63 protein-coding genes (1 of these 63 cut by a window edge) are annotated in these 55,558 nt (G+C 60.1%); 51 read left to right on the forward strand and 12 right to left on the reverse strand.

The window, feature by feature from the left end; all coding sequences use genetic code 11:
* From EHF44_RS00950 to EHF44_RS00960, 3 genes are all read left to right on the forward strand, one after another.
* Positions 1-351 carry the 3' end of a DUF7221 family queuine tRNA-ribosyltransferase-like protein gene (locus EHF44_RS00950; protein ID WP_017512764.1) on the forward strand. 621 nt of this gene lie to the left of the window's left edge, so the window shows 351 of its 972 coding nt (coding positions 622-972); its start codon lies off the left edge, out of view; the stop codon is at positions 349-351.
* A gap of 152 nt (positions 352-503) precedes the next feature.
* Complete coding sequence (locus EHF44_RS00955; RefSeq protein WP_017512765.1) at positions 504-785, forward strand: hypothetical protein; 282 nt, start codon at positions 504-506, stop codon at positions 783-785.
* Between the two features lie 378 nt (positions 786-1,163).
* Complete coding sequence (locus tag EHF44_RS00960; protein ID WP_017512766.1) at positions 1,164-1,883, forward strand: phage protein NinX family protein; 720 nt, start codon at positions 1,164-1,166, stop codon at positions 1,881-1,883.
* A 190-nt stretch (positions 1,884-2,073) separates the two neighbouring features.
* Here the strand turns inward: EHF44_RS00960 and EHF44_RS00965 are convergent, their stop codons facing one another.
* Complete coding sequence (locus EHF44_RS00965) at positions 2,074-2,640, reverse strand: hypothetical protein (protein ID WP_017512767.1); 567 nt, start codon at positions 2,638-2,640, stop codon at positions 2,074-2,076.
* Positions 2,641-2,721: 81 nt separating this feature from the next.
* On the opposite strand from EHF44_RS00965, the gene EHF44_RS00970 reads away from it, so the two are divergent.
* The 3 genes from EHF44_RS00970 to EHF44_RS00980 are packed head-to-tail and all read left to right on the forward strand — an operon-like array spanning position 2,722 to position 4,466.
* Entirely contained in the window at positions 2,722-3,261 is a 540-nt protein-coding gene (locus EHF44_RS00970; protein ID WP_038315726.1) for a hypothetical protein, read from the forward strand.
* Complete coding sequence (locus EHF44_RS00975; protein ID WP_111733930.1) at positions 3,230-3,667, forward strand: hypothetical protein; 438 nt, start codon at positions 3,230-3,232, stop codon at positions 3,665-3,667. Before EHF44_RS00970 ends, EHF44_RS00975 begins: the two co-directional genes overlap by 32 nt.
* Before the next feature lie 10 nt (positions 3,668-3,677).
* The gene (locus EHF44_RS00980; protein WP_017512878.1) at positions 3,678-4,466 is read left to right on the forward strand and encodes a hypothetical protein; all 789 of its coding nucleotides are present in this window, start codon (positions 3,678-3,680) and stop codon (positions 4,464-4,466) included.
* A 66-nt stretch (positions 4,467-4,532) separates the two neighbouring features.
* Here EHF44_RS00980 and EHF44_RS28605 read toward each other — a convergent pair whose 3' ends face one another.
* Both EHF44_RS28605 and EHF44_RS00990 read right to left on the reverse strand, forming a co-directional pair.
* Entirely contained in the window at positions 4,533-5,870 is a 1,338-nt protein-coding gene (locus EHF44_RS28605; protein ID WP_017512879.1) for a YfaP family protein, read from the reverse strand.
* A complete protein-coding gene (locus EHF44_RS00990; protein ID WP_124682108.1) occupies positions 5,860-6,414 on the reverse strand; it encodes a hypothetical protein in 555 nt (184 codons plus the stop codon). Before EHF44_RS00990 ends, EHF44_RS28605 begins: the two co-directional genes overlap by 11 nt.
* A 203-nt stretch (positions 6,415-6,617) precedes the next feature.
* On the opposite strand from EHF44_RS00990, the gene EHF44_RS00995 reads away from it, so the two are divergent.
* The 24 genes from EHF44_RS00995 (at position 6,618) to EHF44_RS01115 (ending at position 23,274) form a co-directional block, all read left to right on the forward strand.
* Entirely contained in the window at positions 6,618-7,169 is a 552-nt protein-coding gene (locus tag EHF44_RS00995; protein ID WP_017512881.1) for a hypothetical protein, read from the forward strand.
* Positions 7,170-7,505: 336 nt separating this feature from the next.
* Entirely contained in the window at positions 7,506-7,829 is a 324-nt protein-coding gene (locus EHF44_RS01005) for a hypothetical protein (RefSeq protein WP_017512883.1), read from the forward strand.
* Positions 7,830-7,983: 154 nt separating this feature from the next.
* A complete protein-coding gene (locus tag EHF44_RS01010) occupies positions 7,984-8,205 on the forward strand; it encodes a hypothetical protein (RefSeq protein WP_017512884.1) in 222 nt (73 codons plus the stop codon).
* Between the two features lie 35 nt (positions 8,206-8,240).
* Positions 8,241-8,690, forward strand: coding sequence for a hypothetical protein (locus EHF44_RS01015; RefSeq protein ID WP_017512885.1), 450 nt, complete (start codon positions 8,241-8,243; stop codon positions 8,688-8,690).
* Positions 8,691-8,917: 227 nt separating this feature from the next.
* The gene (locus EHF44_RS01020) at positions 8,918-9,856 is read left to right on the forward strand and encodes a hypothetical protein (RefSeq protein ID WP_017512886.1); all 939 of its coding nucleotides are present in this window, start codon (positions 8,918-8,920) and stop codon (positions 9,854-9,856) included.
* Positions 9,857-10,222: 366 nt separating this feature from the next.
* Positions 10,223-11,509, forward strand: coding sequence for a hypothetical protein (locus EHF44_RS01025; RefSeq protein WP_017512887.1), 1,287 nt, complete (start codon positions 10,223-10,225; stop codon positions 11,507-11,509).
* Between the two features lie 47 nt (positions 11,510-11,556).
* Positions 11,557-11,916: a hypothetical protein gene (locus tag EHF44_RS01030; protein WP_017512888.1), complete on the forward strand. Its 360-nt coding sequence runs from the start codon at positions 11,557-11,559 to the stop codon at positions 11,914-11,916.
* 12 nt (positions 11,917-11,928) lie between these two features.
* The gene (locus EHF44_RS01035; RefSeq protein WP_017512889.1) at positions 11,929-12,450 is read left to right on the forward strand and encodes a hypothetical protein; all 522 of its coding nucleotides are present in this window, start codon (positions 11,929-11,931) and stop codon (positions 12,448-12,450) included.
* A 53-nt stretch (positions 12,451-12,503) separates the two neighbouring features.
* A complete protein-coding gene (locus tag EHF44_RS01040) occupies positions 12,504-13,130 on the forward strand; it encodes a hypothetical protein (protein ID WP_017512890.1) in 627 nt (208 codons plus the stop codon).
* Between the two features lie 105 nt (positions 13,131-13,235).
* Positions 13,236-13,493, forward strand: a complete 258-nt coding sequence (locus EHF44_RS01045) for a hypothetical protein (RefSeq protein WP_223277486.1) — start codon at positions 13,236-13,238, stop codon at positions 13,491-13,493.
* A 140-nt stretch (positions 13,494-13,633) separates the two neighbouring features.
* Entirely contained in the window at positions 13,634-14,440 is an 807-nt protein-coding gene (locus EHF44_RS01050) for a hypothetical protein (protein WP_017510894.1), read from the forward strand.
* Positions 14,441-14,535: 95 nt separating this feature from the next.
* Positions 14,536-15,144, forward strand: coding sequence for a GIN domain-containing protein (locus EHF44_RS28940; protein ID WP_172965989.1), 609 nt, complete (start codon positions 14,536-14,538; stop codon positions 15,142-15,144).
* Positions 15,145-15,199: 55 nt separating this feature from the next.
* Positions 15,200-15,487: an HU family DNA-binding protein gene (locus EHF44_RS01060; protein WP_029309235.1), complete on the forward strand. Its 288-nt coding sequence runs from the start codon at positions 15,200-15,202 to the stop codon at positions 15,485-15,487.
* Positions 15,488-15,531: 44 nt separating this feature from the next.
* The gene (locus EHF44_RS01065) at positions 15,532-16,296 is read left to right on the forward strand and encodes a hypothetical protein (protein WP_017510891.1); all 765 of its coding nucleotides are present in this window, start codon (positions 15,532-15,534) and stop codon (positions 16,294-16,296) included.
* Entirely contained in the window at positions 16,293-16,568 is a 276-nt protein-coding gene (locus tag EHF44_RS01070) for a hypothetical protein (RefSeq protein WP_017510890.1), read from the forward strand. The genes EHF44_RS01065 and EHF44_RS01070 overlap by 4 nt, the downstream gene beginning before the upstream one ends.
* A complete protein-coding gene (gene lepB, locus EHF44_RS01075; protein ID WP_017510889.1) occupies positions 16,565-17,521 on the forward strand; it encodes a signal peptidase I in 957 nt (318 codons plus the stop codon). The genes EHF44_RS01070 and lepB overlap by 4 nt, the downstream gene beginning before the upstream one ends.
* A gap of 88 nt (positions 17,522-17,609) precedes the next feature.
* Positions 17,610-17,846 (forward strand): hypothetical protein, encoded by a 237-nt coding sequence (locus tag EHF44_RS01080; RefSeq protein WP_017510888.1) that lies wholly within the window; start codon positions 17,610-17,612, stop codon positions 17,844-17,846.
* A 133-nt stretch (positions 17,847-17,979) separates the two neighbouring features.
* Positions 17,980-18,330, forward strand: a complete 351-nt coding sequence (locus tag EHF44_RS01085) for a hypothetical protein (protein WP_017510887.1) — start codon at positions 17,980-17,982, stop codon at positions 18,328-18,330.
* Between the two features lie 145 nt (positions 18,331-18,475).
* Positions 18,476-19,360 (forward strand): class I SAM-dependent methyltransferase, encoded by an 885-nt coding sequence (locus EHF44_RS01090; RefSeq protein WP_017510886.1) that lies wholly within the window; start codon positions 18,476-18,478, stop codon positions 19,358-19,360.
* A 320-nt stretch (positions 19,361-19,680) separates the two neighbouring features.
* Complete coding sequence (locus EHF44_RS01095; RefSeq protein WP_017510884.1) at positions 19,681-20,106, forward strand: hypothetical protein; 426 nt, start codon at positions 19,681-19,683, stop codon at positions 20,104-20,106.
* Positions 20,107-20,126: 20 nt separating this feature from the next.
* Positions 20,127-20,516 carry a chemotaxis response regulator CheY gene (gene cheY / locus EHF44_RS01100; protein WP_017510883.1) on the forward strand — a complete coding sequence of 130 codons (390 nt, stop codon included), beginning with the start codon at positions 20,127-20,129 and terminating at the stop codon, positions 20,514-20,516.
* A gap of 113 nt (positions 20,517-20,629) precedes the next feature.
* A complete protein-coding gene (locus EHF44_RS01105; protein ID WP_124682109.1) occupies positions 20,630-21,361 on the forward strand; it encodes a hypothetical protein in 732 nt (243 codons plus the stop codon).
* 23 nt (positions 21,362-21,384) lie between these two features.
* Positions 21,385-22,488 carry a tetratricopeptide repeat protein gene (locus tag EHF44_RS01110; RefSeq protein WP_124682110.1) on the forward strand — a complete coding sequence of 368 codons (1,104 nt, stop codon included), beginning with the start codon at positions 21,385-21,387 and terminating at the stop codon, positions 22,486-22,488.
* Positions 22,489-22,515: 27 nt separating this feature from the next.
* Positions 22,516-23,274, forward strand: coding sequence for a helix-turn-helix domain-containing protein (locus tag EHF44_RS01115; protein ID WP_189443406.1), 759 nt, complete (start codon positions 22,516-22,518; stop codon positions 23,272-23,274).
* Positions 23,275-23,714: 440 nt separating this feature from the next.
* On the opposite strand, the gene EHF44_RS01120 is transcribed toward EHF44_RS01115, so the two are convergent.
* From EHF44_RS01120 to EHF44_RS01130, 3 genes are all read right to left on the reverse strand, one after another.
* Entirely contained in the window at positions 23,715-24,707 is a 993-nt protein-coding gene (locus EHF44_RS01120; RefSeq protein ID WP_017510879.1) for a hypothetical protein, read from the reverse strand.
* A 162-nt stretch (positions 24,708-24,869) separates the two neighbouring features.
* Positions 24,870-25,199: a hypothetical protein gene (locus EHF44_RS01125; RefSeq protein WP_017510878.1), complete on the reverse strand. Its 330-nt coding sequence runs from the start codon at positions 25,197-25,199 to the stop codon at positions 24,870-24,872.
* A gap of 72 nt (positions 25,200-25,271) precedes the next feature.
* A complete protein-coding gene (locus EHF44_RS01130; protein WP_017510877.1) occupies positions 25,272-26,051 on the reverse strand; it encodes a hypothetical protein in 780 nt (259 codons plus the stop codon).
* A gap of 158 nt (positions 26,052-26,209) precedes the next feature.
* On the opposite strand from EHF44_RS01130, the gene EHF44_RS28615 reads away from it, so the two are divergent.
* The gene (locus EHF44_RS28615) at positions 26,210-27,079 is read left to right on the forward strand and encodes a hypothetical protein (RefSeq protein ID WP_017510876.1); all 870 of its coding nucleotides are present in this window, start codon (positions 26,210-26,212) and stop codon (positions 27,077-27,079) included.
* Between the two features lie 44 nt (positions 27,080-27,123).
* Here the strand turns inward: EHF44_RS28615 and EHF44_RS01140 are convergent, their stop codons facing one another.
* Positions 27,124-27,651, reverse strand: coding sequence for a site-2 protease family protein (locus EHF44_RS01140; protein ID WP_017510875.1), 528 nt, complete (start codon positions 27,649-27,651; stop codon positions 27,124-27,126).
* 603 nt (positions 27,652-28,254) lie between these two features.
* On the opposite strand from EHF44_RS01140, the gene EHF44_RS01150 reads away from it, so the two are divergent.
* From EHF44_RS01150 to EHF44_RS01190, 9 genes are all read left to right on the forward strand, one after another.
* Entirely contained in the window at positions 28,255-29,463 is a 1,209-nt protein-coding gene (locus EHF44_RS01150; RefSeq protein ID WP_017510873.1) for a hypothetical protein, read from the forward strand.
* A gap of 777 nt (positions 29,464-30,240) precedes the next feature.
* Positions 30,241-30,828 carry a hypothetical protein gene (locus tag EHF44_RS01155; RefSeq protein WP_017510871.1) on the forward strand — a complete coding sequence of 196 codons (588 nt, stop codon included), beginning with the start codon at positions 30,241-30,243 and terminating at the stop codon, positions 30,826-30,828.
* Between the two features lie 145 nt (positions 30,829-30,973).
* On the forward strand, positions 30,974-31,687 hold the full coding sequence (locus EHF44_RS01160; RefSeq protein ID WP_223277485.1) for an N-6 DNA methylase: 714 nt from the start codon (positions 30,974-30,976) through the stop codon (positions 31,685-31,687).
* 419 nt (positions 31,688-32,106) lie between these two features.
* Positions 32,107-33,192: a hypothetical protein gene (locus tag EHF44_RS01165; protein WP_017510868.1), complete on the forward strand. Its 1,086-nt coding sequence runs from the start codon at positions 32,107-32,109 to the stop codon at positions 33,190-33,192.
* Between the two features lie 149 nt (positions 33,193-33,341).
* Positions 33,342-33,818: a hypothetical protein gene (locus EHF44_RS01170; protein WP_017510867.1), complete on the forward strand. Its 477-nt coding sequence runs from the start codon at positions 33,342-33,344 to the stop codon at positions 33,816-33,818.
* A 156-nt stretch (positions 33,819-33,974) separates the two neighbouring features.
* Positions 33,975-34,340: a hypothetical protein gene (locus EHF44_RS01175; protein WP_017510866.1), complete on the forward strand. Its 366-nt coding sequence runs from the start codon at positions 33,975-33,977 to the stop codon at positions 34,338-34,340.
* A 355-nt stretch (positions 34,341-34,695) separates the two neighbouring features.
* Complete coding sequence (locus tag EHF44_RS01180; protein WP_017510865.1) at positions 34,696-35,349, forward strand: hypothetical protein; 654 nt, start codon at positions 34,696-34,698, stop codon at positions 35,347-35,349.
* A 38-nt stretch (positions 35,350-35,387) separates the two neighbouring features.
* Positions 35,388-36,218 carry a hypothetical protein gene (locus tag EHF44_RS01185; RefSeq protein ID WP_017510864.1) on the forward strand — a complete coding sequence of 277 codons (831 nt, stop codon included), beginning with the start codon at positions 35,388-35,390 and terminating at the stop codon, positions 36,216-36,218.
* Positions 36,219-36,429: 211 nt separating this feature from the next.
* A complete protein-coding gene (locus EHF44_RS01190; RefSeq protein ID WP_017510863.1) occupies positions 36,430-38,223 on the forward strand; it encodes a phosphoadenosine phosphosulfate reductase family protein in 1,794 nt (597 codons plus the stop codon).
* A gap of 227 nt (positions 38,224-38,450) precedes the next feature.
* On the opposite strand, the gene EHF44_RS28255 is transcribed toward EHF44_RS01190, so the two are convergent.
* The gene (locus EHF44_RS28255) at positions 38,451-38,594 is read right to left on the reverse strand and encodes a hypothetical protein (protein ID WP_167585606.1); all 144 of its coding nucleotides are present in this window, start codon (positions 38,592-38,594) and stop codon (positions 38,451-38,453) included.
* Positions 38,595-38,684: 90 nt separating this feature from the next.
* On the opposite strand from EHF44_RS28255, the gene istA reads away from it, so the two are divergent.
* From istA to EHF44_RS01230, 7 genes are all read left to right on the forward strand, one after another.
* Entirely contained in the window at positions 38,685-40,238 is a 1,554-nt protein-coding gene (gene istA, locus EHF44_RS01200; RefSeq protein ID WP_011239930.1) for an IS21-like element ISRme9 family transposase, read from the forward strand.
* 7 nt (positions 40,239-40,245) lie between these two features.
* Positions 40,246-41,001 (forward strand): IS21-like element ISRme9 family helper ATPase IstB, encoded by a 756-nt coding sequence (gene istB, locus EHF44_RS01205; protein WP_011239931.1) that lies wholly within the window; start codon positions 40,246-40,248, stop codon positions 40,999-41,001.
* Positions 41,002-41,142: 141 nt separating this feature from the next.
* Entirely contained in the window at positions 41,143-41,571 is a 429-nt protein-coding gene (locus EHF44_RS01210) for a hypothetical protein (RefSeq protein ID WP_017510862.1), read from the forward strand.
* A gap of 192 nt (positions 41,572-41,763) precedes the next feature.
* Entirely contained in the window at positions 41,764-42,219 is a 456-nt protein-coding gene (locus EHF44_RS01215; RefSeq protein WP_017510861.1) for a hypothetical protein, read from the forward strand.
* Between the two features lie 173 nt (positions 42,220-42,392).
* Positions 42,393-42,872: a hypothetical protein gene (locus EHF44_RS01220; RefSeq protein WP_017510860.1), complete on the forward strand. Its 480-nt coding sequence runs from the start codon at positions 42,393-42,395 to the stop codon at positions 42,870-42,872.
* A 143-nt stretch (positions 42,873-43,015) separates the two neighbouring features.
* Complete coding sequence (locus EHF44_RS01225) at positions 43,016-43,336, forward strand: hypothetical protein (protein ID WP_124682112.1); 321 nt, start codon at positions 43,016-43,018, stop codon at positions 43,334-43,336.
* Positions 43,337-43,598: 262 nt separating this feature from the next.
* A complete protein-coding gene (locus tag EHF44_RS01230; protein ID WP_029309258.1) occupies positions 43,599-44,438 on the forward strand; it encodes a hypothetical protein in 840 nt (279 codons plus the stop codon).
* Positions 44,439-44,680: 242 nt separating this feature from the next.
* Here the strand turns inward: EHF44_RS01230 and EHF44_RS28945 are convergent, their stop codons facing one another.
* From EHF44_RS28945 to EHF44_RS01245, 3 genes are all read right to left on the reverse strand, one after another.
* Entirely contained in the window at positions 44,681-45,100 is a 420-nt protein-coding gene (locus tag EHF44_RS28945; RefSeq protein ID WP_367613694.1) for an HNH endonuclease, read from the reverse strand.
* 138 nt (positions 45,101-45,238) lie between these two features.
* Positions 45,239-46,425 (reverse strand): IS3-like element ISRme13 family transposase gene (locus tag EHF44_RS01240; protein ID WP_085960481.1). Its coding sequence is split into 2 segments (ribosomal slippage): positions 45,239-46,170 and positions 46,170-46,425, totalling 1,188 coding nucleotides; the frame shifts between segments, so codons are not numbered across the junction.
* A complete protein-coding gene (locus EHF44_RS01245) occupies positions 46,425-46,781 on the reverse strand; it encodes a hypothetical protein (RefSeq protein ID WP_124682113.1) in 357 nt (118 codons plus the stop codon). Before EHF44_RS01245 ends, EHF44_RS01240 begins: the two co-directional genes overlap by 1 nt.
* Before the next feature lie 468 nt (positions 46,782-47,249).
* On the opposite strand from EHF44_RS01245, the gene EHF44_RS01250 reads away from it, so the two are divergent.
* Entirely contained in the window at positions 47,250-48,425 is a 1,176-nt protein-coding gene (locus EHF44_RS01250) for a tyrosine-type recombinase/integrase (RefSeq protein WP_017512542.1), read from the forward strand.
* 137 nt (positions 48,426-48,562) lie between these two features.
* Here the strand turns inward: EHF44_RS01250 and EHF44_RS01255 are convergent, their stop codons facing one another.
* Entirely contained in the window at positions 48,563-48,754 is a 192-nt protein-coding gene (locus EHF44_RS01255; protein WP_124682114.1) for a hypothetical protein, read from the reverse strand.
* Between the two features lie 1,274 nt (positions 48,755-50,028).
* Here EHF44_RS01255 and EHF44_RS01265 point away from each other — a divergent pair.
* Genes EHF44_RS01265 through EHF44_RS01275 form a run of 3 tightly spaced genes read left to right on the forward strand, consistent with a single transcriptional unit; the run spans position 50,029 to position 55,480 of the window.
* Entirely contained in the window at positions 50,029-51,114 is a 1,086-nt protein-coding gene (locus EHF44_RS01265) for an efflux RND transporter periplasmic adaptor subunit (RefSeq protein ID WP_059416143.1), read from the forward strand.
* The gene (locus EHF44_RS01270) at positions 51,114-54,227 is read left to right on the forward strand and encodes an efflux RND transporter permease subunit (RefSeq protein ID WP_059416141.1); all 3,114 of its coding nucleotides are present in this window, start codon (positions 51,114-51,116) and stop codon (positions 54,225-54,227) included. Before EHF44_RS01265 ends, EHF44_RS01270 begins: the two co-directional genes overlap by 1 nt.
* Complete coding sequence (locus EHF44_RS01275; protein ID WP_059416139.1) at positions 54,224-55,480, forward strand: TolC family protein; 1,257 nt, start codon at positions 54,224-54,226, stop codon at positions 55,478-55,480. Before EHF44_RS01270 ends, EHF44_RS01275 begins: the two co-directional genes overlap by 4 nt.
* Positions 55,481-55,558 lie beyond the last annotated feature (78 nt).

The following is a 55,558-nucleotide window of genomic DNA, read 5'->3' on the forward strand; positions in this document are numbered from 1 at the left end:
GCCCCACCCGCTCTAATCGGTGTCGGTTCAGTATGCCGGCGTTCGCTGAATCACCCTACTCACGGCCTGTACGCCATTCTCTCGGGATTGGAGGGACGGTTGCCTAAGGGTGTTCGCGCTCACTTGTTCGGTGTCAAGGGGAGCTGTCTCGCGGAGCTCAAGATGATGGATTGGATCGCTTCCGCGGATTCCATGGCGTATGACTTCGGCGCCCGAGTGAAAGCTCGGGAGAGTGGAGTCTCGAACACGGTCAAGCATCGCTCTTCAGAGATGAGTCGATGGATGTCATCGGCCTCGTCTCGCCTCAAGCCTGCACCCGGTGACCAATTCCGATTGAGCCTGGCCCATTGATTACCAACCTACAGCCCGCAGACACGAATTTCGTGCTGCGGGCTTTCATTTATGTGACGGCGGGCAAAGGGCAAAGGTGGCGCTCAGCCCCGCGCGTTTGCATGATTCTGTGCCGCATATCTCCCAAGTCAACACAACTATGGAGTAGCGCGATGAACGAAAACGTATTGGGGAATCCGAAGGGACAGGCTACGCACAGAACTATGGAATCAAGCGAACAGAAGCTTCCGGAGGGTTGGACCGAGGCGAGGCCTGGTGGGTTGGCAACAAATCCTGATCCCCTTACCGGGGGAATCATCGATAGTGCGATAGTAGATGGAACATGGTTTGTAGTGTTCCACCGGGACGATCTGAAGGTCCTGGAGGGCTTGCCCTCTCGTGAGAGCGCCTTTGCTGCCTTCTTCGAAGCGATTCACGGAAACCAAATGGCGTGACGGTATGTAGCCGCGCAGCTATCTCGGCGGATGTGTTCACCCGCCTCGCGCCACAAGCCCGCAGGTTCCGGATGAGCTTGCTTGTGTACGCGGAGAAGAGTCAGTCGGCCGTACCGATCGCTAACCCAATCGCCCGCAGACACGATGTTTCGTGCCGCGGGCTTTGCCTTTTTTGGGGCGCAAAAGGTCGGTGAACGGGCAGCAGCGCATTTGAGCTCCACCTGGCCGGTGAAGTTGTGGTTGGCTGTGCTGCATACCTCCCGAGCAAGAGTAAACCGGCATGTTGACACCCGTTCAACTGAGCGCTTCCGACCTATGCGAGGTTGAGCGTTGCTGGGTTCCCAAATGGACTTAGGAGGATGTGATGGAGCAAGTGAAATGAAAGTACAACAAACCTACCATATCGTATGTGCGATTCGGGGCGAACTCATCGACTACTCGAGCGGCCGATCCGGCCTTTGTGACTTCTATATGGGTACGGTGGATAGCGAAAGCGGGCGTCTCTCGCTCGATCGCACCGACAGGGAAGTATCTCTTTTCGTGAAAGATGGCACGCCGCTCTGTTGCATTCAGGTGGGCGATAGCTGGAAGAACTATCCCGTAACGGAGGAGGGGGTGGCGGTCCTGACGCGCGACGCTCTGAAGGCACTGATCGAAGCGACTTCTCCTAAAGGCCTGGCCGGTGAACCGCGGAAACTCTCCAACGGTATGGTGTTGGTAAAAGTACAGGAGGCGTCTGAAGCTGTCTTGGATTGGGCCGTCGCGATGTGTGAAGGCATGGACCCCTCCGGCGGTGGAATCTACGATCCAGTGAACAACTTCATCGCGTGGCGCTCGATCAGCAGAAGGGCCGATTTCTCACGTAATGCGGCATTGGCTCTGCCCATCATCGAGCGTGAGGATATGTGGGTGGCCAGTGCTCGGTATATGGCACCCTCCGCCGTTCCTCGGCCTGAACGCGCATGGATGGCGAAGTCGTTGAATTCCGCGCCGCACGAACCGTCTTACGGGCCTACGCTCCTCATCGCGGCCATGCGCTGCTACGTAACAAGCAAGCTTGGGGAGCAGATCGAGGTTCCTGCCAAACTGCTGATGTAAGTTGATGGTCCCAGCAGCCGCTGTGGCCGCTCTCGACACGCAGATTGAACTCGCCAAGTAGAGGCGTTCAGAGCTACCCCCCCCACACCCCATCATCCTGCCGAAGGTTGATGGGGTTTCTATTTTTGCCGTGTCTGTATCGGGTGTCGCGCAATGGGAGGGGACAGGGCGATGTGAGGAAGGATCAGGGTTAGCCGAGGCAGATGCTGTCGCGGCGTACAAACACATCTTCATCGGCCGAGTAGACCCACTTCGCGCCTTGGTTGAATCGCTCCACGTCGTCGACTGCCCAGTGATCTTTCGCGGCCGTCTGCATGTCGAAGTCGGACATGGCTGCGGTGATCATTCGGCCGGCTTTCTTCATAATGTTCAGCAATTCATCCGGGAGCCCTGCGACTCGGAGCGAATGGATGATGTTTGTGTTCGAGTCCACCAGAACGTACATCAGAGCATTTGATTCACTCACGATCCAGTTCTCAAGGAACGCTCGCGAAGGAAAGAGCGGGGCGGAAAAGAATCGAATATTGACGCCATCTGCGAGGTCCACGATGCTGGTCAACGAACCGATAGGGTTGGCTTCCGTCTGGCGCAGGCTGTACGCAAGGATAGTCGCCTTTACCGCGGCGACATCTTCCGCCGTGACATCCGGGAATTGCAGGATAAGTGCGATGCCGGCTTCGGAGAACTCAGCGCGGATGCCGGTCGCGCCATTGGCGCTCGGGAAGGGGGATTGCTCCCCGACTGTTAGTTTGATCATTCTGGCGTAGAATCCTCGAACGCAAAGTATGCGTATCTGTTAATGTTACAAAGAATCACATGCACGTTATTGAGGGACGTGATGAAAGTCAACCAAGGATTGATGCGCGGGCGGTTCAGGCGCATGAACCGCCGGCAGAAGAAGAAGGCGGACGCAAAGGCCGTGGAGCAGGAGAGGGCGATCGTCGAGGTTGGCGGCTATGCCCGCTGCGATTTTGTGGCGGAATCGACCTGTGACTGCGATCTCTGCCAGAACGCTTCACCTGGTGCGCGGCTCTATGCAGCCATTTCGAGTGCCAGGGAAGGCGGGGAGGAAACGGACCACTATGCTTGTCCGTCGTGCGCGCTGGCGAAGACAGAGCGGATTCGGGCCGACAACGAGTGGTGGAAAACGGCGGTGGAGTGCCCAGTCTGTTCCAACCTGTCAAAGCACCTTGCCTTTGACCTCATGGCGCCGCAATGCGAGCACTGCGCGCCTTATGGCCTTGTGAGTCCGGCGAAGGCAGCAGCTCTTCGAGGGATGATCGCCGCACAGACCGGTGCGGTAACACCTCACGTGGCACTCAACACGAACCATTCAGGAAGCATCCATGGGAACGAAGCCGGAAGCGAAATCCGCTAAAAAAACTGGCGACCTCGCGACATTTGACGAGTTCCGGGCAGGTGTCAGCTATATCCTTGTCCACGATCACGGCATGCCGGAGATCGTCGCCAGGGACGTCCTCGAGGGGGAAGCGGAGTATCTGGAGCAGGCGTTTCAGGAAGGCGCTGATCGCAAATCGCTGCTGACGGAGGTTGCCGAAGAGTTGGCATTCAAGCCGCGCTCGGGCGGAGGCTGGATTCGAACGGATGAAGACCATCTGCTCCTGGAGGTGAACGAAAGGGTACGGGTGCTACTCGACAGGATTGCGAAGACAGGCCTATACGGCGGGACTCCCGAGGAAGTTGCGCGGGCCTTGCTCTGCCGCGGGATCGAGACGGTTCTGCCAGTTGCACACAGCGTGGACGTGAACGGCCGCTTCGGCTAAGGGGGCACGGATGCCGGAAATCATTCCCCCTCTGGGGATCGCCTTTGACTCAACGCCGATTCCGCTGACTCCCGACTCCAGAGCAGTCGCGACGCGAAAAATCCAGGACATGATGTTTGCCTTGCAGACCCTGGCCCGAGGCGTGGGCGAAGGGAAATCGCCAAGCGTTGGGCTTGCTGAAGCCACCCTGAGGGCCTGCGAGTTCAACCTGGCGGATCTCGCAGGTGTATTGGGCGTAAAGATGGACAGCGCCGCCGACGTGGAGGCACGTCACGCAGCTCTACGCAAGGCAAACGCACGGATACGCGAGGTGGAGGCTCAACTCGGCAATCAGCAGGCGCCCGAGCACACGCAACTCAGCTTGCAGGTTCTGGAGGATCGCTTGTACACCTGGTGGAGCCTTGAGGGGTTTGGGACCGTCTCCGAGGTAGCGTTCCGCAGCAATGGATGCAAGGCGATACTCAGCTGCAACCCCAAGGGACGCTTCGGCTTCGGCCTGCTGGAGTCTGACACCCCTGTCTCCGACAAAGCAGCTGAGGCTGCTTGGCACGAGAGTCTCCAGGAAATGGGGTACGAACTGACGGACGACGGCGGGGACCTAGCGGTACTGGACTGCGACGCGAGTCGGAAGGCCTTGTTTGATCTGATTCGCACCCGACTCCCATCGGCACAGATCATGAAGACGGAGAACCTCAGTCGGCGCGGAAGGACTGAATGCGTCTTGCGCGGTGTTGAGATTTACATCTACAGGCTGCCAGAAATTCTGACGCTACCGCAACCGGTACCGACCGAAGGGTAGGTCATACTCGGGGTCCCATCCCATCCTGTCCGAGGTTGAGGAACGGGACCCCCGACCAAGCGCGGGCTACTGCGCAGTCACATGCAGGCGGCCTGTTCCTTCTTGCTTCACCTGCACGGTCGCAACGGGAATTGGCGAGTTGTCCCCCGAAGTGCCACGAGCCATTCCGACACCCACCGAGCGCGTCAGGAGCACCCCTTCGTCATAGGATGCAATCTGAACCGTCGCGGTTCGTCCGGTCGCGCCGGAGAAATTGTTCAATCCGATGGAATAGGTCCCAAGCGCGAGCTTGGTGGCGTCACACGTAGCGGTGTAGTGCTCCGGCCCGAATCCCACGATATTGTCGACATCGAGCTCGCCGGACAATCCCTTCTTTGCTGCATAGAAAACGTGCCTGCCTGTCGGTTCGATCGAGTGAAGGTCGACGTCTCCAGCCCCATCCCACGTCAAGGTGACAGTGAAGAATCCGTCGGAGCCTGTCGACTGTGGAGCCTGCACGGCCGAGAGCGCATTGCCGAGGTGCTGCTTGACCATGCCCCTAGGATTGAGCGGGCCAATCGGTGGGAGCCCTTCGTTCAGGTAGGTGCGGACGAGCTCGTGGCCGGAAGCATCCTCGCGCCCCGTTGCCGAGATCTTCACGTTGTTGGCAGGCACCGTACCGATCAGGCGTAGACCGTTGATCACGAGATCCAGATCGGCGAGCGTGTACTCGCCGTTCAGTGTCGGCGACGCCGGCGCGATGTGAACGGCTTTCACCGCGGCTGCCCCAGCCTTCGATGTTGCATAGCGGTATGCCGCGTTCATGAACAGATTGCCCTGACTGTGCGCGACCAGGACGACCTTCTTGTGGGCTGCAAGATGCCCGTCCACCCGTGCCTGGTGCTCCAGGTAGTTGGTCATCGTCGGCGGAGTACTTGCCCAGGAAGTGAGCGCAGCGACCGTCTTTGCGCGAATGTCGTCGTAGATGCCACCCAGCACGCCGCCAAAGGCCCCAACGGTCGACAGGACCCGGGTGAATGAGTTCTGCTGGGTATCCGAGGAGATGGCCTCCCAGAACAGTTCGAAACGGTTCTGCAAGACTGCGTCCTGTTCCGCCGCGCGTTGCTTGAAAGTCTCGATCAGATCCTCAGCGCCGGTGGCACCGTGTTCCGAGCCCGTCGTGTTGAAAAAATTGTCGTAACTGATCGGCTCGCCTGTTGGCGCGTATGTGTCGCCATACAGTTGAGCGAGGGCTTCCCGGGCACTCTGGGCCTGGCTGCGGGTGTTCCAAACCCCGTTGAAGAAGCCGACCGTGATGCCGCCGGGTGAGCAAAGGACTGTCTGGGACTGGGCCGTCACCACGCCTGGAGCAGCTGTCACCGCGATGAGGGTGACCAGCAGGAGGTTCCTGAGCTTATTGCGCATCGCAGGTGTCTCCTCGAGGCTGGGATGAAACGGTGCCGTCCAAGGCCTTGCTGTAGGCGAGGTACGCGCGGGCGCGGAATTCCGTGTTGGCCGTCAGCTTCTCGTACATGGTCACGGCGCCGGAAGCCGCTGCGGTAGTCGTGAAGCGACTCCAGATGCAGTGGATTGCGCGATTGGCCTGCTGATCGACTGCACGCAGCGCCTCATTGTTCGACACATCGACGAGCAGGGTCGCTTGCAGACTTTTCGCCAGCTGCTCGACGGCCGCCCGCTGGCCAGCGTCGTAGGGCTGTTTGCTGATGTAGGTCTCGATGTCGTCTCGGATGCCGTTTCCATTGGCATCCGGACCTTTCACGTCTGGAGACCGGTCGAGGATCGGAAGCTGGCCGGTTTGCTCCAGGCGTTGCACCGCCTGCGCCGGCGTTTCAGTCGGGGGCGTTTGCGCCTGGGAGTCTGAACCCCCACCACATGCGGACAAGACGATCGCGCTGGCGATGATCGCGGTATGGCGAGCCAGTACACCTGATTTTCGATTAGTTGTCATTTTCCTTTGATTTTTGAGTCGTTTCCGGGGTGGAACCGTATGGCTAACCCCTGCATCAGCCAGTTCCGCCGGCGGCATCGAAGATACACTACGACGCTATATCGATACATAACACGGAGGTAGTATCAGTGTGTGTCGGATTGATGTACTTCCCCATGTTCTGCATCCCTCGTCATTGATCAACCCGCAAGGAAGGAGAAGGAATGCAGAATCAAGTAATGCAGGTGCGAGCAGGTGTTTCGTCGCGGCAACTGCGCGAGCAGTACCCAACCAAGGGGTCTATGCCGCGCGAAGTGGTAGAGGTGCTGTACGCAACCCGGAAGCAGGAGGTGGAGGCGCTGACCGCGAAGCCCACGGTCGCAGCTGAGGATCTTCTTGATCTGGATCACGGGGCGCGAGCCATGGTTGCGCAGAAGCTCTTCTGGCAGTGTGACGACCAGGCGAGGAGCTTCTTGCTCAGCGACGCGCATCACTGGGTTCGGAGCTCAGCAGTGCTGGCGCAAGCCGAGATGTCTGTCGGCCCCGCGGAAACGCGGGCCGTCCGTGACTACCGAATGGTTGACGGCCAGTTCATGTGGCGCTGGTTTCCGATGGTTCCGGGTTTCCCCGGGCAATTCGTGCGGCCGGAGGCTTGGATTCAGTCTCATTGCCCCGATGGCTATGCCCAGCCCGAACAGGCTCATGCCTCCGCGCATGAGTGCCTGACGGGGTGCAAGGACCAGGTGGCCACAAGTTTGGCGGCAAAGGCGGACTGAACGATGGCTAAGTCTCTAACGCGCAGCTGCGACACGGTGTATCGCGGATCGGATGTTGAGCGGAACCGGCGTTTCGGGGAGGTGACCTCGAATGGGGTCGTCTTTGACTACACCCTCGCAGGATCGAGCGGTGCCACGTTCACGCTGGTTCGGGAAGCGGGCCAGTCGGATGAGGACCTTGAGATTGCAGCGAAGGAGCTCTGCAGGGATCGAGACGTCATCGGCAAGATCCGGATCGCGCGGCGGGCTGACTAGCAGGAGGGGATGTTCGCCTTATACGTCCTTGGTCGGCATCTCCGATCGCAAGTCAACGCCACTCATCCTGGAGATATCACCATGAGCAACGCACAGAAGCACCCCGTCAAAGTCCTGGTAGCGTGCCTCGACAGCGCCTGGAATCCGTCGATTCACTCCTGTACGGTGGAAGTGACGCATGCAGAAGAACTGCTGGGCCAGCACCTCGAACTGGCCAAGGCGGATGCCGTCGCCAGCGGGTTTGAAGGTACGATGATAGCCCTCGACTCCGAAGCGATGCCGTCGACCAAGCTGCGAGAGATCGCGGATTGGATGGACGGTAGTCGTTGGCATCCCAATACGGTGATCGCTAGCCTGATCGGCCAGGGAGCAGCTGCGCCCGCATTGCTGGCGATGGAACGCTGAAGCGACTACCTCGCCGTCACTCGATAACTCACACCACAGGCCGTCCGATGCTCTTCTTGGCTTGGACGGCCTTTCTTCTTTTGCCTCAGACGAATAGGGACCAGTGTTCTTCATAACAGGGGGCAAGCCCAACCCACCCGTTCAGGAGAATCCCATGGAAACCATTCCTGTGCAGCACCTACCCAACGCTTTTCGATGCGCGCTGGAGATGTTCGCGGCGTCTGGCGATCGAACCAAAGCGAGATTGATGGCCCTGATTGATCACTATCTGAAGGCATGCGGCCTTGCGGAAGATCCGCATCGCTCAGTGTATGAAGAGTGCGCAGTCGCCCACGCCAAGAGGATGTATAGCCTTGGTGCAGCTCAAGGTTTCTAGTCGCTGGCAACTCTAACTCTGACGAAGGATCTCAAATGAGCTCACAAATTGTGAATAGCGCGAGGGCAGTAATCGGTGCCAGTGGCACTATCGACGGTTCCGAAGCTCCGACTTTCGCTGTGTTTGACATTGATCGCGCGTTCATAGCAACGGTCAGTCGTCTCATCAATCTATGCAACGAGCACAAGCTCACTGAAGCTCGTACGGTCCACTACCCAGCTTGGGGACCCGGCTGGATCGAGGAAGAGCTGAAGCTCCAGAACGGCGAACTGGTGGTGCAACCCAACGGAATCTTCCGGTTCACGGACTATCCCAAGTATGGGGGCTACCTTATCCAGACGGCAGATGTCGACTTCAATCAATTGCGAAGCAAGTTCGGTTCCGCAGTTGATGGCGAAGTTCTTTTCCTCGCCAAGGAACCCTATGTTCGCCAGTACTACGAACAGGAATACGAACAATCTGCGCGCGAGCTCGTTCCTTCTTGAGCAAGGCGTGATTTAGCCCATGGCCCGCTTCTCCCCTCGGAGGTTGCGGGCCTTTTGTTTTGCAGCTCTCGCTTAGTGCCACGCCTGCCTACAACAAACGGTGTCATCCCCGGCGCCTGGTGATTTATCTCCCCCTGTTTTCCATAACAAGCCCGTAAGGCTCCAAACCGCCAATCCGGCGGGACACCTTTGTTATGCCCAACTCAACCGTTCAAGGAGATGTACTCATGATGAAATCGACTCGTTCCTTTGCAATTCTGGCAGGCTTGGCAGCATCGTTGGCGCTCGCTGCTTGCGGCGGTGGTGGTGAGGATGCGGTAAAGCCGGATTCGGCGCCGATTATCTCGACTCCGCAGCCTGGTAACCCGTCGAACCCGACTCCGGCAGAGCCGGCGCAGCCGGCTGGTCCTACGACGCCGTCCAATCCGTCGGGTCCCACGACGCCTGGTCTGACGGTTACCGGCAGTGCATCGCTGGTTGGCTCGCAGAATGTTACCGTGCTGTTTGCCGGCACTGCACTGAAGCCGACGGGCTTAGCTGGGAACTTCCTTTCGGCTCTGACTGTCCCTGCGACCGCGCAGGCAGTTACCGCAGAAGGGGCGTACACCACGCTGGGAGCCAGCAATGGGGCAATGTCGGTGAAGCTGTCCGACGTCGCTGAAATCGATGATGTGGCCGGCAACGGTCAGTATGCGATCGGCCGCTGGAAGGTTGGCTCGTTCGACGTCACGACACCGACGGTCAACAACACCCAGACGCTCCGGGCCAACCAGGCTGCGCCGTATGCAGTGGGCATCCCCCTGGATCTGTATTCGGGCCCGAGCACCGGCACGCTGGCATGCACCTACGAGGCATCGACGAAACCGACGAGCTTGGATGGTTCGATCGCCGCTGGCACCTTCAATGGTGCGGGCAGCTCGGCGATCATCAACCTGGCAACGAAGGTGATCACGCTGAATCTGTCGCTCGATATCGGCGCAGACCATGGTGTGACTGTGTCGAAAGCCAACATCTTGGTGGACATGCCGACCACGGGCGGTGGTTCGTCCGTGATTGCAGAGACGGTTGGCTCGGACCTGAGCAAACCCTATCTTGTGATTGCGTACGGTACCGTTACCCCGACCAGCGGAGACGTGGGAGGCCTTGCGGTCTTCCGTTGCCAGTAACTGTTGTTCAGCACGCCGCGGAGCTTCTCCGCGGCGTTTTTTCCTTTGCTGCCCGGGGCGTGGCGTTACCCCGGGGTAATGTTCCTTGCAAAGGGTGCCATCCTCATGTCTAATAGTCCCATACCGACACACATCGGTCTCAGATTCTCCTCTGAGGTTGGGAAGCGATCGAAAGGTCGCACTTGCAGTCGAAGGCCCGCACGATTGAAAGATCGTGCGGGCCTTTGGCTTTCTAGGCTCCGGCGATTGTCTGCGACAGTCCCGGCCTCCGCCGCACGCCGGGAGCTCTTCTTGGCAAATCTAAAGATGTCACGTATGATCCATAACGCGTAGCGATACGTGGTACGTAAATATACTGGACCTGTCATGCAGCAGCCGTTCATCAAATCTCTGTTGTCTTCCCTGGGCTTTAGGAGGGCAGTCGGCGATCAAAATCCTGAACCACTAGCCACGGATGTTGACCTGAGCGATCTGACAAAGGTTGTTTCTACCCTGATGTCTGATCTGGATTTGCGAGAGGCTGACGCTTCCAAGGATCTGCCCACTAGGCTCAAGGCTGGCCTGAGGGACTGCCGGAAGGCAGTCGCCTCTCTGCTTTCGGAGCTCAAGACGGCCAAGCGAGACCTATCGGAGAGCCGGGGAGAGATCAGGCGATTGCAAGCCGAGGCGAGAATGCGTCAGGACCGGCAGGATTGGTGCTCGCCCGCGCTAGTGGAATTTCCGCCTGAGACGCCAAAAGGAATCTACGAAACTACGCTGAAGGTTCTACGCGGACTTATTGGCGGTAGCGCATCGTTATCGGATGCAAGCAACGCGGACAGGTTTCCCGTGGCAGAGATCTGGACGCTGTACTGGTGCTTGGTCCATGCCTCTCATGCCGCGGTGAAGGCCGCGACGGTCGCGAAAGACGAGAACGGAATCTCTAGGGATTTCTTGGCAAAGTTGGCATCTGAAACGAGAACGTCGCCAATCTTTACGGGAGACGGTGGGAAGCTCCAGGTCGCTTACAACGCCATCTTCGAGCAAAGCGAACCCGGAATGAAAGAGGCCGCTGTCGGCGCCGATATTCTGCTGATTGTTGCTGGACAAGGACTGGTGCCAAATGGGTTTGCTCGCCTTTTCTGGATACAGGCAAAGAAGGCAAGATCGGGCCAAAGCCCGTTCACCCTTAACTATGCTCAGGAAAATGGCGATGGGTTGCAGGTTGAAGCGCTTTCCAAGGTGCACGAGCCTAGTAAAGGAGCATTCGGGTTGTACATGCAGTACTCGAAGGACCTACCGTATGTTCCTTCGGTGCTGGTAGGCCGGTTGCCTCGCGGGAAGCAACAGCCCCTCACAGCAAAACTGTCCGATCTCGGCATCCGTCTACCAGAACTGCTGGTGGGCCACGCCATCGTTGCCTCCGAGAAATTTGGGGCATTCGCGGATACAAGCGAGATCCTGGCCTACCTTGATGGCGTTGCGGAAAAGAAGCCACTCTTCATTGTCTCGGTCACAGCGGAAAGAGCGATGGAGTTGAGTCAGGAGCTAGCCGGCAATCAGTTGCTCTCGACGGTCACGGACCACTACCTCCAACGGTTCGGGCTTTCGCCGGAACCTGAGAATGACCGCGAAACTCCCTCGCAAGACCGTGGCATGGACTTCGACAGGTGAGTGCAGCCTTGCTGACTACGCTACCAGAGCAAACAGACTGAGTTGAAATGAAGATATCCAGCGAGATCAAAGACCAGGCGAAGTACCTCGAGTCCTATGTGGTCCTGGACACCGTAACCGCGGCGGGTAAGTTCGCGGTAGGCCTCGGCATTGGCAATGTCGCACGCGAAGGGCTGTATCTGACGCCCGTTGGGCAGGCGGCTTACGAGCGATTGAAGGAGCTCGGGAAGAACTCACCTCAGTTGGTCGATGTGGCATCCAAGTTCAAGGCAAAGGAGCTCGTTCGCCAGGCTTTCCTCAAGGCCGACGCCGGCGGCTCGATCTTCTTCGTTTGCAGGGAAGGCATCTACGACACGGTCTACGACCTTCTGAACGTCATAGGCTCCAGCGCTGCAGCAGCGGCGTAACGGACAATCGGAATGGCTACACAGTGTCTTGATGACGTCGCCGCCGCCGGAGAGCCGACCGGGCGGTCTGAGCAGTACCTGGTCGGATGGCGCTTTGGCGACTGGTTTTTGCAGCAGGGCGGTGACCCTGATGGCCGACCGAGCGAGCTTTGGTCTGCCGAAAAGGCCAGTGGCTTCCTTGACCGGTTGGCCTTGGAGGCTGAGGTGCCAAAGAGCGGCGCCGCGGCCAGCGCAGCGCCTGCCGAGCGCGGCTGGGAGGATGCCGAAGTGTCCGCCTTCGAGGTCCGGACCTCCGCCCAGGGCGACACCGTTTGGGTCAACTGGGCCGATGGCAATTGTATTGCCCGCTTTAGCAAGCGATTCGGCATCGACGTTCACGCTAGCGGCGAAGCGCAGATGGCCGGCGCTCCCCAGTGTCTCTATTGCACTCACGGCGCTGCCGGGCCGGAGCAGTGGCGCACGTTCCAGCAGAAGGTGCGTGAGCACCATGGCATCGATGTCCCAAATGACGCGATCGCCTTCGCCGGCGAATGAGCTGAGCGCACATCATTCGATTCTCACACCGTCTTCTCGAAGCATCCCCACCAATGCCGTTCCTCGCAGCCACCACGTTCTTGCTGTATGCCCACATGATCGCAACGTTCCGCGCGCTTTCGAACCGCGACGGACCGCAACGCCTAACTGCCGTGCTGCATTGGCTGGCCGCAACCGTTGGCGCCTGCGCGGTGATCTTCGGCTTCGGCCTTGAGGCAGTTTTCACCGGGGCGCAGCGACCAGGCACTAACCTGAGCGTGCCGCTGTTTTTCGCCTTAGGCGTGCTAACCGTCATCGTGTTCGGCAAGAAGCTGCTCGCGGCTAGGCACCAGGCCGCGGAAGGGCCCGCATTTCGGGTCGGCATGATCGTCTGGGCCGTGCTCGCCGGCATCTACCTGACGGGGACGGCGATCGATCACTGGGTCTTCTTCAGCGACCGGGACAAGTCCGGAATTGGAGACGCTCGAGCTCTGGGCGTCGATGATGTTCAATGCGATGGCATCTCTCTCGTGCGAATCGACAGCGAGACGGCGCGGTACCGCTGCCCGACTTCGCTGGTTTGGGGCGGGGTACTGTCGGAGTGGCCGTTCGCGCCGTGGCCCAGCTACCAGGCAGGGGAGAGCGAGAAGCTGAAGCGCGGTATCGAGGCGCTCCACCGTAACGCCGTTCAGGTTCGATAGCCTCTGGTGCTCTGCACATGGTGTGTTGCACGCGCCTAAAATTCGCTGTTGACGTATCGATACGTGTTATGTAGCATAAGAACCGTTGAGTAACCGAAAAGGTTGATGCCCACCATGACTGCCCTTGTTGCTGCCCGTGTTGCCCTCGTGATCTGTGCCTTCATCTTCCTGATCGCTTTTCAGCGCCGGAAGCGCCTTTTCACCGTGAAAACGGGCAACGCCTCCTCCGTGCCCCCGGACTTCGACGCGTTTGTGACGGATCTGCTGGCCGAAAATCGACTGACTCTCGTCCTGAGCGGCTTTTTCGCCACTCTGTGCCTCGTGTACGTCGTCTATACGCTGTTCGTGCCCGGCGCCGCCTGACCCCTTTCTCCTCGTATCACCGCTTGCCCGCGTTATGCGGGCTTTTTTTCGCTCGAACATCGTGAGCCTTCCACTGAGCGTGTATTGCTACGCGATATGAAGCGAGATAGGTGGGAATGTGCTTGCCCAGGAGAGAAAAGTTGAAGTCAGTTCGCAGCCTGATCAAGGCAAAGGATGGGGCGGTGCGCTTTTGCGGCGTGGAGATGCCGCCGGAGACCGTTGATGGCCTGCGTGCAGTGCGCCGAGCCGCGTTTGCCGCGTCACAGTTGACCGAGGAATCCTGTCGATCGTTGCGGATGTTGGGTCTCGTGGAGCCGGCTCCAGGCGCAATTAGCGGCGAGGGTGCCGATGCCATGCGTGATGGCGCCTCGCTGAAGCTCACCGTGTTGGGCGCTCTGCTGTTGCGCGTACTAGAACGGCCAGAGGCCATTCGAGAAAATGCAAACACGACTGTGACTGTGTTTCCAGCAGATCCGGCCGTCTACGCGCTGGAGGCGAGCGCGGCGATCGCGCTCAGCAGGCTGTTTGCCGACAGGCGCGAAGAAACTCTGGCCATCGAGCTCGCGTTCCAGGCTGGCTATGCCAGCTACCCAAACCCTGAACCATCTCCGTTCGTCGCCGGCGATATCGCACTGGCAAAGAACTGGAAGGCCGGCTGGGGCCAACGCGAGTATGAGTTGCGACCGCTCACGCGAGAGGACCTTCAAGCCACGATCCGCGAGATGTCGGCGCAGGCCAACCAGGGATGTGGCCAGTTCTACGAGCTCTACGAGCAGCGATTCACCGGCATGGTGGATGGATGGCTCCCAGATCTGCGAGACGGCGAAAGGGCGGTTGCTCTTGAACTGTTGAAAGGAGAGGCGTATTCACCTGATGCCGATGGACACTGGGCCTATGACGCCGAGGAAAACGACATTCACTTCCTGCCCAAGGACGGGGCTCGATGATGGGCGGCTTCCAGCCTTTGAGAGTTCTCTGGTGCTGCATCCGCAGGTTGACTGGCCGGCCATCGAACGAGTCGTCTGGTGATGTCCACCTTGAGATGCTCGCCGAGCAGCGGCAGATCCTGGTTCCGTCCCGCTTACGCGTTGTCGGGCCATTCGATCTGCAGTTCCACCAACTGCCCTACCATCAGCTCAGGCTTTCCGCCAGCTCGCAGGCGCAGCTGCAGGCAGTCAGCACAGTTGTCAGCCAGGGCACCTTGGTGATCGAGGTCGATCCCGGTGCCCACCACGCGTTCGAACATCAGGGACGCGTAGTCGTCGGTATTGCCGCGCCCCAGATCGCCGGCGTTGCCGCGGGCGGCGACGCGATCGTCAGCATCGCCGATATCGACGTAGATGCGCTCGAGATCCAAGGGGCCGACTCCAGTGAAGTATCGGCAGGCGGACGCTGCCGGCACCTCACAGTCTCCGCCGGCGGGATGAGCTCGATTGACTGCGAGGCACTGGTCACTTCTCAGGCCGATTGTCACATCACAAAGAACGCTTCCTGCAGAACCTTCGCTCTCGATTCCATTTGCGCGCAGGTATCAGGCCGTGCGTCCTTGGCAATTGGTGGGCGTCCATGGAGGGAAGAAATCGCGATCGCGGACGACGGCTACGTCAGCCGGTTGTGGGGTGCCGCCGCCGAGGGACTTGACTCGCGCTAAAGAGTATGAATGGGGCGAAGCCAAGTCGCCTCTGTTGCAAACAGGAGAAGGTGTCATGAACAAAGCAGAGTTGGTGGCGAAAGTCGCCCAAGGTTGCGGTCTCACGAAGGTCGCCGCAGAGCGTGCACTTCAGACGGTCTTGTCGGCGATTGAGAACGAGGTCGCCGCGGGTGGCGAGGTGACCATTGTTGGATTTGGCGCATTCCGTGGGGTCACCCGCGCCGCCCGCGCCGCGCGAAACCCTCGCACTGGGGCCTTCGTCGAGATCCCCTCCAGGACGGTCCCGACCTTCGCGCCCGGCAAGGGCTTCAAGGACAAGGTTGTTGGCTGGAAGCGCAACTAGGCCGCGGCATTGAACCGCAGTTGTGGCCCATCAACGGAGACATCGTGACTGCTAAAAAATCCACCACCGCCTTGGAACTGGGTTGGCCGCGGCGCCGGCAAGAGAGCGGCTACTTCAGCGAAGTCGAGGCGTTGACTGACGGAATCCGCCTTGACGCCGAGTTTGCCGAGGAGCCGTGGCTTGTCCTCTGCCAGGTGTCCGACAGCTTTCTCTCGGAAGACTCCGGCGTGGATGCCAGGGGCGTGCATGCGCAGGCGTTCAGGCAAGGCGAGTCTTTTCCACGTGCGTATGCTGAGTTCGACTTGTTGTCGCCATGCGCCGGCCAGGCGCTGGAGGAGTGGCAGTTTCTAGACGCTTGCGATAGCGCTAGCAGTGCGCTGAGCTCAATGGCGATCGCACTGTCGCAATCGGCCGTGCAGGACGTCGGCGGTTTGCTCGGGTCGGCTCCGATCCTGCACCTCTCCCGCATTGAGGTGAGGGCTGACCAGCAAGGTCAAGGGTTGGGCGAGTGGCTGGGCCAGTTCATGCTGAGGTGGCTGTGCTCCTCGTTTGCCCCCGGGCTACTGATCGTGCAGCCGTTCCCTCTCCAGTTCGAAAGCTGTTCGCCCTGTGAAGGTACGCCTTCACATGCGGCGTTCCGAGACGAGTTCGAAGCCGCCGCCGCCACGCTCGCCGGCTACTACTCCCGAACGCTGAACGTCAACGCAGTGCGAGAAGGCGACTCCCATCTAATTGGCGCACTTGCCGGTTGGCGGCTGCTCGTCGACGAGTTCGGGTGGTCGCTGGCACCCCAGAAGGAATCAGAATGAACGTACGGACCATCATCGTGAACTGGTGGCAGAGCTTTCGCCCATATCTGCTGCTCACAATCGCTTTCAACGTCCTTGTGATTGCATTCCTGCTCGCGTCGGTCGCGATCGCTGCCAGGGACCTACTCCACAGCAGCACCTGGTACGTGCGTTTGTGGGCCGCCGCAGAGACCGTCGGCTGGGTGTCCGGTGGGCTGGCTGTGCTGTCTGCAGCATGGCTGATTTGCAAACTCGTGCGTCACAAACGACCAAGCAATGGAGGTGTCGCATGAGCCTCTTCCTGTCGGGTCTGGCGCTGACCGCCGCTGGGCCGGCCATGGTGGCTTACGGCCGCCGGCGGGGGGAGACAGACGAGGTCAACAGCAGGCTTCTGTCCCTTGGCTACTCATGTGCGATCTTCGGCCCGTTTTTGTTATTGGTCTACGTGGCCACTTTGCCCTCAGCACTGCTGGTAGCAGCAGCGGTGAGTGGCCTTCTATGGGGGGCGGACTGGTTGGCCAAGCGCACGCGTGGGCGCCGCTGGACGTCCGGGGCGGCGCGTTACGGGAGCGACGCGTTCCTCATGGTGCTGGGCGTATGCGTAGTGAGGTTCTTCGTTGTGGAGCCGTTCGTCGTCCCGTCGTCATCCATGCGGCCGACGCTATCAGTTGGCGACGTGATCATCGTGGACAAGTTCTCCTATGGCATCCGCCTGCCAGTGCTCAACCTCCCGCTGATCCCAACCGGCCAGCCCGCTAGAGGACAGATGATCGTTTTCGAGTACCCGCCCGATCGGAGCCGTGCGTTCGTGAAACGAGTCATCGGAATCCCGGGGGATACCGTCCGCGTCGATGATTCAGGTATCGAGATCAACGGTGAAAGGCTTCCTCAGGCCCCCGCCGGCAGCTACACCTACACGAGCGATGCTGGCCATCCCGTGGCGGCCGACCAGTTCGTCGAGCGGCTCGGATCGACGAGCTACCAGTCACTCCACCGGCCCGGAACCCCTTGGGCGGATCTGGCCGCCGTCGAGGCGTTGCACCCCAAGAATGGTTGCGCCTTCGGCAGAGCGGGAATGCAGTGCATCGTGCCCGCAGGGCACTATTTCGTGATCGGGGACAACCGAAGCGATAGCCTGGACGGCCGATACTGGGGCTTCGTGCCGGACAGCCATCTCCTAGGGAGGGTCGATGCCGTTCTCGGGAACACCAGTGGGCCCCGTTACACAGGGGCTTGGTTGCGCTGAAAGAACATGTTCGCGGCAAAACGATACCTAACAGGTACAAACACGACTAGAATAGCGATCTGATACAACGGCCACACAGGAATTCCCCATGGAACACGTTCGCGCAAACTGGCGCTCCTACTTGCTTGCCCTGATCCTGATCGCGGCGCTGACGATCCTGTTCTGCGTTGTCCTGGGCCCGATGCTGGGCATTGCGCTGAGCGTGATCTCGCCTCTCAAGGTCGTTGTGGTGCTGCTTGTCACCGGGGCGCTTCTGCGATATCTCCTGCACTCCGTGGACAAGGTTGATCGGACGCACGTCGAGACGTCCGCGCACGGTCGATAACTACCTGGAAGCCCGATCGTTGCCCATAAGGCCTGCCGAACCGGCAGGCCTTTTTCATATAGTCGTGTGGAGGACATATCAGTCCACAAGGCCCATGGATCGGGTTTGATCACCCATGCTCAAGGAGATACTCATGAATGAAGCAATCACCACGCAAGTAATGGTCTTCACGAACGGTCGGATCGCCATTCAACTCTGGGCTGATGAGGGTCCATACGCCAGGCTGAACGTGAACCTGCCCGATGAAGCCTTCGCAGACGATGAGATCGCCATCAACTGGGATCTCGACGACAGCGTCCTGAAGTCGATTCTTGACCTCAACAAGTTCCAGGAAACCGATCGCGTCGTTCGCTCCGGACACGCCGTTTGTGCGGTCTGGAAAGTGGTCTGCCCGGAGATGCTTCAGGAGGCCGCGCAACTGCGCAAGCAGATCAGGCGCCATACGAGCCGCCGGACGTCGATGAGTAAGGCTGCCATGCACTGACAGCTCACTGCACTTAACCCTGCACCACCCCCGCTACGCGTTATCGCGAGCGGGGGTTTTTTCTTTTGGTCTTTCCATTTTTCGGCTTGACCAAAATAACAGTAACACGTAACAATACGGCAACTGAAGCCGTCAACTAAACAAGATGAACGACCAGGACAAGATTCGCCAATTGGGGCAGTACCCGACGCCCGCGTTGAACGACCAGGACAAGATTCGCCAATTGGGGCAGTACCCGACGCCCGCGTGGGCGGCGGAGCAGCTTGTCGAGCGGTACTTCGGCGACCTCGGGCGAGACGACCTTGTTATCGAGCCGGCCTGCGGCCCTGGCGCTTTCCTTGGGGCAATTCCGACTGATGTGCCGGCGATCGGCGTTGAGATTGATCCACTGGCGGCCGAGTGCGCGCGAGTCGCGACCGGACGCGAGGTAATCACTGGTGACTTCTGCACGGTTGACTTGGAGGCGAGGCCCACGGCAATCATCGGCAACCCTCCGTTCAAGCTGGCGCTGGTGGACAAGTTCCTTGCTCGCGCACATGCATTGCTGCCGGAAGGGGGGAGGGTTGGATTCCTTCTGCCGGCCTACGCGTTCCAGACCGCGAGCCGCGTAGTGGACTACAACCAGCGTTGGACCATCGCGCAGGAGCTCGTGCCGCGGAATGTGTTCGATGGCTTGCGGCTCCCCTTGGTGTTCGCGCTCTTTCACAAAGAGCGCCATCGCAGGCTTCTGGGATTTGCCTTGTTTCACGAGACCGTTGCTGTGCACCGCATGCAGGACGACTACCAGTTCGTTCTGAAGCAGGGGAGCGGCCCCATTTGGCGCAAGGTTATCGAGCTTGCGCTACGCCGCCTGGGAGGTGAGGCTAGCTTGGCTGATATTTATGAAGAGCTGCAGCGCAACCGTCCAACTGACACCCGTTGGTGGAGAGAGAAGATCCGTCAAACCTTACGGCGTTATGCCGAGGTATTTGTTGTAAAGGGGGAGGGAAGATATGCGCTGTCCGCCTCGCCCAACTGTACAGGCGCGTAGGCGGTTCCGCAATCAGCCGGTTGCGGCGACCGTCGTGGTCGTCTCGGTAATCAAGGAGTGGGTGATGTCGAAGTCGTTGTTGGTGCGGATTGCATTCTGTGCGTCCATCTTTGTGCTGCTCGTGGGAATCGTCGGCCTAGCGCTTTGGCTCGGCGCTGCCTTGCCGATGAACGGGTTATCAGGTGGGTCAAGGCTTACCAATGGGCTAATGTGGTTGGCTAGCTTCCTCGCTCTATGCCTGCTTGTCGCCCAGATTCCTTCGTGGTTCCGGGGAAAGCGTCGGAGCGAGCCGCTCGAAGGTCGTCAATGTGGAGAATAGTATGGGTACTTACCTGAGGCTGATCTTGAAGAATGCTCTCAAATGCGCGTTGGCCGCAACGCTCCTCGGCCTGACGCAGGCCGCCAACGCGATTGAAATGAATCTGGCGTCAACAGACGCGGTCGTGGACAAGGCCAAGTTCACGGAGGTAGTGACCCAGTTCCTTCCCGCCAAGGTCCAGGCCCTTGATTCGAACTACAGGCTGATTGGAGTCATGGAGACCGCATCCTATCGGGACGGAGAGCGGTTCTTCTACTACAGCCTGATGCTCCACAAGAAGGTGATCGACCGCGACAGTGGCAAGACGTACTGGGCCGTTACCGGCGGCATCCGTGCGCATGGCATCACCGCCGGCGGCGAAGAGTTGATCAAGCATGTACGTGAAGACCTGGTGCTGGGCGCCAACTCATTCCCCATGGATCAATAAGACGCCGCTGGATTGCTCGGATGAACATGAATCGAAAGTTCCTTGTGGTTGACGACTTCGCCACGATGCGTCGCATCGTTCGAAACTTGCTCAAGGACATTGGCCACGCGAATGTGGAGGAGGCGGAGGACGGCGTCGATGCATTGGAGAAGCTGGAGGCTGGATCGTTTGACGTTGTCCTGACGGATTGGAACATGCCTCGCATGGACGGGTTGACCTTGCTCCAAACGCTTCGCCAATCTGAGAAGTACTCCGGCGTGCGCGTGTTGATGGTCACCGCTGAGGGCAAGAAGGACAACATCATCGCAGCGGCTCACGCCGGCGCCGACGGCTACATCGTTAAGCCCTTCACCGCGGCGACGTTGGGTGAGAAGCTCGACCGGATCTTCAGTCGGCTCGGCGAGGCATAAGAAGCGGGCGGGGCTACTCGTTTGTCTTGGAATCCAATACTGGGACGTGTTGTGTAGCGAAACGTCCGTCGAATGAATCCAGAATGGTCGACGGCATCGCATTACAGGAGTGAATGATGAACTATCACCGCTGGATCTGCTCGCTATTGCTGGCTCTTGCCGTATTCGGAGTCGCTGGATGCACCCAAAGTGCACCGGTGGAGCAAGTGTCTGTCATCGATCGGGCAAAGGCCGAATCTGATGGAAACAAGGCCCTTGAAATTCTGGAGGCCGAGTTGGGCAGGACTGATCCTGACACCACGAGCATTTGCGGCTTCCCGAGGATTTGCGGGGAGGCCTTTCGTGCATACCGACGGGATCTGTATGTAGCACTGGATGCGCGGGCTGCAGAGCTGGCGCCTGTGTTGGCGACGGATCAACTCCTGAGGTACGTACGGACCTATGAGATGAAAGCCAGCCGCGAAGCCGTTGCTGAGCAGATTGTCGAGCGGGCCAAGACGGCAGAAGGGAAACCTGGTGACGTTCCGCTGTTGGATGATGCTGCATCGCTTATGGCTGAAGGAAGGTCCGTGCTGCGGAATCGCGATGTCGCCGTGGCATTCTTCGAACGGTCCTGGTTGGCTGGATCGACGTACGCGGCCAAAGGACTTGCCGATCTCTACCTAAAATCGGGGGACTTAGACAACGCTTATCTCTGGTCGGTCAGGAACAAGACGCCTGGCGTGGTCTGGACTAGCCGCATTGAGGGTTTGTCGCCGGAAGCGATCCATAACGCCGAGGCCGTAGCGTCGAACAAGTCGATCTTGTCTATGCGTGCCGACAAGGCAGGAGGGCCACGTACGTGAGGGCGAATGCGAAGAACCTCTGCGTGGTCGTTGCTCTTCTGGTGATGTCCGCGGTGGCACTTGCGATGCCGTCGCCAGCCGATGTGGCCAGCGCAGTGAGATCAGAGGACTGGTCCAAAGCTGAGTCGCTTCTCGGGGAGGTTCTGCGGGAGCGCGAATCTCCGAAAGCGCACTACCAACTCGGCCAGGTCTATGCACACCAGTTCCGGCACGCTGAGGCGCTAGCAGAGTATCGCAGGGCGAAGGAGCTTGATCCGTCGCTCAAGTTTGCATCATCGCCGAAGCTGTTCGAGGCCATGGTCACCCGAGAGGAAGCGCTTGTCGAAGGCAACCTCGACGCCGGCACATCGCGATCCCAAAGCGCGGACGTCGCCCAAGAGACTCCGGCCATAGAGGGCGCGTCGAGTGCTGCCCAGCTACAGGCTACCGACACGCTTTCCAGCCAGCAGCAAGTGGTGACCGTGCTTGAGGACTGGGCGGGCCGGATGCTGTGGCTCATCGTTCCAGCGGCATTTTTGATGGGGGTCGCCGTGCTAATGGGGATCTTCCGAGTCCAGACGAGCGATCGGCCACGAAGCATCGCCCGGCTGCCAGACGAACTGGAGGCCTTGTTGAAGCGTCTGGACTCTGCGGAGGGTGTGTGCAAGGCGGCTTCGTACCCAACCGGAAAGAAGGATCTGATCCTGGAGTCCATCTGGAAGCTGCGCGAAGACGTGGAGCGAACAGTGTCGCAATGGCGGCACGGCACATCGATTGAGGGAGTGATGCCGGCGCTCGTGGCCAGGGCCTCACGCTTAGAGACGGCCGCGGAAACCGGGGTCGTGACTACTCCCCCTGTGGCGGACCCTGGTGATCATCGCCGAGTCGGGCCGGCAGTGGTGACAAGTCGACCTATTGCGCAGGCGATCGCTCCTCGAGCGGCAGTGCACAACACCGAAACGCATCGCGAATCGTCGGGCGGCGGCTTCCTTACCGGTGTGGTGGTCGGCGCAATGTTGAGCGGCTCCTCCCCCGCCAGAAGCGCGGAAAGCCGCGATGAATCCAGCGGATGGTATGGCGGGAGCGGAAATGGCGGCGGCGGAAATGGAGGGCCGACTTTCGATGGCGGAACCGGAGGAGATTGGTAACCCGGATCAGCTCTGCCAGGTGTCCAAATGCTTGAAGAACGAGTGAAGATGCAATCGCGAACGATCGATCCAGGCAGCGTGTCGCTGCAACCGCCCACAACTACGCACCGAGCAGCAACGGGAGCCCGTAGGCTGGCCGAACCAGCTATGCAAGGAATTTCCCGAGATGAACGTCCGGCCAACCCAGCAGATGCCGGCTGGCGTGTGCGGCTGTTCAAAAGCGGGAAGTATGTCGCCAATCGCCACTTCAGAGACGCCGCCTATCATGGCAAGGACGGATCGCTGTACGCCGCACAACGGTTCCGGGACGACATGGCCGCAGAGTTCGGCGTCCGTCGTCGCGATCGCGAGGTTACTGCTTTGGCGGGCTTCCGTGTTTCCGCAGGCATATCGCAATCGACGCTCGCAAGTTGGCTGCATGTCTCGACGCCGCTGGTGACCCGCTGGGAACATGAGGGCGCACCGGAGCCTGTTCTGATACTGGCAACCGCGTTGTTCGGAGGTATCTTGAAGCCGCAGAAAACGCTGCCATCGCCCGACCTGGTTGCCTTGCGGCTGAAGCTCGGGCTGCGGCAAGAGGATATGGCGAAGAAGTTCGGGCGGCGCCTGGCGGCATATGGCGAGTGGGAGAGGGGAAAGCGGCAGATGCCCGGATGGGTCGCGGTCTACGTGGAAGCTATGCTATGTGGCTGGGATGAAAAGGGTGGTGCTATGCTTGCGAGCGCAGACCAGCCAACGCAAATTGCTTCCCCGACCAGTGAATCCACAAGCAGTCAACTCAACTAGCGAGTGGGAAGAGACGCCTGCATTGTCCGCGTCTCTGCCGATCCAATTTTCAGACGGCGCCGTACTTCCCGAGATCCGTATCTCGTGCGAGGGGTGCGGCAAGCCGCTGGCCACCCGGCTGCAGAGAGGCCGTGTGGTCAACCTTCTTCCGGACGTCTATCGCCTGACGGGGCTTGCGGCGTGCTTTCACTGCGAAGGCCTGACGCGATTCGACTATCGAGTCCGCAGCGAGGGTGCCCGTATGTCAATGGAACATCGCAAAGATGGGGCATGGCGGTCAATTTGCATTTCCAGGCCCCGCGTCTGGGGACGTGTCTTTGGCTTGCTGCGGCGGTAGCCAGGGCTACATGCCAGCCCCATGCCCCGCGCACAGCGCGGGTTTCTTTTTTCTGCGCCACAAAAGAAAGAGGCCCACAGAAAGATCTGCGGGCCGTGGTTGATTAAGCTGCAACGGATTCCTGCTTCCCAGCAGTTTCCGTAGCGGGCGTCTCGCCGTTGTCGCTCGGGGCGCCGGCGGCAGTGCTGAGGAGGGATTCCTCGTCCTCTGCCTTTTTCAGGGCCTCGAAGATGGTGTCGATTCTTGCCTTGGTGTCAGGCGCGAGCATGGTGAAAGCGGGGTCAGCCTTGATGTCGTGGATGGCCACGCGCATGTCGGGTGCCGCTTTCGTCACTGCCTTCCTGAGCAGGGCGCCAGGTGTGTGCCTCGCAGATACCTTTGTGCTTCCGGTTACCTTTGCTCGGTCGATCGTCCGCTGAATAACATCTGCGGCTTGGTCGGCATGCTTCTTCAGCATGTCGATGGCGAAACTCGCCGTGATGACTTCGTCACGCACCCAGCTCGTAATGGCAAACGGCCCTTCAATTAGCAAAAGGAGATCTTCGACATACCCCGGTTCGAGTTCCATGCCTTTCGCGATCGTCTTGACATCAGGAGCATAGATCGACGCCGTCTTGCAGAGTTTGGCGAGCTCGAAAGTCGATAGTTTGTCACTATTGTTTCCGAGGTGCATATCGCAGGTACGCTCGAACTCAGTCAAATTCTGCTGTGTAGCGACTGCATATACTTGCTTGAAGTTGGCACCGTCCCGGATGGCACGCTTTGCTGCCTCAAGTCGACGATGGCCACGCTTGAGGATGACAACGTCCTTGCCGTTCCGCTTGGCTCCGATCACGGACAGAGGGCTGTCGCGCATGAAGCCAATCTCGGGGTTCATCATCGATTGATAGAGGCTTTCGACTTTGTCGTAGTAGGCCTTGTTCTTCTCCCGGACGTTGTACTCCTCGTCGACGATGATCTCAAAAGGGTCGAGTGTCCACAGATCTCCGGAGCTGGCTCCGATGATTTTCATGCCTGTCTTAATGTTTCCCTTTACGATCGGTGGAATCAAGGGAAGCTGGAGGTTCATTCCCACGGTCTTCTTGGTCTTGCTCATGATGTTCATCTCCATAGAGGTTGGTCTTGCAACCTCGTGATGCTGGACAGCGACGAGTAAGTTCGTGTGCGAGGCCTTTGTCGCTGTCAGCGGCAGCAGGCTGGAGAAGGCGCGGGCACCAAATGAAACGCCGCCCCACGAAAGTAGGGCGGCGTGTGTCGGTTAAGGCAATGTCTCTCCGGCGATGCGAGCACGCTGCACACCGGCATGGGAGACGACGTCCATCAGCCACTTGGGTTCATGGAAGCACTCCGCAAGCTCGCCCTGGTTCAACCGCATGACAGTGCCGACATCGGTGACAGCGACCGCAAAAGTCTTCTCGCCGCGCGTCTCGAACCCGGCAACCACTGCGTTCCCCATCCTGCGGCCGTCGCGCGTGCAAAGTTGGGCTCCGCGTTGCATGTAGCCTTCAGCCAATCCGATTGCCCAATGCGGGCGTAGGGCCAATTCGGTGAGCTCCTCGAGGTTATCGAGCGTCGTTTCTTCGTTCATGGATTCATCCTTGTAAGGTTGTCTCGGCACCCTGAAATGAGTTACACGCAACGCGAAGCCTGTTCGATCGATTCAGGGATTGAGCCATGACCAGGACTGCTGCTCTTTGTCCAGTCGAGTTGTGTCCCAGTGCAAATCGCGGCTGGTCGGTCGAACATCGATGGCCGCCGCCAGGGCGACGGTGTCCAAGAGTTCGGCATCGGAAGTCCGAGGGGAACCGGGCGCAGTCGCGATTGAGATCTGTCCGGCGACCCGAATGAACCGTCCGCCTGGCCCGGAGGGCTCTTCGTCTATGGTGAGGTGCGACACCTCGCCATCGAAAATGGCCAGCCCACGCCGCATGGCGTCCTGGGCGAGGGGATTCGTCTGCACAAAGAAGCGACCGAGCAAGTCCGCCGCCCCGACGCATGTACCCACGATAGGTACATATTTGGCAAAGCATGCCTCTCGAACATGCCAGTCGCGAAGAGTTGGTGCCTCTCCGGTCTTCGACGACCAGATGAGATGGCAACTGCGCAGGAGGGTTGGCGGCAGGCCTTGGTCCCGTTCTGGGTAGTGCCAATGTCCGTCTGACGGCGACTTGGCTCGCGGCACCTCCCTGTCCACGCGGAACGCCAAGAGCTCGAGCGAGGAGGTGCTGGAGATGTCGTAGATACGGCAAAGTCGTTGGCCTTCATCGCGAACATCCTCCAGCACAGTCTCATTTGGCCATTGGAACTTCGGACCATCCAGCAGCAGCTTGCCACCGTGCCAGTAGGAGAAGCTGACTTCCAGGTCGTGGAACCAGCCGAGCTCTAGGGCGCGCTCCTGTACCTGGATGATTGACTGGGTCCGCAAAGGAGTGTTCGACATTTCTGATCCTGGACGTTTGCCGATTCTTTACGGCAACTTTGGAAAACATAACAGGTAGGTATAATACACATGCGTCGATCAGGATGCACTTGTCTCGGCGAAACAACAGCGAGCGTGGAGCTCGTGCCGGCCACGAAACCTACGGAAGGAAACGCGAAATGGAGATTGAAAAGGGAACGTTCGAGGACATCGTGAGGAAGATGATGGCGAATCTCGATGGACAGCATCAGCCAGAGCTCGCCGGGACGAGCGGGACCACGCGGCCCGCCTGCGGCCAATTCACCGATTCGATGGCAGCGTCGGCTCTTGCAGCGGCGCTGTCGGAGCATGGTTTTACCATCAACGAGGGCTCACCTGAGGATGGCCAGGTGCTCGGGGATGAGGACTTCAAGGACATCGAAGAAGACCTGCGACGCGAGGAAGCGAGGATCTATCGGATCACGCACACGTATGACATCGGCAACCAGGACGTCTATGTTGAGCACCCGACGGGTGACGTCGACGGTAAGCGGGTGGCGCTGTACTGCTGGTTCAAGGCGTCAGAGTGGTTCGGGAGCGCGGCAATTGTGTCAAACCTTGGCATCGCCGCCGCCATGGTAAGCCTGTACGGCTTCAGACACTGTGCGACCCGTCATTTCTGCACAACGGTCGATCTATACGCAGACGCTGAGGGGTACCCCGACTACCAGTCTCTGATGGCGGACGCGTCTCTGCATCGTGAGGGTTTGCGCCATGCCTTGGCTCCGCATCTTGATGGCGTTCGCCCCGAGTGCACGATTGAGAATGCCGCCGTGCTCGATTCCGCCCAGTATCGGGAGATGCCCGATGAAATGCTGACCGCTCAGGACTTAGTGCAACAAGGAGCGGTTCACGCTGTCAGTTTTCTCCTGCAGCACGGTTGCAACAAAGCGACCGCAAATCAGATGCTGGAGTCACTGCGGGCCAACGCGGGGCACATCCGCGAGGAAGCTGCCCGAAGAGGAAAGGCCCTCTTCAAGCAGGACCAGGTGGCTTCACTGGAGAACTAAGAATCCTTGCCCGCGCGGGAATCTTGGCACGATGACTGGTGCGACTACACCAGCAGGGCTACTAGCGCGATCGCCACAAAGCCGGCGCACAAGAGGTACTGCCGGCTTTTTGGGCTGATTTTGATCCCGCGTCGTACGATGAAATGCTCAATGATGGTCCATCCGTCCAGGGGCGGCAGCGGGATCAGATTTGTCGCCAGGAGAACGAAAGAACCCTTGGCGCAGAGCCCCACCAGCCATAGCGGGTATATGGCGTCGACAAGATAGAACGCTATGCCGGTTACCAGGGACATCGCCGGGCCAGCCGCAGCGACGATCGCGCGCTTGTCGGAGGGCGACTGCTCATAGTGTTTGCTCGCCACAAAGGCCCACAGGGGCACAAGGCCGAACTCGATCGGAACTTTCTTGATGGTGATTGTGAACAGCTTCACGCCACCAATTACAACCTTGTCGGGGCGAATGCCGACCCTCTTCATGGCCAGGAGATGGCCGTACTCGTGGATACCCAGCAGCACGACCAGCAAGTGCCACATGATGTACGCGGCGAGGAAGAGTAGGAACGCGGTCTGCATGAGTCAATAGGTAGTTGGTGGCCCGGTGGGTCCTAGCGTTGGACCCGATTATATCCGACTGATACGCGGTTCGTATCTATACGTGTTAATCGTTGGATGTGCGACATAACGGTAGGGCCAAGCCAACGCATCGTGCGAAGGCGTGCTTTTTCTCAAAGGCGCCACTGCCGGTGCCGAGCCCCTTGGAGATGACCCCATGATCCTATCTGCATACACCGTCGATACCACCCCCGTCGGCTTCACGCCATGCTGGTGGCCGGCCACTTCTTTGGGAGCAGCAACGACTGTGGCGAAATCGCTCTCTGAACGGTTGGGTGAGGATGAAAGGTACCCGAATCCCTTCTGGGTCATCGACGCTGACAACGCCCCCGTGTGCAAGTTCTACCGTGGTAAGAAGTACGCACCGAGCGAATCTGTTTAACCTCATCGTCCGTCGGCATCTCTGATGCCGACGGTTTTTGCTTTCTTGGGCTTGGGCGTTGCCTGGCGCCAACGCTCAATGGGTTCCGGGCGTGTGCCTTCTGGCTGAAGAACTCATGGCGGTTGAATGTCAGGCCGCATACAATTAGTATCTGATCATCACATAACGCGTATGCATACCCTATGACGTACAGAACAAACGCTACCCGGATGCTGGCCGGCGCCGGCGCTGCGATACTCCTGCTTGCTTCAGGTGCGGCGGGCGCGGACCCTCATTCCGATGGATTGGCCTTTGGCAAGGGGCAACTGGGCGGTTTGAACGACAAGGTGAACCCCCAGAATGCACAGGACCTGCCGTTCTACACTAACAATCCTCCGCAGGCAGGTGGGTTTGGGGGGCCATCGCTGTTCAGCCTGGGGGTGGGGCGGATTACAACCTGCAAAACGGCCGAACATGGACCGGATTCGGTCGCCAATCAGGAATGCGACGCGGTGAACTTTCTGGCGAAGAATCCCCAGGACCGGGTCAAGATCCCTGTCAACCCGAACGACCCAATCATCAAGGGCATCGGGGATACGATCAACAACGCCAAGCCCGGCAATGTTACGGACAGTGGTTGCTACCCGAAGACCACCACCACGCCGGCGCAGCATGAGACGGAAGTCTGCAACGAGTACCTCGTAACCGAGGATAAGCAGTGCACGATGGGGCAGGTGGTGGAAGTGGATGCGAAGTCGAACTACCAGTGCAACATCACGAAGAATTCGACATACCTGACCAACTGCGACAAGGTCCTGATCGTCCAATGCGGCGGGGGCTACTGCGACACCGGTGGTATTTTGCCGCTGACGGTTTCGGCGACGACGGGTAGTGCAAACATTCGGTACGAGGCGCCGTACTTGTGGATCACCCATAACTATCAGACGCAGTATTGGGTAGAGTCATCCACGTTCGCCTTCAATATTCGGAATGTTAGCGAGGTTAAAACCTTTCTGTGGGAGTACACCTACGTCGATAATTGGATCTGGATTGCGATCAACGGGCAAAAGGTCGGCGTCCGAGCGAACAACGGAACACCCGCACAAGCTCAGTATGCCGATAAATTTGAACTCGGCTACTATATAAACGACCAAAACAACGCGCAATATCCCGACGGGACTATCGATCTTGGGGCGGGTGGAGTATGGGGCGTTGAGCGACCGAACAACTTTGAGATTGCGGAGAACGTTGATTTGAAGCCATATCTCCGAAACGGCACCAATGTGATTGAGTTCAAGTTGGCCAACGGCGCAGGACCAGGCAACGGGAATATCCGAATTAATGCGCAGCAATATTGCCCATGCACAGAGTATTGGGAAAATCAATGCACTTTGCTTGAGCAAAAATCATAATAAATTTGTGTTTTGTGTCGCGCCATTAAGGTCGGTACGTCGCGCCATTAAGGTCGGTACGCGGGGCTTTCAATCGCCCGCAAAGCCTTGCTGGAGGCGGCCGTACCGACCTTATCCATTTGTTGTTGCCGATTATTTGCCACGGATAACGACAAAAATATCATGAATTCTAATTGTCATTGTTGGTACAGATTGGCGCATTCGAGTGCTGACATCATCAAAACCTGATGTGGGCCGTTTGCCGTTCGCTGACTAGTCCCTGCGCGGTGCTTTTGGCGCTTCCAGACAAATGTGCTGCATAACGTGAGGGCCAAGCTGATTGGACAACCGGCGCTTGGCGATCAAGGCAAATAGAGGAGAGCAAGCTATGATTGGAACACCGGTACTGCAGCGCAAGCCGATCATCATTCAACGATGGGCGGACGAATCCACCGCAAGCAGCATCCCCAGGAAGGACGCGGCATACATCCTTCGCGCGAACCGGAAGCAGCTCGGCAGGGCGCGTGTCGTGCGAACCCGGCTTAACGGGCGAATCGAGATCCGTGGCTATGGGCGCACCATGATTCTGTGTCGGCTCTAGCGCAGGGGGCAGATCTCTCGGTGCAATTGCGATCGAGCGTTTCCCTGAGAACGAGTATCAAGGCCCTCCGAGTACTTCGGATGGCCTTTTTTGTTGTCTGTGGTTGAACCGAGAGGGCTTGCGCTTCCCGTTGGGCGTTGCGCATATCTCCATGTCCGGCCAATCCAATGGCTTTCCTCAGACTGGAGAACCCACTCATGAACAACGCACGAAGCGAACTTGCACAAGCCGTCTCGCTGTACCACCTTGCAGATCGAGCCCTGCACCTGCACTGTCGGTCCTGGCTGGCCTTGTCATCCTCCTTGCTGCCGGCGATCGAGCGGTTCTGGGCCGCGGAGCGCGTAGCTTTGCGTCCGGACTGGATTCCGGTTCAGGTGCGGGAGGAGGGTGAGTCAGCTCTTCGGCTTTGCAATGCTGCACAAGACCGGAAGGAGCGCCTAGCGGCAGTGCGATTGGAGCGCCTCAGGGAGGTGTTCCGCGCCCTAGGGAGCTACTACGGTGCGATGATGGCTCGAGATGCAACAGGCAGCCTTGTCAGCCGATTCCAGCGGCACCTGCGAGATGCATTGCGGGAGCGGCAGGAGAACGCCGATCGCGTGAAGGTCCGCCTTCGCGCAGTGACTGACGTCGAGCCGTTCGAAATGATGATCACTTGGTCCCGCGCGCTTGGCTATCGCTCGCCGCGGGATTTCTTCGTGGATCTTCGGATCGAACTGGACATCCGCAGCGGCATCGAGCCGGTCGCTCTTGAACAGGCAGCTCGCCTCGGGGTAATCGCGGCATAAGCCCATCCCCATTCAACCGTCCGTGCCGCCCCACATCCATATGGGGCGGCATTCTTATTTGCACCGGTTCGTCATCTCCCAGTCATCAATGACAACGGGAGATGATCCTATGGCTGGTGTTGTATCTCGACGAGCGTCCAAATCTGTGAAAGCGATCGCGGACGAGCTCGATGATGGCTATCGCCACCGAATGGCAGAAATGCTGAGGTTCATGCTGAGCGAAATCATGGTTATCTGGGGCTTCCCTGCGTGGGACCCGGTTCCGGAAGTTGTCCGCGGCAAGATCACCAACGCGATATCGGCCTACGATACGGCGGTTGCAGAAGAAGAGCCGTTCCTCGATCTCCTCGGCCCGCTCTACCAGGAGCTCTCGAGCCGTGGTGGCAAGCAGCAGCTCGGGCAGTTCTTCACGCCGTGGAACCTTGCAAAGCTGATGGCTCATTTGACTATTCCACCCGATCCCCAGGAGGACACAAGCGGCAGGCTTATCGCAACCTGTGATCCCACCTGTGGCAGCGGGGTGCTGATGCTCGCGGCAGCGAGTGCTGTCCTCGAGAAGGAAGGCGCCGCGGCTCTCCGGAAGTGGAGTTTCCATGGGTGCGACGTTGATCCGATCTGCGCGCGGATGATGGCCATTCAGTTCCTCGCGAACTGTGCGAGCCATCGCATCGAGGTTGGTGAGGTGGTCGTGTTCCGGGGGGATAGTTTGAACCTCCAAGTGAAAAAGGAGCTGATCACGCACGCGAGTGCCCCGGGTCTGGCCGTCATGCCAGCGAATGCACCAGGGCGACAAAAGCTGCTCGCGGACACCGCCCGCGGCGCCGGCGTGACGCCTGTCACCGCGGATTCCATGGAGTAATGCAATGGAGCTGCATCCAACGGTACGAGACGGCCTGACCAACGCAGCGCAAGGTTGGCGGGAACAAGAGGAGCTGTACAGGCAGAAGAGTGCCAATGAAGGTGGCAATCCCGCGGCACTGGCCATGGCCAAGGTCTGCGCGGACGCTGCCACAAGTCTGGAAATGCAAGCACAGGACGGAGTTCCCAGGTGCGCATGCTGTCTGAAGCCGATATGGACGGATCTCGATCTCCGCCCATACTGGAAACGATAGCTGATCTGCAACCCTCACGACCACCTCTAGAGGTGGTCGTTTCTTTTTGGGGTGTCGCCGTGCTTCCGTGTCTTGCTTCTCGCCTTGAACGGTATCCCCCAAAGCCGCTGTACACCTTCCTGTGCCACATCTCAGGCGTGATAGACAACCTCACAGGAGAGAACTCATGGAAACAGTTTCGGAAGTCAGTGTGTTCGGAGTACTGCTGGCACTGCCGGGCTGGCTGCAGGAACGACTGTCCCAGGTCGAACGGCTGGAGGGCCGTGGCAACGCTTTGAGCTCCTCGGAGCCCAAAGCGGTTTGGCACCAGTTGAGTATGGACGGCGTGGCCCTGCTGGAAGGGGGCGCAGTAATCAGAGCCGTCGTGCTGGGTGCCGATCCCGCCAGTTTTGAGGGTGTGGCCATCGTGTTCATTGAAGGCGGCGCGGTGGATCGGATCGTCGTGCGGGGGAACTCCATCCAGGGCGTGCACTTTGAGGAGGCTGCCTATGTGGCGTTGGCCGAGTACCAAAAGTACTTGCCGAAGGCCCGCGCAGTCCCGATCATCAGCACGCTGTCCCAGCCTCGTGCTTCGACGCCGACGGCCGTCGCTGCATCGCCTGCCTATGTGGCTGAACTGGCGCCCCTGGCGCTGGGTGACTCAGCAGTTGACGCGAGCATCCGTGCGGCCATGTCAGCCGGCGTTGTCCTGAACTCAGTCGATGCTGACGAGATCAGGACGGCAATGGCCAAGTGCGATGATCTGACCAGGCGAGCGACGCGGCTGTTGCGCCTAGCGTCGGACCCGATGAGGAAGGGAAACGCGTTCCCCATGGGGGTCGGGTTCACGAAAATGACGAAGCGGGCATCCCAGCGTATCGACGCCTCTGTCCGACGTGCCGGCGAAGCGAGCGAGTTGCTTCGTCGAGCTGACAGCGCCCGCCGCTACGCGGAAGGCCTGCTGGCCGGGGAGAACACCTTTGCCGCTCGGCAGCGAGCGACCGCGGCGCAGGAAGAACTGCAGCGTCGGGTCGTTGGCGAACTTCTTCGGTGGGCCAAAGGGCGATCCATACTGAAGTTGGGCGTATTGCGCGTGAACCGCGATGGGGCGGGGTATCCCGTATCCTTTACGGTTTCTGGTGGCAATGTCTCGGCCGGCTTTGGCGACAAAGTTGACGTCGTTCGCGCGTTCTTTCGCGGTAACAAAGAGGCGTTTTGCACTCTGGTTGACCAGTTGCGCGGGTCTGAGTTGGCTGGCGTAGGTCCGACCTAACTACCTGATGGCCACCGTATCCTCTCGATACGGTGCTTCTTTCTTCAAGGTTCGTGCTGTGCGTGCCGTGAACTTGACCAAAGATACAAGTGACATTTGATCACGGCTGATTGCCATTACCTTGTACCAAGACAACGTGGAGCACCATCGTGAGGAAGATTCTGATTCTGGCAGTTAAGCTTGCAGGAGTACTTCTGTGCGGCCAGGCATTCGGAGCGTCGATCGACGAAACCGTAGGCATGGTTGCGCAGACTCGCCAGACGACGGTCGCGACCATCAACGGACGCGACGCCGAGATCATCTATGTCGGTCGGTTCGGGGACTGTGACTCCGTGGCGGTGCGCTCGGGAAAGCACTATCAGCATTTTCGGGTGTGCAGCGGTAGAGTCCAGGCCCGTAATACCGTGGCGCCAAGTTGGGCCGACGATCAGGGCAGCCAGCGAGTTTTGGCTGCAGTGGTTCGGAACGCGATCTTCTACGGCCAGTCTGCGCAAGTGGACGAGAACGGTTACCTCATTACCGCAAGGACGCTAGGGGCGGTAGAGGCCTCCTGCAAAAACGTTGAGGTCGTCATCAGTTATGATGGAGACCTGGTCGACAGAGGCCTCAAGCGGATCTGCGGCTGATATCCGCTAATTCCAAACCTGGAGTGCCCCTCACCACAACGGTTGAGGGGCATTTTCTTTTTTCCCTCCTCTAGAACCCCTTGAGGGCCAGTCAATCTACGCACTCATGTCGAGCATCTCCTCCCTGCAAGAACAACCCTTACAGGAGCAGGCGTTATGGCACAAAAAATTGTACGTTGGCGTTCCAACTATCGCGGCGAGGCCCGGTTCGACGTCGTTGCTGGACCTCTGGCCGGCGAGACGGTAGCGGTGCGGTTCCTGAAACCGGACTACTACGAAAAGGACTTCCGTGACAACGCTGGCGGCGTCTTCCTGCCGGACTGGGGGGTCTACACTCGAGAAGTGATGTCATCCGTTGGTATTGTCCGCAGCACGCTGCATCCCGCGGGTTTGCCGACTGATATCGTGGAAGCCGTGAACGCCGATTTCGACGATCTCCGGGCGTCTTCTGATCCCGGGATCTTCTTCGGCTCCTTCTTGAACGGTCGCTACGACCCGCAGGTTGGCTGGGTCGCTCACTGATCCCGCCTTCGTAACCCCATCGACCCACCAGGTGACTGCTGTCAACTGGTGGGGTTTTTCATTCGGCCGGCCACAGTGCGGCCGGGATCTTACTGCTGCTGTTCCACATCGCCGGACACTATCCAACCCGTCCATTCCCATCGCGTTCCGACTCAGGAACCGGTGGGCATTTTTTTATCTGTCGCGCACGACGCCCGCGAGCGCCTCGGCGCCGGGCGGATGGCTGGGCTCCCCGTCGCGGGGGGGGCGGCGGGCGGTGGTGGTCAACAATCAACGCGGGGGGCGGTGTTCAAGACTTAGTCGCGCCTGTTCCTCATCACTCCGGGCAAGTCCAACTTCCACCCGGAGATCCCAAATGCAAGACCAGTTCTATGTTCTTTACTCGCCCACCGAAGCCGCGGCTCTGACCGATGCTACGCCTGGTGAGCACGGGGCCGGCTTCTGGTCGGCAGAGGATGGCTGGTCGAGCTTTGACAAGGCGACCCGTTACGCTGCCGGCCTGCGCGAGATTCTTCCGTTCCCGAAGAGCCTTGGCGACGATGCAGGCTGGGTGCTCGTCGACAGCATCCTGTTCCTGGCGCTGGCGAAGCGCTACTCGGAAGATCCGCAGCTTTCCGAGCAGCTTGATCGCCTTGCCGATCGTTATGCCGACGAGGTTATCGGCGGTCACCCGGAGCGTTTCAACTCCGTGGAAATCCAAGGCGTACGCAATGAGCACTCTCCGCGAGATGCCGGCGGCGGCATCGTCGAGCTCGACAACGTCGATCCCCAGTTCTATTCCGTCTATCTGCACTACAAGCCGGAAGAAGAATGTGGGAGCGATTGCGTCGGCGACTTCGCCACGTACGAAGGCGCGGTTGAGTATGCCAACGAACTCGCCGAAGAGAATGGATGGGCAATCCTTGATCTCGTCACCGAGGACGGCAGGACGCCGCGGTGGGAGCCAAGCCATTCCGTTCCGCGCGTGCTTCCTGTGCGCGGTCGTCATGACCTCTCCGTTCAAATCTAACCACCACACTCTTCCCAATCCTACATAGGAGCTTCATCATGGCAAACACCTACAGCACTTCCACGGGCGTTCTGATCCTCGACAAAGTCACGCCGATGATCATGGCACTCTTTGGCGCATTCGCACTGGACCCGATCACACCGGGGAATGGTGAGGTCTACATAGCCTCGACTCCCGAGGATGAACCGCACTGGGGGAAAGTCAACGATCGGGTGGCGGCGCTGAGGTCAGATCTGGGAGTCGAACTCCCGGATGACACCAGTGAGGGCATCGCAATGGAGTTGTTCGCGCTGGCGGAGCACTTCGGCATCAACGACCCGGAGCTCTTCCAGCTTCTCGATCACCATGAGTTCACGGAGGACGAAGATGCTGATCTGCAGGTTCTTTTCGATCTTGCGCAGTGGTTCGACGACGGCCACGGTCTGAAGGCGATCAAGTTCGAGGGGAGCTGGCGGTGCGACAAGCCACAGTTGTTCGAGTTCGGTGGCGCCGGCGACTTCATCGGTCGGCACATCTCGGTAAGGTCCAGCTCGGCCACGGCGATCGTGCTTGGCGCGGAACTGGATGCAGCGATCGAGATCGGCAACCTGGACGGCGTAGCTACCCGCTTCGTCACCCAGATCAACGGCATCCTCGCTGGCCTCACGGACGGGGCGATCGCAGATCGCGTGCGCGTAAAGCTCGGTCGCTCCCTGGTCGACGCGTACGGAAAGCTCGAGGAGGGCTCCCCAGCCTGGCTGCGAGCGACCTTCGACACTGAACACCCAGATCATCCCAGGTCGGCGTGGCGATCAGAGGTAGCAAACGATGACACCCTGCTCGGATATTGGGAATGGGTGTTCCACAGCATCGAAGGCGCAGCAGTCTGAGTCCGGGGCAAGCAGCCTGGAACCGCGGCTGAGGCACCCACCCGCAACATAACCACGTGCTGGCTACCAGCACACACGGCCGCTCACTATGTGAGCGGCTATTTCTTTGCGCGTTCCTGATCTGCATTCCCTTCTGCAAGGGTTTCCCACTTAACCGCCAAATGCCTCCCACCCCGTGCGGGGCGAGCGGCTGGCTATCAGGAGCAAAGAAATGGTTGACACAAAGACGATCGAGCTGTTCAGGCGTGACGAAATGGTCTTCACCGTGCAGGAACTGATCGAGAAGGCCTTGGCAGCGATCGGGGCCCTGTTCGCCGGCGGCCATCCGATTATTGTGGCCTACAGCGGAGGGAAGGACAGTTCTGTGGTGGCTGCCTTGGTTCTCCACGCGGCAGTTTTGGCAAAGGCGTCTGGGGGCAATCCACTGGTCATCGTGACGACAGGGGATACTGGCGTCGAGTCACCTGAGTCCCAGTCCTTGTACCAAGCTGAGACGGCGAAGATGCGGCGGTTTGCGAAGGAACACGGCGTGCGGCTTCTTACGAAGACGGTTCAGCCCACGCTGCTCTCGACCTGGCAGTTGAAGATTCTGAGCGGCCGAGGCCTTCCAAGCTTCCCGGGCTCTCAAAGTGACTGTTCTGTCGATCTCAAGATCCATCCTCAGCGCATGTTCCGACGCAAGCTGTTCAGAAAGCTTGCTCAGGAGAAGCTCCCCGAGCCCGTAACGTGTCTGGGCACCCGCCTGGACGAGGGCCAACGCCGCGCCGCTGCCATGCTTGTCCGCGGTGACCGCTCGGACGTGCCGGTTCGCAACAAGGACGGAGAGCTGATCCTCAGTCCGGTTCGGGTGTGGAGCACCGATGATATATGGGAGGCCATCGCAATCTACGGCGGTCAGCAGTACCCATCGTTCTCGGACTTCGAAGAGACGAAACGTGTGTATGCACATTCCTCAGGCACATCGTGTGCCGTTGTCGCTGACGCAATCTATGAGGGCGGCGAGAAGCGAGGGAAGGGCGGCTGTGGTGCTCGGCTCGGGTGCCACGTGTGCCAAGTTGCGGAGGACAAATCGCTCGCCAACATGATCGAGTACGACGCGCGCTATGCTTACGCCAAAGGGCTGAACCAGCTGAACCGTTTCATCCGCAATACTCGGTATGACTGGCAGAAGCGGCATTGGGTGGGGCGGACGATCAAAGAGGGTTGGGTCACGATCCAGCCGGATACGTACCATCCTTCAATGATTCGTGCGCTCACGCGATACATGCTGCAGTTGGACTACGACGAAGAGTTGCGCGCAGCGAATGCTGGTGAGCGGCCGAAGTTCAGGCTGCTTCCGCTGGATGTCATGATCGCTGTGGACGCAATGCAATCTCTGAACGGCGTGGCTATGCCATTTTCGGTCTGGGCAGACCATCGGGACATCAGGCAACGAGGAGTCCGCTACGATGTGCCAGATGTGCCGACAGTCAAGCAAAGCCCGATACCTGTTGCGCGGTTCCTGCACGTTGGCAAGGAGTGGGATTCGACGGCTAGCAATGCAACATGGACTGGCCTGCGTGATCCGTACTTTGAGGCTCTCACCGAGAGAAGTGGGTGTGCGCCGGAGCTGACGACCCTAAAGGACGGAAAGCTGGCGTGGGCAGTGGAAACGGAGCCTACTTTCTCGGTGGACCTCGAGAGCGCCTGCTTTATCGAGGACTTCGAGGTGGACCGATTGCTCCAAATGCATGATCAGGGAGTGATGCCGGGCGGAGTTACCACAGGGTACCTTTGGTACTTGTCTTACGGGTGTCTCTCCCTGTCACACGCGCAGCAGAACGAACACGATGCGATCTGCCGTCGTACCGCACACAAGGATCGTCTCGGTATTACCTGTGAGTACGACATAGACGCACTCATTGGTCGGTCGGTCGGGTTTGCCGATTTACCGCCTGAAGCCCGGGTTGCATGGGGCGGGAAGGCGACAACGGCATCGGCACAAGTCGATCTCTTGTTCAATTAAACACTCCCCGGGGGCGTATCCACGCTGCCCGGGGATTTTTCTTTTCCGGTACGCTGTGGCGCGCATGGTGATCGGGCAGCGGGCCGCCGCAGAGGAGGGTTACGGCAAGTTGGCGTCCCCTTTCTGTTCTCCTGGTGTACATCTCTTCTCGCAAGGACTTTCCAACAACCCCCAGGGCGTTCCTGCGTATTTCGGGGCGCGTGATCAGCGATTTCGGGGGAACGTGATCACCTGTTTCGGGCGGATGCTGATCGCTGGTTTCGGCGGAACGTGATCACTTCGGCGATGCCGCCGAAATCGGTGATCAGCTTCCCGAAACGAGTGATCACGTTGCCGAAATAGGTGATCAAGCAGCCGAAATGGGTGATCACGCACCGCAATGGGGCCGGGGTTAGGGGTGGGACTGCGCATGGACTAGAACGCCGGCGATACGCTGCTTCCTTTTTCAAGGAAGCAAGCTGATGCCGGCCAACCGGATGACCATGCGCAAAATCAAGGAAGTGCTTCGCCTGAAGTGGGCGTGTGGCCTTTCGCACCGGCAGATCGCTAGGGCGACGGGTGTGAGTGTTGGCGCCGTTTCGCAGTACGCGGCAATGGCGAAGGCAGCGGGGCTGGATTGGCCGCAGGCGGACAGCCTGAACGAAGATACGCTGGAGCAGCGGCTGTTCGGCGCGCAGAAGCCGGCCAACAGCCCGGGCGGGCGGGTGATGCCGGACTTCCCCTATCTGCATCGCGAGTTGCGCCGCAAGGGCGTGACACTGCAGTTGCTGTGGGAGGAATACCTGGAGGCGAATCCAAACGTCCCCATTTACCAATACACGCAGTTCTGCTGCCGTTACCGGGACTGGGCAGCGACGCTCAAGCGGTCCATGCGCCAGCAGCACCGCGCCGGCGAGAAGCTGTTTGCTGACTTCGCCGGTCAGATGGTGCCGATTCTGGATGCGGAGGGCGGCATTGCCTTCGAAGCCAGCATCTTCGTCGCTGTGCTCGGCGCTTCAAATTACACGTACGCGTGCGCCACCCGGGGGCAGACCACTGCCGACTGGATCGGGGGAATGGTCTGCGCGATGGAATTCGCCGGCGGCGTGCCCGAGCTGCTTGTTCCGGACAACCCGCGCGCGCTGGTGGCTCGCCCTGACCGATACGAGCCAGTGCTGTCCCGAACTGCAGAAGACTTCGTTCATCACTACGGCACGGCCATGCTGCCAGCACGGCCACGCAAGCCGCAAGACAAGGCCAAGGTCGAGACTGGCGTACTGATCGTCGAGCGGTGGATCCTAGCGCGGCTGCGCAATCACCGCTTCTACAGCTTGGGCGAGCTCAACAAGGCTATCAAGAAGCTCGTCGCCGACCTGAACGACCGACCGTTCAAGAAGCTGCCTGGCACGCGCCGGGAGTGGTTCGAGCGGTTGGACCGGCCAGTGCTGCGACCGCTGCCGCCGCGGCGCTACGAAGTTGCAACGTTCAAACAGTGCCGCGTCAACGTCGACTACCACGTCGAGATCGACGGCCACTACTACAGCGTGCCGCATGCCCTGGTGCGCAAGGCGGTGGAGGCTCGCGTAACTCGCCACACCATCGAGATCCTGTACGGCGGCAAACGGGTGGCGCTGCACGCGCGCAATACCCGCAAGGGCAGCCACAGCACGGTCAAGGAACACATGCCGGTGGCCCACCGCGCGCACCTCGAATGGACGCCCGGCCGGCTGCTCAACTGGGCAGCCTCGATTGGGCCCAACGTCGCCGTCATCGTCGAATACCAGCTCACCCACAAGAGCCATCCCGAGATGGGCTATCGCGCCTGCCTGGGTCTGCTGAGTCTGGCCAAGAAGTACAGCAAGGAGCGGCTCGAAGCCGCTTGCGCCCGCGCCGTCGCCATTGGCTCGCTCACGCGTAAGTCTGTGGTCTCCATCCTTGAAAACCATCTGGACCGGCAAGCCACTCTGCCGGTATCGCAAACCGAGTGGCATTCCCCCATGCACGACAACGTGCGCGGACCCGACTACTACCATTAGGAAAACTATGCTGATGCAACACACCGTCGGCCAGCTCAAGGCCCTGAAGCTCGACGGGATGGCGCGGGCCTTCGAGGAACAGTCTGCCCTGACCGCCAGCTCCAGCCTGCCGTTCGAAGAACGCTTCTCCATGCTGGTCGACCGGGAGATTGCTTGGCGTGACACCAGGCGCCTGGAGCGGCTGCTGCGCTCGGCCAAGCTCAAGCACGCCCAGGCATGCCTCGAGGATGTGGTCTATGACGGCAGCCGCGGTCTTGACCAGCGGCTGGTCGCCAGCCTGGCCAGTTGCGACTGGATCCGCAATGCTCAGAGTCTCATCCTTACCGGGGCGACCGGTGCCGGCAAGTCCTGGCTGGCCTGTGCGTTTGCTCAGCAGGCCTGTCGGCAGGGATTCTCTGCGCTCTACCTGCGGGTGCCGCGACTGTTCGAGGAACTGCAGATCGCCCACGGCGACGGGAGCTTCACCCGCCGCCTGGCACAGCTCGCGCGCATCGATGTCCTGGTGCTGGACGACTGGGGCCTACAGGAGCCTTCTAAAAGCGCACGCGGCGATCTGCTGGAAGTTCTGGACGATCGCGTCGGCACCCGCTCGACCATCGTGACCAGCCAGCTCCCGATCGAGCATTGGCACCAGTGGTTGGATGATCCGACGCTGGCTGACGCCATTCTGGACCGGCTGGTCCACCAGGCGCACAAGGTATCGCTCAAAGGCGAATCCATGCGCAAGCGCTCGGCTACCGACGTCAAGAAACGGGCATCGTGATCACCTACGCTACAATCTCCTGACCGCGCAGTACCACCTTCCTTCCCTGATCACGTTCGCCGAAACCGCTGATCACCTTCACCGAAATCCGCAGCGTTCCGTGCCTTTGGGGCGCGGGCGACTGGATATCAGGAGCATATTGTGCTGAATGCAATCTCGAACGAAACGACAGCTGGACTTGAACTGGCGGTTGCACTGGAGCTGTTCTGTGTAACTCTGGACTGGCAGCCTGGCGACGACGAGCAAGGCGACTACTCGGTATCCGTCTGGGCAGTCGACGAGGACGATGCCATTCGTCAGGTGGCAGAAGAAATGGCTGACTCCGGCGAGAAGAGCTTCGAGACCGAGGCAGAACGTGTGGCGTACATCCAGTGCGTCATCGACGGAGCTGGACAGTATGCCGCGGAACATGTCAAGAACAGGTTGCTCAGTGATCTCGACAATCTGCTGAGGAACGATCGTCCGGAAGCACTGAAGGCAATCAAGGCCATCTTGGATGGTGCAGATCCAGCTGGCAGCACGACGCCGGCGGCCGACGATGCAAAGCGGAGCGATCCGCCTGCGCAGTAGGCACTGCGCATTTCAAAACTCGTCGCATCGACTAGCACTCTAGTAGTGCAACTCAGAACCCCGTTCATCCGAAAGATGAGCGGGGCTTTTTGTTTTTGGCCGGAGCTTCTGGTTGTGGACGTGTGTGACTCATTCCCATTGGCAAGGACAAGGGGGAATGCCCCTACCAACCCTACCAATGGAGTAAACAGCATGATCGAATCCGCAAACACCGAAGTGAATGGCTTTTCGTCAACAAAGCTGCCGGTCGACCGTGACCTGATCAAATCGCAGCGCCTTCTCAACATGATTGAGGTTGTGGAAGTCCTCCATGCCCCGGACGGTGAGCGAACGCTCTGGCAGATGCTGGTTGACGCCGGCGCTGACATCGATCGAATCATTTTCCGAGATGTCGATGACCTCCAGGCCGAACGGGCGCCTGCCCTGCAGTTTCGCGTGGATACCTCGAAACTGAAGGGTTTTTTGGTCCTCGAGCATGCCCCTGGTCAGCACGGACTCCGTATTTTGGTCCAGACTGAGGGAACGATGGTGCTGAAGGTGGTCCATGCGGGGGTTCTCCTGCGCGACCTCGCGACGAAAATCGCTCACCTGATCGACGACGGTACCCGCCGGAACGAGCCCGCTAGCCGCGTGATCGTAAAGGAGTAACCCATGGCCCCGGCGCACATAGTGCCCGGGGTTTTTCTTTGTCTGGAGCCATCGCGGCGGGGCGGCGGCTCCCTCCTGCGGCAACTCGTGCGTGCTGCCGGGTATGCCGCGATGTTGATCATCCCGGCATCTCAGGCCAGATCCGAGGCCTCAATTCTTCAGAAGGAACAAGAATGTCTACCTCCAGGCAAGTCGATTTTCAGGAGCTTTGTCCTCATTGTGGGCAGGATTGCCTTGCAACGTTGTATGAGGACAATTTTGGGTACGAGTCCTCGGCGGCGCATTGTCACGGCTGCGGCTACCGAGTCGCGGTCGATATCGGAGATGGTGGCGGCGTAGACGCAAGTATCCAGACGAACAAGCTTGGCGGCATGATCGTCTCAGGCTGCATCGTGGACGGAGAGTCATGCTGCTCGATGACGCTTGGGAGCCTGATCGGAGGACAGACAATGCGTGATCGCGAGATCATCAATGGCAGTCCCCCTGCCTGGTTCGCCTTTGTCGACGATGTTGGCGTAACGGTCCTTCGTGGCGCTCCCGCGGACGATCCGGCCTTTGCCGATATTGTCTTGGATGCGCGGAAACGGCTTGACGAGTTGGAAGTCGTCTCCGACGAGCAGCTCCAGGACATTCCTGAGCCTATAGCACTTTAACCATCGACGGCCCGTCACACACTCGCGTGTAACGGGCCAGTTTCTTGTGATGACCGGTCGGCTTGTTTGCACCTGCGGTTCATATCAAGAGGCAAGGAATAGAGCCTGCACCAGGCTAGAATTTCTCGAACTGGAGATTGGACATGGATCACACCTTTAAAACCGGCGCCGAGATCGACGGCTTTCTTCGATCGGAGGGCCTTACGGAAGCCTCAACCGGGGGAGGGTACTCGGGCTGGTTCCTCGAGCTCCAAGGCAAATCGGGCCCCTGGCAGGTCATGATCTCTGACTGGACTACCGATAGCACCAGCATGCAGCCGGGCAAACCCATTGGAATCGCGCTCTACGCGCCTGGTGGTGCCGAAACACAAGCGGAGGTGCTGCCGAATGCCGATGGCCTGCGGGATGCACTGAAGCGGTTCCGGGATGCCGGCGCGCAGCTGTTCGGTACCGCGCCGGGCTGAGGAGAAATGTATGGGCATCCGAGCTAAGGCCGGCATGATGTTTGTCTACGAACTCAACGGCTGCCGCCTGACCGACCATCTGGTCAACGGAACGTGGGTCACCGTCAAGGTTGAACCGCTACCGGCATAACCTGATCGCACCGCGATCGCAGCCTCCAGCTCACGATGTGTGACTGGAGGCTTTTCTTTGAGTACCGCTGCGTGTGAAACATCTCCTACCTGTCAGGCCATCGCAAGTGGCCTCTTACCCAGGAGATCGATCATGAGCCATTTTTCCAAAGCAGTAGACCGCCGTTCCCGCCCTGCGATGACGGAATTCTTGTCCTCGCACTTCCGCTACCACACCGCTGGCAGCCACAACCGCAGTACTTCCTATGCCCACTGCATCAAGGTCGACCGAATTGGCCTGAACCGCGAGCAAACCGCTGCTGCGTACGACATGCTGGGGGCGGAGACGTACTGGGATCGCATCAATGATCCCATTTGCGAGTTCACCCGCTCCATGCACGGGTTGTACACGATTGGGACGAACGGGCGATCCGGTGGCTATTTGGTCCTCTATCGCAGTGAGTACCAGAGCACGAAGCATCTGTCTTTTTGCCGGTCGTGCGGCCAGCGGAACTTCAGGCGAGTTGCTCCTACCTTGGAGGGCGCGGAGGGTATCATCGGCGCCGAGATCCTTCGCAATGGGGGCCTCTGGCACGACGACGTCTACCTCGATCAATCGGCAATCCAGGCGATCGCGCTCTCGGACACGGAAAAGCTGGCTATCGTTAGCAAGCTCAAACCGCTGTTGAAGGACTGTTCCGCGGACAACCGTTGTGGCGTCTGTTCGGCCACCGGCGATCGCGGGCGCGTGAACTACGAAAAGTCCCCGGTCACGCTTTCGCCCTGGCCGATGCGTCCCATCGATCAGGATATTGATTTCAGTGACATGAGCATGGACGAACTGCGCTCGCGCGTCGACGTCGTCACGGCGTTCGATGCTGCGTGCGATGAAATTCGCGAGAACTTCATTGAGTTGCTTTCCGACTTCGCGCCGGTTGAACGAACCATCATGGTTCCCAAAACCGTCACCGTCCTCGAACGACGCGCGGTTTAATCGCCCAGCCCACCGGACCGATGTCTGGTGGGCTTTTTCTTTCTGATCGGTGCAAGGCCCGGCGCCAAGCACGTAACCGGTAAGCATTTATGCGAAATGCGCGTGCAATGCGGCTTCGTGGGCATGACCGAGCGACAAGAGGGGGGGGCGCCCCTGGCTGCAGCAGGCCTGACCCGCTGTCTGATCCAAACCAACCCCGGGTGCTCTCGCGAGCTGCCGGGGTTTTTCTTTTCCGACTAGCCCTACTTCGAGCCGCCTCGGTGCCCCTGAAAACTGCCGAGCCAGTTTGGGGTGAAGATCCTGGCAGATGGTGCGCGGCGGTAGACATGTGCGCGGTGCCAGGCCAGGTACCTTTGCATAAATTTGTTCGGCTTCGGCCTGAGGTGTCCCGTGGCTAGGAAAGGGAGTTCACGCAGCTGGCAGTAGTCCCGAAACTCTGACGAGACTAACAGGGAGCCGTCATCATCGAACGAGACAAACCCGGGGCCGAACGCTTCGTCGATGTGTGCAGTGAGTACTAGGACGTTGGACAAATCCATCCTTTCCGCGTCCGAGGAGGCGGCCCACGACTTGATGTGTGTGACCCGAAGATGCGCTTGCTCCTGGAGCCCCGTCAATTGGCAGGATACGGCGTGCCGCCTCGAGAGCGCCCTCCAGAGCAAGTCTAGTCCGATCCGTTGTCTCGCATGCTGGTCGGCTACGGTGGCGTGGGTGATGCCTGCGGTTGCCTCCCGGTATTGATCCAGCAGCGATCTCGTGCTGACCTTGCCCCTGTTCCACGAATCCCATAACCGAGGGAATTAGGCAGCCCGGTGTTGCTGAGCTGCGGACCAGTTTTTCTCGAACGTCATGGGGCTGACGTAGCCCAGCGTCGAGTGGAGTCGGCTGGCATTATAAAAGCCAAGCCAGTCAATTACCTCGTCCATTGCGGCGCGGCGGGTAGCGAACTGGCGACCGTGCAGGCGAGCGACCTTCAACGACCCCCACAGACTCTCAGTCGGCGCGTTGTCCCAGCAATCGCCCCTGCGGCTCATTGACGAGCGCATGCCATACGCCTTCAGGGCGTCTTGAAACAGATGGCTGCAATACTGGCTTCCCCGGTCGGTGTGCACAATCACACCGGCTTCCGGGCGGCGCCGGAACCAGGCCATGCGCAGCGCGTCCGTGACCAATTCGGCCTTCATGTGTGGTTGCATCGACCAGCCAACCACCTGCCGGCTGAACAGGTCGATGATGACCACCAGGTAGAGCCAGCCTTCGGCGGTCGCCACATAGGTTATGTCGCTCGTCCAGACTTGATTGGGTGCTGCTGGGCTAAAGTCGCGTTGCAGCAGATTGGGGGCCACCGGCAAATCGTGGTTCGAGTTGGTTGTCGCGATGTACTTGCGCTTGTGGCGGGCACGGATGCCGTGCAGCGCCATCAGCTTGCGAACACGCTCCTTGCCCACCCGCACCCCACGCGCCAGCAGTTCCTTCCACATGCGCGGCCAGCCGTACTCCCCCTTGACCCCGGCGTGAATCGCCTTGATGTGGGCCAACAAGGCATCGTCACTGAGTCGGCCTCTATCTGGCCTGTCGGTGCTTACTGTGCGTTGCTTGCGCTGGTGATAGCCGCTGGGGCTGACCCCTAACAGCTCACACAGGACCGAGACCGGCCAGTAACGTCGGTTTCGCTCGATGAACGCATACCTCACACCGACTCCTTCGCAAAGTATGCTGCGGCTTTTTTTAAAATATCGCGCTCCATCTTCAAGCGCGCCACCTCCGCCCGAAGCCGGGCCAGCTCCATCTGCTCCGGGCTGACCGGCTTCATACCCGCACCAGTCAGCTTGCCTTCCCGCTCCGCCTTGACCCAGTTATGCAGCGTCTGCGCTCTGATGCCCAGGGTCGCGCTAACCACTGCCATGCTCTGCCCGCTCTTCACCAGCCGTACCGCTTCCAGCTTGAATTCCAGCGTGTACTGCGCCCGCTTTGTCTTGCTTGTCATCACATCTCTCCTTGCTTCAGTTTAACCTCAGCAAGGGATTCGTTTTGCGGGGGCAAGCTCATGCCGTTATCGGTCGGTTGGCCAAACGTAGCTGCGATATCACCCTCATCCAACCGAATCGTGGATCGCGACGGCACTAGCAATGCGCTCACTTCGGCCGGAGAGTGCGACACGACTGGGCTAAGAACATCCGGATTGATCAGCCCTACGCGAACATCGTGGTAAAGCCTGAAGAAGTCCTGCGCCTCGCTCAATCCGGCAAAACCAATATCGAGCCAGGTTGAGCCGTGCCTGTCATAGCGCCTGGCTGGAGCAAACTGCCGCCACACCCAGCCAATGATGCGCGGCTGTGGCATGGCCGAAGACTCGATCCGATCGGAGCAAATGGCCACGTCGATGCCGTTCCCAGGCCGGGTATCTGGCCAGTCGATCGTGCATACGATTTTCCAGTCTCGGACCAAGCCAACCCCGCTTGGCCGCGCGCTTTTCGCCGCGGCCAAGAATGCGCGCTCGGCTCCCGCAACCGTGGCCTGCAGTCGGAGGGGGACGACGGGAGGAGAAGGCATTTGACACCTTGTTCGGTCAGCTTACGTGTGCCGGCGCCGGCGATTGTTTCGGCCAATTCAGCGTATGGCTACAACCTATAGGCTGCAGAACAACCGACACCGGCCCACGAAAGCGTTGCAGATCTCCATCAATGCCGCGGACAAATAGGCAGATTTTGGCGGGGGAAAGGTCGAATATATGCCGTTATTCGCACCCCAATATATAATGTAGCTAACAGTCAAGCGTGAAGGCCCCCTCCACATCTCCCGCGAGCGCACATGGCCAACAAGGAAATCTTCGAGCCGAAAGCCGTCGACTGGCAGAACAACCCCGAACAAGCCTTTGACGGCTGGCTCTCAACGCTGAAGGGCCGCCGAAAGGATGCACCACAGCTGAAAGTCTCCTCAGTCGAGATCTACAAGCTGCAGTGGGGGAAATTCCTCTCATTCCTGCAAGAGCGGAAGGTCCGGGTCACCGAGACAACGGCGAAGGATGTCTCAGACTTTCTGTCGACGCTCGCGGAGACAAACTCGTCAAGCCAGCGGGAACGATATCGTGCGCTCCTGGAACGGGTATTCAAGCACCTGCTTGGCGCCGATGCAACCACCAACGAGCGGCTCAATCCCGCTAGCTGTTCGGCCCAAGGGATAGAGCCGGGTAGAAAGAATTTATTGAATACATCGCTGCAAATGGGCTTCCTGCGCCGGTCTGAGTACGACGGGCTGGTCTCCCATCTGAACAGCGCACTCAAGCCAGCAAGCGACATCACCACGCACCGCAAACAGCTACGTGACCGAGCCATGGTGGCGGTGTTTCTCGGGGCCGGCCTGAAGGTTCACCAGGCACTGAGCTTGACTGTTAGCTGCATCGAGACAAAACGTGCCGTACAAATCACCGTTCAGGAGGAGGATTCGAAGTTCTTCCACCAGGTGCGCGTCATGCCGTTCGCGGCGGATCTGCTCAAACGATGGTTGGCGCAGCGACGGAAGTGGGAGCGTGAATGTCTGAGGAAGGGCCGCAAGGTGGGCGATCTGGTCTTCCCGGCGGAGATTGTTGATCCCGACAGGCTGCAGGCCCTCGAGGAAGGTTCACCGGTGGCTATGCCCAGCTCCGGTTCATGGATCGACCTCCTCGAAGCAGGGAGCGCTGCAGGGATCTCCCGGCGTGGCCGCAATGGCACCGGTACCCGGTTGGTTGGGCGTGCGATGAACTCGGTCATGGCACTGCGCGTCTGTGAGGCGGTCATGCAGGAGTCGGGGGTGTACACGAGCCGGGAGGGCGCCGCTGCCGAGAGCATCAGCCCCCAAATACTCCGGAACAGCTTTGCCGCGACTCTTTTTGCGTCAGGCGAAACGACGTTGGGCGTGCAGAACCAGCTGGGGTTTGCGGAAGAAATCTCCGCTGCGCGAGTGAAAGCCGCGTGGGATTCCTGGCGCAGCTTTGGCAATGACTAGTGACTCGCCGGCAAGTCGCCGCCCCCCGTCCGGCGATCGCGGCAGCCACGACGCCACGTCATGCACACGAAATAGGCCAGCCGAGCGGATCAAAGCCGCGTGGGATAGCTGGCGCAGATTCTCGCCGGCCCGATTCTTCAGGGGTTGACGGCCGCCGGCGCGATCCCCCGTGCCAGTTCGGCGACGAGGGCGGCCATCCTGGAGCAATGCCCGCGCTTTTCTGGCGCAATATGAGGGTTGGCCGGGATTCGTGTATTTCTCGCCAGAATGATCCTAAGGCGATGATTCAAAAGGGAATTTCCGATCAAGATCGGATTTTGCGGCGTCATGCAGCACGAATCCGTATCAGATCGCCAAGCGCATCGGCGTCGCCCATTACAGGGCAGGAACGCTACTGAATCAGCAAAGGTGGCTGGTTGGTGCGCTGAGAGGCAGCTGGAGTTGACGAGACAGTCTTTCTGAGAGAGCTAACGGAACACGTTGAATCCCATCTACCGGGCTTGCAGAAACGTGGCAACCGAAAAAAATGGAGAGGGGCTATAGAGGGGAGCTCTTCACGGATAGGTTCGGTTGCCTCGTGGGTCAAAGGTGCGTTTGCCGTTCGCCCCCACATGGAGAACCTTCAACGGCAACAAGTCCTCCAGGTCTTCTGGCGTCATGAATTGTGTCCATCAAAATAGTGATGGACACAATCATCTGCCGCCTCCCGACTGGGGGCTACGTTTGGCTAAATTCGCGCTTACGTTGTACGTTTGCGTACGCCTTAGTACGGCAGCATCTCCCATCAGTACATTCAACGCGATGCCATGCGCTACAATGCGCGCATGTCACGTGCAACCCTAAGCATCTCGCTTCGGGCTGTGTTGCTGCTTCTTATCGTGTTGCTGCAGCTGCTGAGCCCACTTCTGCACGGCCATTTCGGAATTCCGAAACAGACTGGCCTGCACGTGCACACCGCGCTTTCTGGCGCGGTTGATTCTCATTTTCAATCCCTCGGATCTTCCCATCATCGAGCCTCCGCGCATGAGGGGTATGCTCTTGATCGCGAGCTGGCTCTGACGAGCAGGGAACCCTTTGAGGTTGATGTAGAGCCCTCGATCGGTCCATCGGATCTCGCCGGATTTCTTTGGGCTGCTGCGGGGCCTGGGTTATCGGCACTCACCTTTCTTCTGCTGGCAGCGCTTGCCTGTTCAGCCATATCACGCCCAGTCTTTCGGCCAGCACCAATTCGCGCGCGCTGGCGCGATCGCATCAATCGAACGCCTCCAGCGCAGGCTCCCCCACCGGCCTGCTGATCCTAAGCAGGCGGACGGCACGCGCGTCACGGTGCAGCAGAACACTCGTTGAGTTGATCTGCAACAGCCCCATCACGCCCACCGTAGCGATCATGAATTCGTTAGGAGCATTGGCTTCTGACCCATCACGTTCGCTCGACGCCACAAGGCGGTAGCTGCATTGCTATCCGCTGGCCATCCACTGTTCCTACATTCTTGTTCGCGTCGCCTCGAAGCGCCACGCCGCAGTCGGTGTTCGTGCCGCTTCGGGAGGCGACGCAGTTGGAGGATGACGCCGACAGCGTTGCCTTCGTGGATTGGAGTCAGGCATGTTTCTCAAACGAATTGTGGTGGTTGGCGCATCGATTGCACTGACCGCATTTCCTGTGCGTTGGGCTACTGCTCAACCGGCGGCACAGGCAGTGTCTCTGTCGGCCGAACAGGCGCGCGCACTGGGTGTGCGCTTTAGCTCGGTCGCAGCTTCTGGGGGCTTGGAAGTCGGCACCCACGCACGTGTCGTGTTCAAGCCGGATGCGCAATATGTGGTGGCGGCTCCGTACGCGGGCGTGGTGCCTCGCGCGCTGGTGTCACTGGGGCAGACCGTCCGCCCGAGTCAACCGCTGGCGAGTTTCCTGAGCCCGCAGCTCTTTGAAGCGAGCCGCGCGCTCACGGAGGCCAACTCGCAGGCGCGTTTGGCGCAGCAATCGCTCGCCCGCGATAAGGCGCTCTTTGATGACGGCATCATCGCCGGAAGCCGCTGGCAGGCAACGCAGGCGCGGGCCGCTGAGGCCAACGCCATGGCCATGGCGCGCCGGGCCGAACTGGCTTCCGCAGGTATCGCATTCGCTGGCGCGGGCGGCGAAGCGCAACTGATCGCGAATCATGGCGGCGTGGTGTCGGAGGTCAACGCTGTTCCGGGGGCGCGAGTTGAAGCGGCCGCGCCGCTTTTCCGGATCGTTGACCCGGCTGCGCTGGAGCTGGACCTGCTGGTTGGCCGCGATGTGCCCGTGCCAACCATAGGCGACCGCATCGAGATCGTGCCGCGCGGTGCAAGCGGTACGGTCATTGGCGTTGCGCCTTCGGGTGACGGTACGGCAGGGGTGCGTGTGCGGGCGTCGCTGGAGCGCCGTGGCGATCTGCGCGCCGGCGAGAGCGTCAACGTCACGCTCAAGCTGCGCGGCTCTAACGGCGCGGGCGCCTCGGGGCTGGTGCGGGTTCCGGCGGCCGCCTTGGCCTACGTGTCCGGCGTTCCGGGCGTGTTTGTCGCCACCGACAAAGGCTTCCGCTTCCAGGAGGTCGCCGTTGCCAGTACGGATGACGCCGTCGCTGTCCTGCGCGCCAATCTGCCTACAGGGACACGCGTAGCGGTTGCGGGCGTCGGTGCACTCAAGGGCTTGCTGGCGGGAGAACAGTGATGCTGCCCCGCCTGATTGAGTTTTCTTTGCGCCAGCGTGTACTGGTGCTGATCGCGGCCGGCGTGCTTGCTGCCGCTGGCGTCTGGGCTTACCTGAACCTGCCGATTGATGCGTTTCCCGATATCTCGCCGACGCAGGTCAAGGTCGTGCTCAAGGTGCCGGGCATGACGCCGGAAGAAGTCGAGCAGCGTGTCTCGACACCCATCGAGCAGGAACTGCTCGGCCTTCCGCATAAGACGATCGTGCGCTCGGTGTCCAAATACGGCATCAGCGACGTGACGGTCGATTTTGAAGAGGGTGTGGACGTCTACTGGGCACGCCAGCAAGTGTCGGAGCGCCTGGCAGGTCTTGCCCGCGACCTGCCGTCGACAGCCGTGGGCGGCCTAGCGCCGATCACCACGCCGCTGGGCGAGATGTTCATGTTCACCGTGGAGGGCGACGGCTACTCGCTGGCGGAGCGGCGCCGAGTGCTGGACTGGGTCATCCGGCCGGCGTTGCGCACCGTTCCTGGCGTGGCCGATGTAAACGCATTGGGTGGCGAGGTCCGCAGCTATGAGGTAACGCCCGATCCGGCACGCCTGCGTGCACGGGGGGTGACGCTGGAGCAGCTGCGCCAGGCGCTGGATGCCAACAATCGCAACGATGGTGCGGGCCGGCTTGATCGCGGTGACGAGCACTGGGTGGTCCGCGTGGAAGGCGGCGTGCGCGGGCTCGACGATCTGCGAGCGATTGTCGTGGTGCCAGCGCAGAGTCCGGCGTCCAACCCTGCCGTCACCGTGGGCGATGTGGCCACCGTGCAGCTGGGTGAGGCGACCCGCAACGGCGCTGTCAGCAAGGATGGCAACGGTGAGGTAGTCGAAGGGCTGGTGCTGGGCCTGCGCGGCAGCGATGCCCGCAAGCTGGTCGAGGCGGTACAGGAACGGTTGGACACGCTTGGCCCTCAACTGCCCAAGGGCATGTCGGCACACGTGTTCTACAACCGTGGCGAGCTGGTGACACGCGCAGCCAACACGGTGGTGCGTGCGCTGATTGAAGCCAGCGTGTTGGTGGTCATCACGCTGTACCTGTTCCTGGGCGGTGTGCGGGCGGCGCTGGTGGTGGCGGCCACGCTGCCGCTGTCGATGCTGGCGACCTTCCTGCTGATGCGCTACGTGGGCCTGACCGCCAACCTGATGAGCCTGGGTGGACTGGCCATTGCTCTGGGCATGCTGGTGGATGCGGCGGTCGTTGTGGTGGAGAACATCGAGACTGCCATGGCGCGTGCCCAAGACCACAAGACCGATCCAGCGCTGCGCGGGGCCGTGATCCGTCACGCAGTGGCTACCGTTGCAGTGCCGATGCTCTCCGGCGTTTCCATCATCGCCATCGTGTTCCTGCCGCTGTTGTCATTGCAGGGGCTGGAGGGCAAGTTGTTCGGGCCGGTGGCGCTGACCATCGTGCTGGCACTGGCCTCGTCTGTGGTGATCGCCTTTACGGTCGTGCCGGCGTTGGCCTCCATGCTGCTGCTCGCGCATGCGGATGAGGCGCCTTGGCTGATGCGCAAGGTGGCGGGTGGCTTTGCCCGCCTACAGGCCTGGACCACGGCGCGCCGCCGCATCGTGTTTGGCGTGGCGGGGGCGGCGCTGGTCGTGGCGGTGGTGCTGTACATGTCAGTCGGCAAGACGTTCATGCCGACCATGGACGAAGGCGATCTGATTGTGCAGTTGCAAAAGGCGCCGTCTGTTTCCCTGGCAGCATCGCTGGACCTGGACCAACGCGTGCAGCAAGCGCTGCTCAAAGAGGTGCCCGAGATCCGCTCCATCGTGGCGCGCTCCGGCTCCGACGACCTGGGCCTGGACCCGATGGGTCTGAATGAGACCGACACCTTCCTGGTGCTCAAGCCCAAGGACCAGTGGCGCGGCAGCAAGGAGGACATCGCGACAGCCATTCGTCACGTGATGGAGCGCTTCCCCGGCGTGATCTATGGCTTCACGCAGCCGATCGAGATGCGCGTGTCGGAGATGCTGACCGGTACGCGCGGGGATATCGCCATCAAGCTCTTCGGCAGCGATCTCGCCGCTATTGACGCGGCCGCACAGGCCATTGCTGCCAAGGTGCGCTCCATCCGTGGCGCCGCCGAGGTGATCGCGCCCAGCAACAGTGGTGTGCAGTACCTGAAGGTCTCGCTGGATCGCGCGGCAGTCGGCCACGCTGGCTTTACCGGAGATGCCCTGCAAACGCAGTTGCGAGCCCTGATCGAAGGTGACCGGATTGGCGTAGTGCCCGAAGGCATTGTGCGTACACCGCTGATTCTGCGCGGCGGAGCGGGCCTGCGCCAAGCGCCGGAGAACCTCACCGGCCTCCTGGTGACGGCGCCAGATGGCAAAACTTGGCCGCTCTCGTCTCTTGCCCGCATCGAACGCGTGGACGGGCCGGTGCGCATCAACCATGAAGACGGAGCCCGGTTTGCTGTGATCCAGGCCAACGTTGAAGGCCGGGATCTGGCCGGCTTTGTGCAGGAAGCACAGGGTGCGGTTGGCAGCATCAGCACGCTGCCGAAAGGACTGCGTGTTGTCTGGGGCGGCCAGTTCGAGAATCAGCAACGTGCGGCGGCGCGTCTAGCACTGGTCGTGCCGCTGGCCTTGGGCGCCATCTTTCTGCTGCTGATGCTCACGTTCCGCTCGGTGCGGCAGGCGGTGCTGGTCGTCGCCAACATTCCGTTTGCACTCGTAGGCGGCATCGCCGCGCTGCGGATATCGGGCGAGTACCTGTCGGTGCCGGCCTCCGTCGGCTTTATCGCGCTGCTCGGGATCGCGGTGCTCAATGGTGTGGTGCTGGTCTCGCACTTCAACACCTTGCTGGAGTCGGGCTCGAGCATGGCGGAAACCGTGCGTGTGGGCGTGCAAGACCGCCTGCGGCCGGTGCTGATGACAGCCTGCATTACCGCACTGGGGATGATTCCGCTGCTATTGGCGAGCGGGCCAGGGTCGGAGATTCAACGCCCGCTGGCGATCGTAGTGTCGGGCGGGTTGCTTTCTTCGACGGCACTGACGCTGCTCCTGCTCCCCTTGCTGTTTGAACGCTTTGGTATGCCCCGGGCCCGGACGGCCGACGGGCAGGGAGATTTGCAATGAGGTTGAACATGTTTCGCTTCGCATTGGCCGGAGCCGGCGTGATGCTGCTTTGCGGCGCCACCGCCCAAGCGCAGAACACGCCGGGCTACCTACCCGCTGAGAGCTCGGTGCGTGAAGCGGTTGCGCAATCGCCCGAGGTGATGACGGCCGAAGCCCGGCGCGATGCCACGCTGGCCCGTGCCGAAGGCATTCGAGCGGGGACGGCCGAGACTGTGGTGAGAGCGATCGGACAGGGGCGTCAGGTCCGAGATCCGTCTGAGCGACATGCGGAAGGGCAGATCGCCGTGGAGCGGCCGTTGAGGCTGTGGGGCAAGGCTCAAGCCGATGGCCAGCTTGCTGATGCGGCGGCCGAGGCTGGCCAACTTGCGGTGAAGGACGCACGCCACGAAGCATCGCGGCAGATCCTCTCGCTGTGGTTTGCTGCTGTGCGGGCTGGGCAAGCACGCCAGGCCGCTCAGGAGAATGCCCGGGCTGCGGCCGAGTTGGCGACGCTGACGGCCCGCCGGGTCCAGTTGGGTGACGCTTCGCGCTTGGACGGTGAACTGGCAGCAGCGGATCAGGCTCGCATGCAAGCCGCACTGGCGACGGCCACTGCAGCCGAACAGGCCGCGCAGGCGGAACTGCAGGCCCGTTTTCCGGGGTTGCCCCGGCCCATGATGGCCGCTGACACCGCGCTGCCCGTGTTGCCGCAGGACCCACCGGAACGATTGCGCACGCAGTACATACAGGACAGCCACGAGTATCGGCTTGCCATGGCGGAAGAGGTGCAGGCACAGCAGATGGCCAAGCGGGCAGATCTGGAGCGCCGGCCCGATCCCACCGTCGGCATGTTCGTATCGGTGGAGCGTGGTGGTGCGGAACGCATCATGGGAGTGAGCGTGGCGATGCCGCTCGGCTCGGCGCATCGCCGTACTGCCGCAGCAGCGGCCGCGGCCGATGCGGAAGCTGCAGCTCGCCGCAGACTCGGTGCAGAACGACGCCTGGGTGCGGAATTCGACGTGCTCTATCGTGACCTGCAAGGCAAAGGGGGAGCCGCGCAAGCACAGATCGAAGCGACTACGTTACAGAGACGCGCAGCCGACCGCGCCACCCGCGCGTTTCGCGCCGGCGAGTCCGGCTTGACCGAGCTGTTGGTGGCACGCCGCGGCCTTGCCGACGCAGTGTTGGCCGAGCGGCTCGCTCGGGTGAACGTACTGGAGGCGGACAGCCGGCTCCAGCTGGATCTGCATCGCATGTGGGATTTCGATGACTGATCTTGAGCAACGCCTGACATGCCCCATGAATAGATAGCGATAACCATCAACGTGGGTGCGTTCGCAACGACCGAAGCA

Source organism: Cupriavidus pauculus, assembly GCF_003854935.1.
GTDB classification, from domain to species: Bacteria; Pseudomonadota; Gammaproteobacteria; order Burkholderiales; family Burkholderiaceae; genus Cupriavidus; species Cupriavidus pauculus_C.

Bases quoted from the DNA above. Each gene is read 5' to 3' on its own strand.
- EHF44_RS00955 (WP_017512765.1), top strand. From the start codon at position 504: ATGAACGAAAACGTATTGGGGAATCCGAAGGGACAGGCTACGCACAGA.
- EHF44_RS00960 (WP_017512766.1), top strand. From the start codon at position 1,164: ATGAAAGTACAACAAACCTACCATATCGTATGTGCGATTCGGGGCGAA.
- EHF44_RS00965 (WP_017512767.1), bottom strand. From the start codon at position 2,640: ATGATCAAACTAACAGTCGGGGAGCAATCCCCCTTCCCGAGCGCCAAT.
- EHF44_RS00970 (WP_038315726.1), top strand. From the start codon at position 2,722: ATGAAAGTCAACCAAGGATTGATGCGCGGGCGGTTCAGGCGCATGAAC.
- EHF44_RS00975 (WP_111733930.1), top strand. From the start codon at position 3,230: ATGGGAACGAAGCCGGAAGCGAAATCCGCTAAAAAAACTGGCGACCTC.
- EHF44_RS00980 (WP_017512878.1), top strand. From the start codon at position 3,678: ATGCCGGAAATCATTCCCCCTCTGGGGATCGCCTTTGACTCAACGCCG.
- EHF44_RS28605 (WP_017512879.1), bottom strand. From the start codon at position 5,870: ATGCGCAATAAGCTCAGGAACCTCCTGCTGGTCACCCTCATCGCGGTG.
- EHF44_RS00990 (WP_124682108.1), bottom strand. From the start codon at position 6,414: ATGACAACTAATCGAAAATCAGGTGTACTGGCTCGCCATACCGCGATC.
- EHF44_RS00995 (WP_017512881.1), top strand. From the start codon at position 6,618: ATGCAGAATCAAGTAATGCAGGTGCGAGCAGGTGTTTCGTCGCGGCAA.
- EHF44_RS01005 (WP_017512883.1), top strand. From the start codon at position 7,506: ATGAGCAACGCACAGAAGCACCCCGTCAAAGTCCTGGTAGCGTGCCTC.
- EHF44_RS01010 (WP_017512884.1), top strand. From the start codon at position 7,984: ATGGAAACCATTCCTGTGCAGCACCTACCCAACGCTTTTCGATGCGCG.
- EHF44_RS01015 (WP_017512885.1), top strand. From the start codon at position 8,241: ATGAGCTCACAAATTGTGAATAGCGCGAGGGCAGTAATCGGTGCCAGT.
- EHF44_RS01020 (WP_017512886.1), top strand. From the start codon at position 8,918: ATGATGAAATCGACTCGTTCCTTTGCAATTCTGGCAGGCTTGGCAGCA.
- EHF44_RS01025 (WP_017512887.1), top strand. From the start codon at position 10,223: ATGCAGCAGCCGTTCATCAAATCTCTGTTGTCTTCCCTGGGCTTTAGG.
- EHF44_RS01030 (WP_017512888.1), top strand. From the start codon at position 11,557: ATGAAGATATCCAGCGAGATCAAAGACCAGGCGAAGTACCTCGAGTCC.
- EHF44_RS01035 (WP_017512889.1), top strand. From the start codon at position 11,929: ATGGCTACACAGTGTCTTGATGACGTCGCCGCCGCCGGAGAGCCGACC.
- EHF44_RS01040 (WP_017512890.1), top strand. From the start codon at position 12,504: ATGCCGTTCCTCGCAGCCACCACGTTCTTGCTGTATGCCCACATGATC.
- EHF44_RS01045 (WP_223277486.1), top strand. From the start codon at position 13,236: ATGCCCACCATGACTGCCCTTGTTGCTGCCCGTGTTGCCCTCGTGATC.
- EHF44_RS28940 (WP_172965989.1), top strand. From the start codon at position 14,536: ATGCTCGCCGAGCAGCGGCAGATCCTGGTTCCGTCCCGCTTACGCGTT.
- EHF44_RS01060 (WP_029309235.1), top strand. From the start codon at position 15,200: ATGAACAAAGCAGAGTTGGTGGCGAAAGTCGCCCAAGGTTGCGGTCTC.
- EHF44_RS01070 (WP_017510890.1), top strand. From the start codon at position 16,293: ATGAACGTACGGACCATCATCGTGAACTGGTGGCAGAGCTTTCGCCCA.
- lepB (WP_017510889.1), top strand. From the start codon at position 16,565: ATGAGCCTCTTCCTGTCGGGTCTGGCGCTGACCGCCGCTGGGCCGGCC.
- EHF44_RS01080 (WP_017510888.1), top strand. From the start codon at position 17,610: ATGGAACACGTTCGCGCAAACTGGCGCTCCTACTTGCTTGCCCTGATC.
- EHF44_RS01085 (WP_017510887.1), top strand. From the start codon at position 17,980: ATGAATGAAGCAATCACCACGCAAGTAATGGTCTTCACGAACGGTCGG.
- EHF44_RS01090 (WP_017510886.1), top strand. From the start codon at position 18,476: ATGAACGACCAGGACAAGATTCGCCAATTGGGGCAGTACCCGACGCCC.
- EHF44_RS01095 (WP_017510884.1), top strand. From the start codon at position 19,681: ATGGGTACTTACCTGAGGCTGATCTTGAAGAATGCTCTCAAATGCGCG.
- cheY (WP_017510883.1), top strand. From the start codon at position 20,127: ATGAACATGAATCGAAAGTTCCTTGTGGTTGACGACTTCGCCACGATG.
- EHF44_RS01105 (WP_124682109.1), top strand. From the start codon at position 20,630: ATGATGAACTATCACCGCTGGATCTGCTCGCTATTGCTGGCTCTTGCC.
- EHF44_RS01115 (WP_189443406.1), top strand. From the start codon at position 22,516: ATGCTTGAAGAACGAGTGAAGATGCAATCGCGAACGATCGATCCAGGC.
- EHF44_RS01120 (WP_017510879.1), bottom strand. From the start codon at position 24,707: ATGAGCAAGACCAAGAAGACCGTGGGAATGAACCTCCAGCTTCCCTTG.
- EHF44_RS01125 (WP_017510878.1), bottom strand. From the start codon at position 25,199: ATGAACGAAGAAACGACGCTCGATAACCTCGAGGAGCTCACCGAATTG.
- EHF44_RS01130 (WP_017510877.1), bottom strand. From the start codon at position 26,051: ATGTCGAACACTCCTTTGCGGACCCAGTCAATCATCCAGGTACAGGAG.
- EHF44_RS28615 (WP_017510876.1), top strand. From the start codon at position 26,210: ATGGAGATTGAAAAGGGAACGTTCGAGGACATCGTGAGGAAGATGATG.
- EHF44_RS01140 (WP_017510875.1), bottom strand. From the start codon at position 27,651: ATGCAGACCGCGTTCCTACTCTTCCTCGCCGCGTACATCATGTGGCAC.
- EHF44_RS01150 (WP_017510873.1), top strand. From the start codon at position 28,255: ATGACGTACAGAACAAACGCTACCCGGATGCTGGCCGGCGCCGGCGCT.
- EHF44_RS01155 (WP_017510871.1), top strand. From the start codon at position 30,241: ATGAACAACGCACGAAGCGAACTTGCACAAGCCGTCTCGCTGTACCAC.
- EHF44_RS01165 (WP_017510868.1), top strand. From the start codon at position 32,107: ATGGAAACAGTTTCGGAAGTCAGTGTGTTCGGAGTACTGCTGGCACTG.
- EHF44_RS01175 (WP_017510866.1), top strand. From the start codon at position 33,975: ATGGCACAAAAAATTGTACGTTGGCGTTCCAACTATCGCGGCGAGGCC.
- EHF44_RS01180 (WP_017510865.1), top strand. From the start codon at position 34,696: ATGCAAGACCAGTTCTATGTTCTTTACTCGCCCACCGAAGCCGCGGCT.
- EHF44_RS01185 (WP_017510864.1), top strand. From the start codon at position 35,388: ATGGCAAACACCTACAGCACTTCCACGGGCGTTCTGATCCTCGACAAA.
- EHF44_RS01190 (WP_017510863.1), top strand. From the start codon at position 36,430: ATGGTTGACACAAAGACGATCGAGCTGTTCAGGCGTGACGAAATGGTC.
- istA (WP_011239930.1), top strand. From the start codon at position 38,685: ATGCCGGCCAACCGGATGACCATGCGCAAAATCAAGGAAGTGCTTCGC.
- istB (WP_011239931.1), top strand. From the start codon at position 40,246: ATGCTGATGCAACACACCGTCGGCCAGCTCAAGGCCCTGAAGCTCGAC.
- EHF44_RS01215 (WP_017510861.1), top strand. From the start codon at position 41,764: ATGATCGAATCCGCAAACACCGAAGTGAATGGCTTTTCGTCAACAAAG.
- EHF44_RS01220 (WP_017510860.1), top strand. From the start codon at position 42,393: ATGTCTACCTCCAGGCAAGTCGATTTTCAGGAGCTTTGTCCTCATTGT.
- EHF44_RS01225 (WP_124682112.1), top strand. From the start codon at position 43,016: ATGGATCACACCTTTAAAACCGGCGCCGAGATCGACGGCTTTCTTCGA.
- EHF44_RS01230 (WP_029309258.1), top strand. From the start codon at position 43,599: ATGAGCCATTTTTCCAAAGCAGTAGACCGCCGTTCCCGCCCTGCGATG.
- EHF44_RS01245 (WP_124682113.1), bottom strand. From the start codon at position 46,781: ATGCCACAGCCGCGCATCATTGGCTGGGTGTGGCGGCAGTTTGCTCCA.
- EHF44_RS01250 (WP_017512542.1), top strand. From the start codon at position 47,250: ATGGCCAACAAGGAAATCTTCGAGCCGAAAGCCGTCGACTGGCAGAAC.
- EHF44_RS01255 (WP_124682114.1), bottom strand. From the start codon at position 48,754: ATGACGCCGCAAAATCCGATCTTGATCGGAAATTCCCTTTTGAATCAT.
- EHF44_RS01265 (WP_059416143.1), top strand. From the start codon at position 50,029: ATGTTTCTCAAACGAATTGTGGTGGTTGGCGCATCGATTGCACTGACC.
- EHF44_RS01270 (WP_059416141.1), top strand. From the start codon at position 51,114: ATGCTGCCCCGCCTGATTGAGTTTTCTTTGCGCCAGCGTGTACTGGTG.
- EHF44_RS01275 (WP_059416139.1), top strand. From the start codon at position 54,224: ATGAGGTTGAACATGTTTCGCTTCGCATTGGCCGGAGCCGGCGTGATG.